Source organism: Parvibaculum sp. (assembly GCF_046297875.1).
GTDB lineage: Bacteria > Pseudomonadota > Alphaproteobacteria > Parvibaculales > Parvibaculaceae > Parvibaculum.
The window spans coordinates 2400048-2455345 of sequence record NZ_JBKBHD010000001.1; the positions used below are offsets into that span (position 1 = coordinate 2400048).

General features: G+C 61.6%; 54 protein-coding genes, 4 tRNA genes and 1 pseudogene (2 of these 59 cut by a window edge). 27 read left to right on the forward strand and 32 right to left on the reverse strand.

All coding sequences use genetic code 11. The annotated features are described in order from the left end of the window. Positions 1-460 carry the 3' portion of an SIR2 family NAD-dependent protein deacylase gene (locus ACK4FH_RS11905; RefSeq protein ID WP_409813908.1) on the forward strand. 281 nt of this gene lie to the left of the window's left edge, so 460 of the gene's 741 nt are visible here — the last part of the coding sequence; its start codon lies beyond the left edge, outside the window; it ends in the stop codon at positions 458-460. On the opposite strand, the gene ACK4FH_RS11910 is transcribed toward ACK4FH_RS11905, so the two are convergent. After that, on the reverse strand, positions 457-1191 hold the full coding sequence (locus tag ACK4FH_RS11910) for an SDR family oxidoreductase (protein WP_409813909.1): 735 nt from the start codon (positions 1189-1191) through the stop codon (positions 457-459). The genes ACK4FH_RS11905 and ACK4FH_RS11910 overlap by 4 nt on opposite strands. Before the next feature lie 92 nt (positions 1192-1283). On the opposite strand from ACK4FH_RS11910, the gene ACK4FH_RS11915 reads away from it, so the two are divergent. Further along, positions 1284-2891, forward strand: a complete 1608-nt coding sequence (locus ACK4FH_RS11915; RefSeq protein WP_409813912.1) for an alpha-amylase family glycosyl hydrolase — start codon at positions 1284-1286, stop codon at positions 2889-2891. Positions 2892-3417: 526 nt separating this feature from the next. Here ACK4FH_RS11915 and ACK4FH_RS11920 read toward each other — a convergent pair. The 19 genes and pseudogenes from ACK4FH_RS11920 to ACK4FH_RS12010 form a co-directional block, all read right to left on the reverse strand. Continuing rightward, entirely contained in the window at positions 3418-5025 is a 1608-nt protein-coding gene (locus ACK4FH_RS11920; protein ID WP_409813915.1) for an NTP transferase domain-containing protein, read from the reverse strand. Next, complete coding sequence (locus tag ACK4FH_RS11925) at positions 5022-5702, reverse strand: XdhC family protein (protein WP_409813917.1); 681 nt, start codon at positions 5700-5702, stop codon at positions 5022-5024. The genes ACK4FH_RS11920 and ACK4FH_RS11925 overlap by 4 nt, the downstream gene beginning before the upstream one ends. 1 nt (position 5703) lies before the next feature. Next, the gene (locus tag ACK4FH_RS11930; protein ID WP_409813919.1) at positions 5704-6027 is read right to left on the reverse strand and encodes an XdhC family protein; all 324 of its coding nucleotides are present in this window, start codon (positions 6025-6027) and stop codon (positions 5704-5706) included. Beyond that, positions 6024-7205 carry a vWA domain-containing protein gene (locus ACK4FH_RS11935; protein WP_409813921.1) on the reverse strand — a complete coding sequence of 394 codons (1182 nt, stop codon included), beginning with the start codon at positions 7203-7205 and terminating at the stop codon, positions 6024-6026. The genes ACK4FH_RS11930 and ACK4FH_RS11935 overlap by 4 nt, the downstream gene beginning before the upstream one ends. A gap of 9 nt (positions 7206-7214) precedes the next feature. Beyond that, a complete protein-coding gene (locus ACK4FH_RS11940) occupies positions 7215-8126 on the reverse strand; it encodes an AAA family ATPase (RefSeq protein ID WP_409813923.1) in 912 nt (303 codons plus the stop codon). A gap of 36 nt (positions 8127-8162) precedes the next feature. Continuing rightward, entirely contained in the window at positions 8163-8960 is a 798-nt protein-coding gene (locus tag ACK4FH_RS11945; protein ID WP_409813925.1) for an FAD binding domain-containing protein, read from the reverse strand. Positions 8961-8970: 10 nt separating this feature from the next. Then, positions 8971-11346 carry a xanthine dehydrogenase family protein molybdopterin-binding subunit gene (locus ACK4FH_RS11950; protein ID WP_409813928.1) on the reverse strand — a complete coding sequence of 792 codons (2376 nt, stop codon included), beginning with the start codon at positions 11344-11346 and terminating at the stop codon, positions 8971-8973. 33 nt (positions 11347-11379) lie between these two features. After that, a complete protein-coding gene (locus ACK4FH_RS11955) occupies positions 11380-11844 on the reverse strand; it encodes a (2Fe-2S)-binding protein (protein WP_409813930.1) in 465 nt (154 codons plus the stop codon). Between the two features lie 327 nt (positions 11845-12171). Beyond that, positions 12172-12609: pseudogene (locus tag ACK4FH_RS11960) on the reverse strand (SRPBCC family protein); the annotation flags it as partial. A 54-nt stretch (positions 12610-12663) separates the two neighbouring features. Further along, complete coding sequence (locus ACK4FH_RS11965) at positions 12664-14358, reverse strand: Na(+)/H(+) antiporter subunit D (protein WP_409813933.1); 1695 nt, start codon at positions 14356-14358, stop codon at positions 12664-12666. After that, a complete protein-coding gene (locus tag ACK4FH_RS11970; RefSeq protein ID WP_409813935.1) occupies positions 14351-14701 on the reverse strand; it encodes a hypothetical protein in 351 nt (116 codons plus the stop codon). The genes ACK4FH_RS11965 and ACK4FH_RS11970 overlap by 8 nt, the downstream gene beginning before the upstream one ends. Continuing rightward, entirely contained in the window at positions 14698-16176 is a 1479-nt protein-coding gene (locus ACK4FH_RS11975) for a monovalent cation/H+ antiporter subunit D family protein (protein WP_409813937.1), read from the reverse strand. The genes ACK4FH_RS11970 and ACK4FH_RS11975 overlap by 4 nt, the downstream gene beginning before the upstream one ends. Positions 16177-16180: 4 nt before the next feature. Further along, the gene (locus ACK4FH_RS11980; protein WP_409813940.1) at positions 16181-17689 is read right to left on the reverse strand and encodes a monovalent cation/H+ antiporter subunit D family protein; all 1509 of its coding nucleotides are present in this window, start codon (positions 17687-17689) and stop codon (positions 16181-16183) included. Beyond that, positions 17686-18105, reverse strand: a complete 420-nt coding sequence (locus ACK4FH_RS11985) for a cation:proton antiporter subunit C (protein ID WP_409813943.1) — start codon at positions 18103-18105, stop codon at positions 17686-17688. Before ACK4FH_RS11985 ends, ACK4FH_RS11980 begins: the two co-directional genes overlap by 4 nt. Continuing rightward, positions 18105-18542, reverse strand: a complete 438-nt coding sequence (locus ACK4FH_RS11990) for a Na(+)/H(+) antiporter subunit B (RefSeq protein WP_409813944.1) — start codon at positions 18540-18542, stop codon at positions 18105-18107. Before ACK4FH_RS11990 ends, ACK4FH_RS11985 begins: the two co-directional genes overlap by 1 nt. Before the next feature lie 4 nt (positions 18543-18546). Next, positions 18547-19113, reverse strand: coding sequence for a DUF4040 domain-containing protein (locus ACK4FH_RS11995; RefSeq protein ID WP_409813946.1), 567 nt, complete (start codon positions 19111-19113; stop codon positions 18547-18549). After that, positions 19110-19484: a monovalent cation/H(+) antiporter subunit G gene (gene mnhG / locus ACK4FH_RS12000; protein ID WP_409813948.1), complete on the reverse strand. Its 375-nt coding sequence runs from the start codon at positions 19482-19484 to the stop codon at positions 19110-19112. Before mnhG ends, ACK4FH_RS11995 begins: the two co-directional genes overlap by 4 nt. Then, the gene (locus ACK4FH_RS12005; protein ID WP_409813950.1) at positions 19484-19771 is read right to left on the reverse strand and encodes a monovalent cation/H+ antiporter complex subunit F; all 288 of its coding nucleotides are present in this window, start codon (positions 19769-19771) and stop codon (positions 19484-19486) included. The genes mnhG and ACK4FH_RS12005 overlap by 1 nt, the downstream gene beginning before the upstream one ends. A 1-nt stretch (position 19772) precedes the next feature. Continuing rightward, complete coding sequence (locus ACK4FH_RS12010) at positions 19773-20249, reverse strand: Na+/H+ antiporter subunit E (RefSeq protein ID WP_409813952.1); 477 nt, start codon at positions 20247-20249, stop codon at positions 19773-19775. Between the two features lie 352 nt (positions 20250-20601). On the opposite strand from ACK4FH_RS12010, the gene ACK4FH_RS12015 reads away from it, so the two are divergent. From ACK4FH_RS12015 to ACK4FH_RS12025, 3 genes are all read left to right on the forward strand, one after another. Next, a complete protein-coding gene (locus tag ACK4FH_RS12015; protein WP_409813955.1) occupies positions 20602-21141 on the forward strand; it encodes a cold-shock protein in 540 nt (179 codons plus the stop codon). Positions 21142-21229: 88 nt separating this feature from the next. Then, positions 21230-21661 carry a PaaI family thioesterase gene (locus ACK4FH_RS12020; RefSeq protein WP_409813957.1) on the forward strand — a complete coding sequence of 144 codons (432 nt, stop codon included), beginning with the start codon at positions 21230-21232 and terminating at the stop codon, positions 21659-21661. 38 nt (positions 21662-21699) lie between these two features. After that, positions 21700-21776, forward strand: a tRNA-Pro gene (locus ACK4FH_RS12025). A 69-nt stretch (positions 21777-21845) separates the two neighbouring features. Here ACK4FH_RS12025 and ACK4FH_RS12030 read toward each other — a convergent pair. Further along, positions 21846-22067: a hypothetical protein gene (locus ACK4FH_RS12030; protein WP_409813960.1), complete on the reverse strand. Its 222-nt coding sequence runs from the start codon at positions 22065-22067 to the stop codon at positions 21846-21848. Positions 22068-22215: 148 nt separating this feature from the next. On the opposite strand from ACK4FH_RS12030, the gene ACK4FH_RS12035 reads away from it, so the two are divergent. The 5 genes from ACK4FH_RS12035 to ACK4FH_RS12055 all read left to right on the forward strand — a co-directional run bounded on the left by ACK4FH_RS12035 (position 22216) and on the right by ACK4FH_RS12055 (position 26058). Next, on the forward strand, positions 22216-22524 hold the full coding sequence (locus tag ACK4FH_RS12035; protein ID WP_409813963.1) for an ETC complex I subunit: 309 nt from the start codon (positions 22216-22218) through the stop codon (positions 22522-22524). Positions 22525-22536: 12 nt separating this feature from the next. Continuing rightward, positions 22537-22613 (forward strand) — tRNA-Arg (locus ACK4FH_RS12040). Between the two features lie 42 nt (positions 22614-22655). After that, positions 22656-23690 (forward strand): histone deacetylase family protein, encoded by a 1035-nt coding sequence (locus ACK4FH_RS12045; RefSeq protein ID WP_409813965.1) that lies wholly within the window; start codon positions 22656-22658, stop codon positions 23688-23690. Between the two features lie 153 nt (positions 23691-23843). Next, positions 23844-24617 (forward strand): tetratricopeptide repeat protein, encoded by a 774-nt coding sequence (locus ACK4FH_RS12050; RefSeq protein WP_409813968.1) that lies wholly within the window; start codon positions 23844-23846, stop codon positions 24615-24617. Positions 24618-24732: 115 nt separating this feature from the next. Then, positions 24733-26058: a D-arabinono-1,4-lactone oxidase gene (locus ACK4FH_RS12055; protein WP_409813971.1), complete on the forward strand. Its 1326-nt coding sequence runs from the start codon at positions 24733-24735 to the stop codon at positions 26056-26058. Here ACK4FH_RS12055 and ACK4FH_RS12060 read toward each other — a convergent pair. Both ACK4FH_RS12060 and metC read right to left on the reverse strand, forming a co-directional pair. Then, positions 26055-26276 carry an acetyl-CoA carboxylase biotin carboxyl carrier protein subunit gene (locus tag ACK4FH_RS12060; RefSeq protein WP_409813973.1) on the reverse strand — a complete coding sequence of 74 codons (222 nt, stop codon included), beginning with the start codon at positions 26274-26276 and terminating at the stop codon, positions 26055-26057. The genes ACK4FH_RS12055 and ACK4FH_RS12060 overlap by 4 nt on opposite strands. 20 nt (positions 26277-26296) lie before the next feature. Beyond that, complete coding sequence (gene metC / locus ACK4FH_RS12065) at positions 26297-27457, reverse strand: cystathionine beta-lyase (protein ID WP_409813976.1); 1161 nt, start codon at positions 27455-27457, stop codon at positions 26297-26299. 346 nt (positions 27458-27803) lie between these two features. Between metC and ACK4FH_RS12070 the strand changes: the two genes are divergently transcribed. The 4 genes from ACK4FH_RS12070 to ACK4FH_RS12085 are packed head-to-tail and all read left to right on the forward strand — an operon-like array spanning position 27804 to position 31865. Next, positions 27804-28763 carry an amino acid ABC transporter substrate-binding protein gene (locus tag ACK4FH_RS12070; RefSeq protein WP_409815268.1) on the forward strand — a complete coding sequence of 320 codons (960 nt, stop codon included), beginning with the start codon at positions 27804-27806 and terminating at the stop codon, positions 28761-28763. A 9-nt stretch (positions 28764-28772) separates the two neighbouring features. Next, a complete protein-coding gene (locus ACK4FH_RS12075; RefSeq protein WP_409815271.1) occupies positions 28773-29969 on the forward strand; it encodes an amino acid ABC transporter permease in 1197 nt (398 codons plus the stop codon). 3 nt (positions 29970-29972) lie between these two features. After that, the gene (locus ACK4FH_RS12080; protein ID WP_409813979.1) at positions 29973-31082 is read left to right on the forward strand and encodes an amino acid ABC transporter permease; all 1110 of its coding nucleotides are present in this window, start codon (positions 29973-29975) and stop codon (positions 31080-31082) included. A gap of 9 nt (positions 31083-31091) precedes the next feature. After that, positions 31092-31865, forward strand: coding sequence for an amino acid ABC transporter ATP-binding protein (locus ACK4FH_RS12085; RefSeq protein ID WP_409813980.1), 774 nt, complete (start codon positions 31092-31094; stop codon positions 31863-31865). 13 nt (positions 31866-31878) lie between these two features. On the opposite strand, the gene ACK4FH_RS12090 is transcribed toward ACK4FH_RS12085, so the two are convergent. The 4 genes from ACK4FH_RS12090 to ACK4FH_RS12105 form a co-directional block, all read right to left on the reverse strand. After that, positions 31879-32397 carry a GNAT family N-acetyltransferase gene (locus ACK4FH_RS12090; protein ID WP_409813983.1) on the reverse strand — a complete coding sequence of 173 codons (519 nt, stop codon included), beginning with the start codon at positions 32395-32397 and terminating at the stop codon, positions 31879-31881. Positions 32398-32438: 41 nt separating this feature from the next. Continuing rightward, positions 32439-33284 carry a 3-mercaptopyruvate sulfurtransferase gene (gene sseA / locus ACK4FH_RS12095; protein WP_409813985.1) on the reverse strand — a complete coding sequence of 282 codons (846 nt, stop codon included), beginning with the start codon at positions 33282-33284 and terminating at the stop codon, positions 32439-32441. A 22-nt stretch (positions 33285-33306) separates the two neighbouring features. Further along, a complete protein-coding gene (locus ACK4FH_RS12100) occupies positions 33307-34305 on the reverse strand; it encodes a cysteine synthase A (RefSeq protein ID WP_409813987.1) in 999 nt (332 codons plus the stop codon). Between the two features lie 107 nt (positions 34306-34412). Continuing rightward, positions 34413-35027: an NUDIX domain-containing protein gene (locus ACK4FH_RS12105; protein ID WP_409813989.1), complete on the reverse strand. Its 615-nt coding sequence runs from the start codon at positions 35025-35027 to the stop codon at positions 34413-34415. Positions 35028-35201: 174 nt separating this feature from the next. Here ACK4FH_RS12105 and recQ point away from each other — a divergent pair, with 174 nt between their 5' ends. Beyond that, complete coding sequence (gene recQ, locus ACK4FH_RS12110) at positions 35202-37022, forward strand: DNA helicase RecQ (protein WP_409813991.1); 1821 nt, start codon at positions 35202-35204, stop codon at positions 37020-37022. Here recQ and ACK4FH_RS12115 read toward each other — a convergent pair. Next, entirely contained in the window at positions 36998-38254 is a 1257-nt protein-coding gene (locus tag ACK4FH_RS12115) for a class I SAM-dependent methyltransferase (RefSeq protein WP_409813994.1), read from the reverse strand. The two genes, recQ and ACK4FH_RS12115, sit on opposite strands and share 25 nt — an antisense overlap. A gap of 173 nt (positions 38255-38427) precedes the next feature. Next, positions 38428-38502 (reverse strand) — tRNA-Asn (locus ACK4FH_RS12120). Positions 38503-38666: 164 nt separating this feature from the next. On the opposite strand from ACK4FH_RS12120, the gene ACK4FH_RS12125 reads away from it, so the two are divergent. Beyond that, positions 38667-38915 (forward strand): hypothetical protein, encoded by a 249-nt coding sequence (locus ACK4FH_RS12125; protein WP_409813997.1) that lies wholly within the window; start codon positions 38667-38669, stop codon positions 38913-38915. A gap of 3 nt (positions 38916-38918) precedes the next feature. On the opposite strand, the gene ACK4FH_RS12130 is transcribed toward ACK4FH_RS12125, so the two are convergent. Further along, positions 38919-39968 (reverse strand): polysaccharide deacetylase family protein, encoded by a 1050-nt coding sequence (locus ACK4FH_RS12130; RefSeq protein ID WP_409813998.1) that lies wholly within the window; start codon positions 39966-39968, stop codon positions 38919-38921. Between the two features lie 171 nt (positions 39969-40139). On the opposite strand from ACK4FH_RS12130, the gene ACK4FH_RS12135 reads away from it, so the two are divergent. Genes ACK4FH_RS12135 through ACK4FH_RS12150 form a run of 4 tightly spaced genes read left to right on the forward strand, consistent with a single transcriptional unit; the run spans position 40140 to position 45003 of the window. After that, the gene (locus tag ACK4FH_RS12135) at positions 40140-41411 is read left to right on the forward strand and encodes a GNAT family N-acetyltransferase (RefSeq protein ID WP_409814001.1); all 1272 of its coding nucleotides are present in this window, start codon (positions 40140-40142) and stop codon (positions 41409-41411) included. A 6-nt stretch (positions 41412-41417) separates the two neighbouring features. Beyond that, a complete protein-coding gene (locus tag ACK4FH_RS12140) occupies positions 41418-42803 on the forward strand; it encodes a flippase (RefSeq protein WP_409814004.1) in 1386 nt (461 codons plus the stop codon). 15 nt (positions 42804-42818) lie between these two features. After that, positions 42819-44108, forward strand: coding sequence for a GNAT family N-acetyltransferase (locus ACK4FH_RS12145; protein ID WP_409814006.1), 1290 nt, complete (start codon positions 42819-42821; stop codon positions 44106-44108). Further along, positions 44092-45003: a cupin-like domain-containing protein gene (locus ACK4FH_RS12150; protein ID WP_409814008.1), complete on the forward strand. Its 912-nt coding sequence runs from the start codon at positions 44092-44094 to the stop codon at positions 45001-45003. Before ACK4FH_RS12145 ends, ACK4FH_RS12150 begins: the two co-directional genes overlap by 17 nt. A 9-nt stretch (positions 45004-45012) precedes the next feature. Here the strand turns inward: ACK4FH_RS12150 and ACK4FH_RS12155 are convergent, their stop codons facing one another. Further along, positions 45013-47229: a GumC family protein gene (locus tag ACK4FH_RS12155; RefSeq protein ID WP_409814010.1), complete on the reverse strand. Its 2217-nt coding sequence runs from the start codon at positions 47227-47229 to the stop codon at positions 45013-45015. Positions 47230-47462: 233 nt separating this feature from the next. Between ACK4FH_RS12155 and ACK4FH_RS12160 the strand changes: the two genes are divergently transcribed. The 3 genes from ACK4FH_RS12160 to ACK4FH_RS12170 are packed head-to-tail and all read left to right on the forward strand — an operon-like array spanning position 47463 to position 50555. Then, a complete protein-coding gene (locus tag ACK4FH_RS12160) occupies positions 47463-48023 on the forward strand; it encodes a polysaccharide biosynthesis/export family protein (RefSeq protein ID WP_409814012.1) in 561 nt (186 codons plus the stop codon). Beyond that, positions 48023-49228, forward strand: a complete 1206-nt coding sequence (locus ACK4FH_RS12165; RefSeq protein WP_409814014.1) for a glycosyltransferase — start codon at positions 48023-48025, stop codon at positions 49226-49228. Before ACK4FH_RS12160 ends, ACK4FH_RS12165 begins: the two co-directional genes overlap by 1 nt. Before the next feature lies 1 nt (position 49229). Continuing rightward, positions 49230-50555, forward strand: coding sequence for an O-antigen ligase family protein (locus tag ACK4FH_RS12170; RefSeq protein WP_409814017.1), 1326 nt, complete (start codon positions 49230-49232; stop codon positions 50553-50555). A 45-nt stretch (positions 50556-50600) separates the two neighbouring features. Here the strand turns inward: ACK4FH_RS12170 and ACK4FH_RS12175 are convergent. Continuing rightward, positions 50601-50674, reverse strand: a tRNA-Cys gene (locus tag ACK4FH_RS12175). 248 nt (positions 50675-50922) lie between these two features. On the opposite strand from ACK4FH_RS12175, the gene ACK4FH_RS12180 reads away from it, so the two are divergent. The 4 genes from ACK4FH_RS12180 to ACK4FH_RS12195 form a co-directional block, all read left to right on the forward strand. Next, on the forward strand, positions 50923-51585 hold the full coding sequence (locus ACK4FH_RS12180) for a protein-L-isoaspartate O-methyltransferase family protein (protein WP_409814020.1): 663 nt from the start codon (positions 50923-50925) through the stop codon (positions 51583-51585). 161 nt (positions 51586-51746) lie between these two features. Next, the gene (locus tag ACK4FH_RS12185) at positions 51747-53147 is read left to right on the forward strand and encodes a TolC family outer membrane protein (protein WP_409814022.1); all 1401 of its coding nucleotides are present in this window, start codon (positions 51747-51749) and stop codon (positions 53145-53147) included. A 584-nt stretch (positions 53148-53731) separates the two neighbouring features. Continuing rightward, positions 53732-53968 carry a DUF2497 domain-containing protein gene (locus ACK4FH_RS12190; protein WP_409815274.1) on the forward strand — a complete coding sequence of 79 codons (237 nt, stop codon included), beginning with the start codon at positions 53732-53734 and terminating at the stop codon, positions 53966-53968. Between the two features lie 125 nt (positions 53969-54093). After that, a protein-coding gene (locus ACK4FH_RS12195) for a valine--tRNA ligase (protein WP_409814025.1) crosses the window boundary here: on the forward strand, positions 54094-55298 show its start. It continues 1597 nt past the right edge of the window; 1205 of the gene's 2802 nt are visible here — the first part of the coding sequence; its start codon is at positions 54094-54096; its stop codon lies beyond the right edge, outside the window.

The following is a 55298-nucleotide window of genomic DNA, read 5'->3' on the forward strand; positions in this document are numbered from 1 at the left end:
TGTCATCACGCAGAATATCGACAATCTGCATCAGGCATCCGGTATTCCGCCCGAAAAGATCATCGAGCTGCATGGCAACGGCACCTATGCCAAATGCCTCGATTGCGGCGAGCGGCACGAGCTTCATTGGGTGCGGGAGATGTTCGACGTATCCGGCGCGGCGCCAGACTGCCTTGGCTGCGGCGGCATCGTGAAATCGGCCACCATCTCGTTCGGACAGGCGATGCCGGAAGAAGAGATGAACCGCGCGCATGAGGCAACGCTTGGCTGCGATCTCTTCATCGCCATAGGTTCGTCGCTGCAGGTCTATCCGGCGGCGGGCTTTCCCATTCTGGCGAAGCGCAACGGAGCGATGCTCGCCATCCTCAATCGGGAACCGACGGAGCTCGACCCGATCGCCGACCTTGTGATCCATGATGAGATCGGGCCGGCGCTCGCGCCCATCGTGATGCTGAACTAGCGCGCGGTGGCCCAGCCGCCGGCGACCGGGATCAATTGCCCGGTGATGAAATCGGAGTGTGGCCCGGCGAGGAAGGCGACGATGGCGGCCGCTTCCTCCGGCCTGCCGAGGCGGCCAAGCGGAATATTGCCGAGTATCTTTTCGCGCGCTTTCGGATTTTCCAAGAGTGAGGCCGGAAAATAGTCCGGGCTTTCGATGAAGTTGAAAGCGAGCGCATTCACCTGAATGTTGAAAGGGGCGAGCTCCTTCGCAAGCGTCAGTGCGAGCGAATTGGCGGCGCCGCGGGCGGCGGCATAGAGGCTGTAATTCGGAATGCCGTTCAAGGGTGCGGCGGATGAGAGAAAGAGGATCTTTCCCGCCTTCTGCTTTTTCATGAGCGGCGCGGTGGCGCGCGTCATGGCGAAGGACTTGAAGACAAGCGCCTCGAAGGTTTCGTGCATGTCCTTGTCGGTCGCCTCGTCCACGGGGCCGCGCACGGCAGGCCAGGCATCATTGTTGATGAGAACGTCGAGGCGGCCCTCGGCCTCCATGACGTCCGCGACGGCCTTTTCGGGGGTGCGGGCGGCAAGCGCCTTCACGCCGGGCAGTTTCGCCTCAAAGGCGGCGCTGGCGGCGGCGTCGCCGAAGCTCGCATCCATGCCATAGACGTTGGCGCCTTCGGCCAGCAGTGCGCGGGCGGACGGGCCGCCGACGAAATGGGCGATGTCAGTGATCAGAATGCTGCGCGGCATGGGCCCCCAGAAAACGATATTGTCAGTTCTTGTCTGGCCGTGAGAGTGTGGGGACAAGGGCTGAAGGTCAAGGCGGCAGAAGAGGAAGCATCGTGGCGGCTGGGAAGACGGAATGGTGGAAGGGCGCGGTCATCTATCAGATTTACCCGCGCAGTTTCCGCGACACGAATGGCGACGGCGTGGGCGACCTGAAAGGCATCGAGGAGAAGCTCGATTATGTGGCGGCGCTCGGCGCGGAGGCGATCTGGCTCTCGCCCTTCTATCCCTCGCCCAATCGCGACTTCGGCTATGACGTGTCGGACTATTGCAATGTCGCGCCGGAGATGGGGACGCTTGCAGATTTCGACCGGCTGGTGAAGGAAGCGCATGGGCGCGGCATCAAGGTGATCGTGGACCAGGTGCTGGCGCATACATCGGAGCGGCACCCGTGGTTTCAGGAGAGCCAGCTATCGCCGAGCAATCCGAAAGCGGACTGGTATGTCTGGGCCGATGCGAAGGAAGACGGCACGGTGCCGAACAACTGGCTGTCGGCATTCGGCGGGCAGGCCTGGGCGTGGAACCCCGTCCGGCGGCAGTACTACCACCACAAGTTTCTGAAGAGCCAGCCGAAGCTCAACTTCCACAATGAGGAAGTGGTGGATGCCTGCATGAATGTGCTGCGCTTCTGGCTCGACCGGGGCGTGGACGGCTTCCGCCTCGACGTGGCGAATGCCTATCTGCACGATGCGAAGCTGACCGACAATCCGCCGCTGCCGATGGAGAAGCGCGAATTCATGGACTGGGCGCATGCGCCGCGCTTGCAGCAGCACATCCATGATTCAAACATGCCCGAGAACGAGTGGGCGATGAAGCGCGTGCGCAAGGTGCTGGACGAATATGACGACCGGCTTGCCTTCGGCGAGTTTTCCGAGCGGCCGGAAATGTTCGGGCTCTATGCGGGCGGGCCGGAGCGGCTTCACACCGGCTACACGTTCGACTTCATTGAGGACTGGAGCTTCGAGCCGTCGGTCTTCCGTGCTTATTACGAGAAGCGTCTCGCGCCGCTGAAAGACCTCTTTCCCTGCGTGACCTTCTCGAACCATGACGTGCCGCGCCCCGTGACGCGCTGGGGCGGGGGCCAAGGCGACGACACGCTCGCGAAACTGGCGCTCACGCTGCTGCTGACGCTCAAGGGCAATGTGCTGATGTATCAGGGCGAGGAACTGGGCCTGCCGGAAGTGGATCTCGACTGGGATGATATTCGCGATCCCGTGGGCGACCTCTACTACCCTTGGATGAAGGGGCGCGATGGCTGCCGCACGCCCATGCCCTGGGAGGCGAAAGCGCCGGGTGCGGGCTTCACCTCGGGCAAGCCCTGGCTGCCGATCCCGGACTATCACAAGGTCCGCGCGGTAGATGTTCAGGCAGCGGATGAAAGTTCCGTCCTCGCGCATGCGCGGGAAGCGGTCGCCTTCCGCAAGGCACATCCGGCGCTGCGGCTCGGCGAGATTTCGTTTCTCGATGCGGACGGGAAGCTTCTCGTCTTCACGCGGGAGGGCGAGGGCGAGAATCTCATCTGCGTCTTCAATCTCGGTGCGGAAGCGGCGTCATATGCGCTGCCGAAGGGCACGGGCGAGCCGGTGTTCGAACTCGGCAAAGTGAAGCGGGAGGAGAACAGTCTGTCTCTTGCGGCCCGCAGTGGGGTAATCTTGCAAACGTGAATTGATAAGGCCCCACCTTGTCTACTTGGACATATGAAAGAAAATTTCGTTGGAAAAAGTAAATCCATTGGTCATCGAAGTGAGGGCGGCGAGGTCCATCTATACCCATTTTGACGATCGGGGAAAAATCACCGATATCGATATGCCTTCAGGGACTTCATCATAGATGTATCTGTGACCTCATCGCACATCGAAACAACAGTGGATGCGTTCCGTCTTCTCTATCAAGCAATCTCAAGCTTGCATGACCTGACAACGCGAGGTGAATTCTCGATTGATACTTGTGAAGGGGTGGTTTTTCGCAGGAACAAGAAAGGTGATGACTCGATTGAGTATTCGATAGTGGCGGAGTGGGGGGTGCATCGTGTTTCCACGATGTCACGCGCACAGGCGCTATTGGGGATTAGCCTTCTCATATCGGAGACATGCAGATCTATCGAGGCATCTGGTGAGGATGTCTACGGGTGTCTTGAGAAATTTCCACCTGGGTTTTTTAGAGGTACCGAGAACGCCGTTTTCGATGGCCTTAAAGTCGCGCTTCAAGTTCGGCCCGTGTGTCGATGTCGTTGAGCGCCGCGTCGTCCGGCATCGGCACTTCGCAGACGGCGTCTTCGTTTTCGCCGATCAGGTGTTTGGCGCCGGTATCGCCTTTCACGTCCATCATGGCGGCGAACCAGTCGCGGCCCCAGAGGACGGGGTTGCCGCGCTTGCCGGCGACGGTCGGCACGCAGATGGTGCGGCCTTCTTCCGGGTCGAAGGCGGCGATCAGCCGGTCGAGATGGGCGCTCCGGATATCCGGCATGTCGCCGAGGCAGACAAGCGCGCCATCGGCATCGTCCGGCAGGGCGCTGAGGCCAGCGCGTAGCGAGGTCGAGAGGCCATCGGCATAATTGGGGTTATGGATGAAGGTGACGGTGCGGCCTGAAAGCGCGGCGCGGACTTCCGTTTCTGCATTGCCTGTGACGACGATGACGGGGCTGGCGCTGCTCTCAAGCGCGGCGTCCACGATATGCGCGACCATCGGCTTGCCGCCGACCTCCATAAGCAATTTGTTAGGGCCCTGCATACGGCTCGATTTGCCCGCGGCGAGGATGAGCGCGGCGATGCGGGGCGATGAGGCCGCCGTGCTGCCGCCTTCGCGGGGCTGCGGTCTGGTCGGGATTTCCTTCAGGAGCCCGCCAAGACCCATGCCCATGATGTCCTTCGGCGTGACGTCCATGCCGGCGGCGAGGCGGGCGAGCACCCAGTCGAAGCCGTTGAGCTTTGGCGAGCGGGCGCAGCCGGGCAGGCCGATGACAGGCGTCTCACCATGCCGCGCCAGCAGCAGCAGATTGCCTGGATCGACCGGCATGCCGAAATGGACGATATCGCCGCCTGCCCGCACGATGCCGGAGGGCACGACGTCGCGCCGGTCGACGGTCGCCGAGGCGCCGAAGACGAGGATGGGCGAGAGACCGTCCTCAAGCAGCGCGCCGATAGCATCGGCGACGGCGTTTGGCGAATGGGGCGTGCGGATCTCGCAGGCGATCGTGCCGCCCATCGCCTGAAGCCGGGCTTCGAGGACGGCGCGGCTCTTGTCGACCACGCTTTCCTTGGTGCCGGGGAGGAGCGTCGCGACGAGGCCTGCGCGGCGCGGCTCGAAGCGGTGAACCGCCATCGGCGCCGGGCCGAGGCGGGCGATCTCCAGCGCCTTGTCGAGTTCGCCGCGGGGGACGGCGAAGGGGATCACCTTCACGGTGGCGAGCATCTGGCGGGGCGCGACCGTCTCGAAGGGGGCGAGCGTGGCAACGGTGAGCGCCTCGCCGATCGCATTGATGGCGTCTATGCGGGCGGCGTCGATTTCGAGGACGCCAGCCTCTTCGGCATGAAGATTGGCGCGACCGGTGAAGGCGGCGGCTGCCTTGATGGCCTTGCCGGCCAGCGCGCTGGCGAGCGCGGCGGCGGCTTCGTCTTCCGGGACATCGTCAGGGCCGAGCCGGGCGGCGGTGACGTGGGCGACGCCCGCTCCCTTCAGCGCCGCTATGTCGGCGCGGGCGAGGACGCGGCCCTTCTTGAAGGTTTCGGCGCCCGCCTTTTGCGAATGGGCGAGGATCGCGCCCTCGGCCTCGTCCAGTGTCATTTCGCCGAAGATCATGTTCGGAGCGTCTCCGTAATCTCGGCCATGATGGAGATGGCAATTTCGGCCGGGCTTTTCGCGCCGATGCCGAGGCCGACCGGCCCGTGAATGCGGGCGATATCGCTTTCGGCGAAGCCCGCTTCCGCCAGCCGGGCCACGCGGGCGGCATGGGTCTTCTTGGAGCCAAGTGCGCCGATATAGAAGGCGGGGCTCGCAAGCGCCGCCTTCAGGGCCGGGTCGTCGAGCTTCGGGTCATGCGTGAGGGTGACGATGGCGGTGCGGGTGTCGGGCGCGAGGGCGGTCATGGCCTCGTCCGGCCAGTCCGTCATGAGCGTCATGCCGGGGAAGCGCTCGGCAGAGGCGAAGGAGGTGCGCGGGTCCACCAGCGTCACGTCATAGCCTGTCAGCGCCGCGATCTCTGCCAGCGGCTGGGCGATGTGGACCGCGCCGACCAGGATCAGCCGGAGCGGCGGGTTGAACGGATTGAGGAACCATTCGGTGCCGTCAGGGGCGGTAACCACGGCTCCCTTGTCGCTCGAAAGCACCTCATGTATCGCATTAATTAACCAGCTTTCTTGCGATTTATCAGATGGATATACGAGTTTCTGGATTCCGTCCGTTAATCTTGTTGCGAGCACCAAGGCGCGCTTTTCGGCGCGGGCGCGGACGAGTTCGTTGAGGAGCCCGGCGTCCATTTCAGGCTTTCACCGGCTCGACCATGACGCGGATGCGGCCGCCGCAGGCGAGGCCGACTTCCCAGGCCATCGCGTCCGAGACGCCATATTCGAGGAGTTCCGTCCTGCCGGTTTCGAGGGTTTCGAGGGCGCGGGTGACGACATCGCCCTCGATGCAGCCGCCGGAGACGGAGCCGACGAATGTGGCGTCGTCGCGGATGGCGAGCTGGCTGCCGACCGGGCGCGGGGCCGAGCCCCAGGTCTCAATGACGGTGGCGAGCGCAACCCGGCGGCCGTGGCCGAGCCAGTGGGCGGCTTCCTCCAGCACATCGTCGTGGCTCGTCATGCAGCCCTCCGTTCCGGTTTCCGCTCGATATGGGCATAGGAGAGCGCCTCGACCAGTGCGGCCAGCGAGGCGATGTTATGGACCGGGCGGAACTCGTCCACATGCGGCAGCAGGGCCTTCACGCCGAGCGCCTTCGGCTCGAAGCGTGCATAGCGGAGCAGCGGGTTCAGCCAGATGAGGCGCCGGGCGCTGCGATGGAGCCGGGCGATCTCGGGGGCGACGCCTTCGCCGGCATCGCGGTCGAGCCCGTCTGTCACCAGAAGCACGGTCGCTCCCTGGCCGAGTACGCGGCGGGCCCAGTCTACATTGAAGCGGTGCAGCGTTTCACCGATGCGGGTGCCGCCGTCCCAGTCCTCGACGCGGGCGGCGACGCGGGCGAGTGCCTCGTCCACATCGCGGTGCTTCAGCTCACGGGTGACATGGGTGAGGCGGGTACCGAAGAGGAAGACATGCACGCGGCTGCGGTCATTGGCCAGAGCGTGGAGGAAATGCAGGAAGATGCGGGCATAGGCTGACATGGAGCCCGAAATGTCGCAAAGCACGACGAGCGGCGGCGGGCGGCGGCGCGGCGCGCGTCGCTTCAGCGGGATAACGCCGCCGGAACGGAGCGTGGCGCGCAGCGTTGCCCGCATGTCGATCTGCGGTCCGTTTGCCAAGGGCCGTGTGCGGCGGGTGAGGATTTCGTCGCGGTGGATGCGTAGGCGGGCGATGGCCGCTTTCGCCTCGGCGAGCTCTGCGAGCGACATTTTCTCGAAGTCCTTTTCGCGGAGTACTTCCTCGCCGGAGAAGGTCTCGCTGCGGTCGATCTCTATTTCGGATTCTTCCAGCTCGCGGGGGGCGGTTTCGCCGAAGAGGGCTTCTGCGAGGCGGCGGCTTTTCTCATCATCGCTGGTGCCAGGCGGGGTTTCGATTTCCGGCAGCATCAGCGACATCATCTTGTCGAGGAGCTTTGGATTGCGCCAGAAGACGTGAAACGCCTGATCGAAGATTTCGTGTTCCTCGTGGCGCTTGATGAGCGTGGCGCGGAGCGTCCAGTAGAAATCCTCGCGAGTGCCAATGCCTGCCGTCTCGACGGCCTCGACCGCATCAAGTACCTGGCGCGGGCCGACGCGCAGCCCGGCGCGGCGCAGGATGCGCGCGAAATGGACGATGTTTTCGGCGAGGCGGCCCGTCGCCACGGCGCGCCCTTACTCCGCCGCCCGGGCGGCGAGGCGGATTTCCTCGAGAATGCGCGCGGCTTCGCTGCCCGCGACGCGGGCAATGTCGTCCTGATATTTGAGGAGTGCGCCCAGTGTGTCGTTCACGACCTCTCTGTCGAGCGAGACGGCATCGAGCGCGGTCAAGGCGTCTGTCCAGTCGATCGTTTCGGCGATGCCGGGATTTTTATAGAGATCGAGGCTGCGCAGTTTCTGTACGAAGGCGACGATTTCGCGCGAGAGATTTTCAGAGGCGTGCGGCGCCTTCAGTTTCAGGATCGCGAGTTCGCGGGCTGCGTCCGGGTAATCGACCCAATGATAGAGGCAACGCCGCTTCAGCGCGTCGTGGATTTCACGGGTACGGTTGGACGTCACGATGACGATGGGCGGGTGTTCGGCCTTGATCGTGCCGATTTCGGGGACGCTGACCTGAAAATCCGAAAGCACTTCGAGAAGATACGCCTCGAAAGGTTCGTCCGTCCGGTCGAGTTCGTCGATCAGCAGCACGGGCGGGCCTTCGACGGCGGGCGCGAGCGCCTGCAGGATGGGGCGGCGGATGAGGAAGCGTTCGGAGAAGACATCCTTGCCGAGTTCGGCACGGTCCTCGACGCCTTCGGCTTCGGCGAGCCGGATCTCGATCATCTGCGCCTGATAGTTCCATTCATAGACGGCGGCGCCCGTATCGAGGCCTTCATAGCACTGGAGGCGAATGAGGCGGCGGCCAAGCGCGTCAGCCAGCACCTTGGCGATCTCGGTCTTGCCGACGCCCGCCTCGCCTTCGAGCAGCAGGGGGCGGCCCATCTTCAGGGCGAGGAAGATGACGGTCGCAAGCGAGCGATCGGCGACATAGTTGCCGCGCGCGAGGAGGTCGACGGTTTCGTCGATATTGGAAGGCAGGTTCATTTGCTCAATCTAGGCCGGGCGGCCTCACTCGCCAAGTCAGCCGGCCGCCGCGACAGCGCGTTTCGCCATGACGGTGACGAGGTGGGCGCGGTATTCGGCGGTGCCGTGGAGGTCCGAGTTCATGCCTTTTGCTGGGAGCTTGATGTTTGCGACCGCATCGGGCGACCAGTTCTTGGCCAGCGCCTCCTCCATCTCGGCGACCCGGAAGACGCCGTTCTGTCCTGCGCCGGTGACGGCGACGCGGACGCCCCAAGGGCCTTTCGAGATGAAGACGCCGACCATCGCATAGCGGGACGCCGGGTTCGGAAACTTCATATAGGCCGCTTTTTCGGGATGGGGGAAGGTCACTTCCCTGATGATCTCGCCATCCTGAAGCGCCGTTTCGAACATGCCCTTGAAGAATTCATCCGCCACGATGAGACGCTTCGTGGTGTGGATCTTGGCGTCAAGCGCGAGGCAGGCGGCGGGGTAGTCCGCGGCCGGGTCGTTGTTGGCAATCGAGCCACCGAGCGTACCCATATGGCGGACGGCGGGATCGCCGATGCCGTCTGCGAGTGCCGCCAATGCCGGATTGTGCTTCTTCACATCGGCGGACTGGGCGACCGTTGCGTGGCGCGTCGCGGCACCGATCATTACGGCATCGCCCTCGGCGCGAATGAAATCGAGTTCCCCGATGCCGCCAATGTCGATCAAGTCGCTTGGCATGGCGAGGCGCTGCTTTAGCGTGGGGATCAGCGTCTGGCCGCCTGCGAGGATTTTCGGATCGTCCGCCTTTGCGAGCAGGGCTTCCGCATCCGCCAGCGTTTTGGGGCGCTCATAATTGAACTGGTACATTCTCGGCTCCTTATTCGGCGGCGGCGCGCGGGACGGCGGATTGAATGGCCTGCCAGACACGCGCGGGCGTTGCGGGCATTTCGATGTTGCGGATGCCGAGCGCATCCGTCACGGCATTTATGACAGCGGGCGGCGCGGCAATGGCGCCTGCCTCGCCGCAGCCTTTCATGCCAAGCGGGTTCGACGGGCAGACGGTTTTCGTGAATCCGAGGGTGAAGCTCGGCAGGTCGTCTGCGCGGGGCATGCAGTAATCCATATAGGAGCCGGTGACGAGCTGGCCGGAAGGATCGTAGACGCCATGTTCCAGCAGCGCCTGACCGATGCCCTGTGCGATGCCACCATGCACCTGACCTTCGACGATCATCGGATTGATGATGGTGCCGAAATCGTCGACCGCGACGAATTTCACGATTTCGACAATGCCGGTATCGGGGTCGATCTCGACTTCGCAGACATGGGCACCGGCTGGGAAGGTGAAGTTGGTGGGGTCGTAGAAAGCGCCTTCCTTGAGGCCGGGTTCGATCTCGCCGGAGGGAAAGCCATGCGCGGTATATGCGGCAAGCGAGACTTCGGCCCAGGCGAGCGACTTGTCGGTGCCCTGCACGGTGAAGGCGCCATTCTCGAAGACGATGTCCTCGACAGCGGCTTCCATCAGATGGGCAGCGATCTTTTTCGCCTTGGCCTCGATCTTGTCAAGTGCCTTGACGATGGCGCTCATGCCGACGGCGCCGGAGCGCGAGCCATAGGTGCCCATGCCGAACTGCACCTTGTCCGTGTCGCCATGAACGATCTCGACATTCGAGAGCGGAATGCCAAGGCGCGAGGCGACAAGCTGGGCGAAGGTCGTCTCATGGCCCTGACCGTGGCTGTGCGAGCCGGTGAGGACTTCGACATTGCCTGTCGGGTTCACGCGGACTTCCGCGCTTTCCCAGAGGCCGACGCCTGCGCCAAGCGAACCGACCGCGGCGGAAGGCGCTATGCCGCAGGCTTCGATATAGGAGGAAATGCCGATGCCGCGCAGCTTGCCGCGCCTTGCAGAGTCCGCCTTCCGCGCCGGAAAGCCATTGTAGTCGGCCGCTGCAAGGGCAGCCTCGAGCGAGGCCTGATAATCGCCCGTGTCGTAATTCATGATGACGGGCGTCTGGTGAGGGAAGCTGCGGACGAAATTGCGGCGGCGGATTTCAGCCGGGTCGATACCGGTTTCGCGGGCGGCCGTCTCGACGATGCGTTCGACGAGGAAGGTCGCTTCCGGGCGGCCTGCACCGCGATAGGCGTCCACGGGGGCGGTATGCGTATAGACGCCATCGACTTCGACATAGATCGCTGGAATGTAGTATTGGCCAGAAAGCAGTGTGCCATAGAGATAGGTCGGCACAGCGGCGGAGAAGGTCGAGAGATAGGCGCCGAGATTGGCGATTGTCTTCACGCGGAGACCGAGGAATTTTCCGTCTGCGTCGAGCGCGAGTTCGGCATGGCTCAGATGATCGCGGCCATGCGCATCGGAGAGGAAAGCTTCGGAGCGGTCCGCTGTCCATTTGATAGGGCGGCCGACCTTCGCCGCCGCCCAGACGCAGGCGGTTTCTTCTGCATAGATGAAAATCTTGGAGCCGAAGCCGCCGCCGACATCGGGTGCGATGACGCGCAGCTTGTGCTCCGGCGCGACGCCAACGAAAGCGGAAAGAACGAGGCGGGCGACATGCGGGTTCTGGCTTGTCGTATGGAGCGTGTAGATGCCGCTTCCTTTGTCGTATTCGCCGATGGCAGCGCGAGGCTCCATTGCGTTGGGGATCAGGCGATTGTTGGTGAGGTCGAGCTTGACCACGCGCACGGCCCCGGCGAAGGCGGCCTCTGTTTCTACCTTGTTGCCGAGTTCCCACTCGAAGCAGATGTTGCGCGGCGCTTCGGCATGGACTTGCGCTGCATGCTTGTCCTGGCAGGCGGCGAGCGAAACGGTGGCGGGCAGCGCCTCGTAATCGACGTCGATAAGTTCGGATGCGGCGCGGGCTTCGGCCAGCGTTTCGGCGACGACCATTGCGACGTGATCGCCGACATAGCGCACCGTATCGAGCGCGAGGATCGGATGCGCGCCGACTTTCATCGGCGTGCCGTCTTTCGAGGTGACGGTCCAGCCACAGATGAGACCGCCGAGCCCGTCATCGGCGACGTGGCGTCCGGTGAAGATGGCGAGCACGCCCGGCGCCTTCTCAGCTTCGGATGTGTCTATAGAGCGGATACGCGCATGGGCGTGGGGCGAGCGCAGGAAGCAGGCATATGTCTGGCGCGGGCGGGAAATATCGTCCGTGTAGTGGCCGTTGCCCGTGATGAAACGGAAGTCCTCCTTGCGCCGGACCGGCTTGCCGATGCCTTCATTCGCTGCGTCGGACATGGAATGGCCTCCTCCCTGCCAGTTTCCGTCTTGTCAGCGCATCTCCTGCGATGCGGCGAGTATCGCCTTCACGATATTGTGGTAGCCGGTGCAGCGGCAGATGTTGCCTTCGAGCTCGTCGCGCACCGTTTCCTCGTCGAGATCGGGGATGCGCCGGATCATGTCGACCGCCGTCATGATCATCCCGGGGGTGCAGAAGCCGCATTGCAGCCCGTGATGTTCGCGGAAGGCAGCCTGAACCGGATGCAGTTCGCCGTTCCTTGCAAGGCCCTCGATCGTGAGGACGTCAGTGCCTTCGGCCTGCACGGCGAGCATGGCGCAGGATTTCACGGCACGGCCATCGACATGAACGACGCAGGCGCCGCACTGGCTTGTGTCGCAGCCGACATGGGTGCCGGTCAGGCCGAGCTGCTCGCGGATGAACTGGACAAGCAGCGTGCGCGCCTCGACATCGGCGCTGGCCGGCTTGCCGTTGACCGTCATGGATACAACCGGCATGCAACTACCTCCCTCAATGGCTTGGCCTCTGGCGGAATATCGTTTTCCGCAACGTTTTTTCGAGTCTCGACTTTCGCTACCGGCGCGTCAAGCGCGGGCTTGGGAATGGTTCGGAGGTCAGATGAACCAGACCAGCAAGATGAGAGCAATTATCAGCACTGGGCCCCAGAGCCATGGCGAAAGGCTGAAACCTGCTTCGGCATCAGGCGTGAGAGGCACGCCGGTCGGCGAAATCGCGTCGCGGTCCGGCGACTTCACCGGAATGCCGTGGGCCATTTCATCGACGATTTCGGGAATTTCGCCTTCAGGGACGGTTTCGACCTTTGCACCGCCGGTAAGTTTCGAGAAATTGTCGAAGAATTCCTCGGATATGCGGGCGGCGGTGGAGTCGATAAAACGCTGGCCGATCTGGGCGAGCTTGCCGCCGACCTGGGCAGAGACGGTGTAGGCGAGGAGTGTGCCGCCATCGGCTTCCGTCAGCGTTACCCTGGCGGAGCCCTTGGCGAAGCCTGCTGCACCGCCATTGCCTTCGCCGGAAATGGTGTAGCCGTTCGGCGGGTCGATATCCGTCAGCTTGACCTTGCCCTTGAAGCGCGCGCTGACCGGGCCAACCTTCGCCTTGGCGACAGCCTCGAATTCATCATCGGCGATCTTTTCCACCGACTCCGCGCCGGGGATGGCCTGACGCAGGATTTCGGGGTCGTTGAGCGCGGCCCATACATCTTCGCGCGGCGCCGGAATCCTGTATTCGCCCGACATTTCCATGAGCCGTCTCCCTTTTGTGCAGGACTGAAGCGCGCCGGAACGCGCCGCCTTTCATTATAGGTAGGTCAAGACCAGGGTCATACCTAGCAGAAGTGCCACTACCATGACCATCGAACCTGTGGGCCAAGTGCGGGCGAAGGGACCATGGGGACCATGCAGATGGAAGACGGCGGCAACGAGATGGTTCAGCCGGGTATTGATGTTGTAGCTGGCGTTGCCCCAGAGCGTGCCGATACCGCTTCGCAAGTTGCGAAGAATGGCAGGCAACAAGCGGCGATAGGTCCAGTCGAAATCGACAATGGTGACGCGCTCAACCTTCGGCAGGAAGCCGATCTTGACCGCGCGTGTGAAAGCGAGCGCGACGAAGGCGACAAGCTGCAGCTGCACGATGATATGCGAGAATGTGTAAGGTTCGTATTTCACATCGTTAGGCAGCAAGCCGTAAAGCACGCCGGGGAAAACGCCGATCGCAACGCAAAGGGCGGACGTGAAGGCCATTGCGAGCAACATACCGGCAGGCGCTTCCTTCGGCCGGAGGCTGCTGTCCGAGCCGAAGAAGGCGAGATAGGGAAGGCGGAGGCCTGTGTGAAGTATCGCGCCGGTGGAGGCGACCAGCAGCGCGAGCCAGACATAGAACATTTCCTCATAACCGCTGGCGCTGAGGATGAGCGATTTCGAGACAAAACCGGAAGTGAAGGGAAGCGCCGATATAGATGCCGCACCGATGAGGCAGAAGCTCATGGTGAGCGGCATGGTGCGGTAGAGGCCGCCGAGCGCCGTGGCGCGGGCGGTGCCCGTGCGGAAGAAGACCGCGCCGATGCTCATGAAGAGCAAGCCCTGATAGAAGATCGAGGCGACGGCATGAGCGGCGGCGCCGTTGATGGCGAGCGGCGTGCCGATGCCTGCGCCGACAACCATGAAGCCGAGCTGGCTGTTCAGCGAATAGGTGAGGACACGGCGCAGATCATTCTCGAGCAGGGCAAAGGCGATCGGAAAAAGCGCCATTGCGACGCCGACATAGATCAGCAGTTCGGTGCCGGGGAATCCGCGCAGCAGGGCATATACCGCAAGCTTGGTGGTGAAGATCGACAGCACCACCGTGCCGGTAACGGTCGCGGAGGGATAGGCGTCGTGCATCCAGTTGTGCAGGAAGGGGAAAGCGCACTTGATGCCGATGGCGGTGAGGATCGCCCAGGTGGCGGGGCTGCCAAGTTCCATCGCAGTGAAGGAAATCGTGCCCGTCTCGCGGTAGTAGAGAACGATGCCCGCAATCAGGATAACGCCGGAGCCGATCTGGATGATTAGGTAGCGCATACCGGCGGCGAAAGAGCCTTCCGTGCGGCGGGCCCAGATGAGGAAGACGGATGCAATGGCGGTGCCTTCCCAAAAAACAAATAGAGTGATGAGGTCGGCGGCGAATACCGCGCCGATAGCCGAACCTGCATAGAGCAGCGTTGCAACCTGCTGGACCGTATCGCGCAGATGCCAAGCATACAGGGCGGCTAGTATGGCCGCGGCCGAGAAGGCAAGGCCGAATATCTGAGATAGCGCGTCGACCCGCATCAGGCCTATCTGCATGCCCATGACATTGAAGGCATTGTAGGTGCCGGGCGTCAGGCCCCAGAAGATGAGTATGCCTGCGATCGGGACGAGCATCAGGTAGAGGCCACGAAGAAAGCCCTTCGGGACGAAGGGAGCGAGAATTGCCGCGGCAATATAGGCGAGGGCGGGTGTGTAATATTCAGGCATCGGCCGTCTCCCGTGCGAGATCCGAGGCCGGGTGTTCTTCCGACGTCACAGATAGCGGGCCGTAATAGTCTTCCCGGCGCTTGAGAAACAGGCCGAGAAATTTCGCAAATATGGCCAGCGCGATGCAGACGAGAAAACCGAACCAGCCATAGAAGACCGGCTGTTCCTCGATCTCGAAATAGCCGTGAAGCGGCCAGATGAAATCGACTGCGGCTAGCAATACGCAAACCAGCGCGAGAAGCCACGAGACGATGCGTCCGGCGCGGGCGGTGTCGATGCCGAGCAGCATTGCGCCGAGCAGTGCCTTGTCGTTGGTCGTGGTGGTATCGGACGAACCGGTCATGGCTGGCTCTCCGGCAGAATGGGGATACTCAACAGATATTCGTAGAGCGCGCCAATGGTGAAGAAGAGGACGACGCATCCGAGCGCGGCAAAGCAGATGGGCAGGAGGCAGAAGAGCGGCGCCTCCTCGATCTTGTCATTCGCGCCATCGTCCTTCGACTTCAGGAAGAAGGCGCGGGCCGGGATCGGCAGAAGATAGGCGACGTTCAGAAGCGAACTCACCATGAGGACGCCGATGATGATGAGATGGCTCGTCTCGGCGGCGGCGATCATCAGATACCATTTGCTCCAGGCGCCGCCGAACGGTGGCAGTCCGATGATGCTCAAGGCCGCAATGGTGAAGCAGAAGAAGGTAATGGGCATCTTGCGGCCAAGCCCGTCAAGCTGGCTGATTTTGGTCTTGTGGGCGGCGACATAGATCGCACCGGCGCACATGAAGAGCGCGATCTTTCCCATAGCGTGGGTGGCGATGTGCATGGCGCCGCCGACCACGCCCATCTGCGTCGCCAAAGCAACGCCCAGCGTGATGTAGGAAAGCTGGCTCACTGTCGAATAGGCGAGCCGGGCCTTCAGGTCATCCTTGGTGATGGCAATGATTGAGGCAATCAGGATTGAGGCGGCGGCAAGCCACATCAGCCAGTCTGCGGCGCCAGTCTTGCTCAGGAAGCCGACGCCAAAAATGTAGGTGCCGACCTTGAGCATGGTGAAGACGCCGGCCTTCACGACGGCGACAGCATGAAGCAGCGCGCTGACAGGCGTCGGCGCGACCATTGCGGCCGGCAGCCAGCGATGGAACGGCATGAGCGCCGCCTTGCCGATGCCGAAGGCGAAGAGCGCAAGCAGGAAGGGCACTTGCGCCGGGTCGATATTGCCTTCGAGAATGCCGCCGGCGCGGAATTCCGTGGTGCCGGTGATGTTCCAGGTCCAGATGAGGGCGACCAGCAGGAACAGGATCGACGTCGTCATCAGGATGGCGAGATAGGTGCGCGCACCTTTCTTCGCTTCCGGCGTCTCCTTGTGAGCCACCAGAGGATAGGTCGAGATTGTCAGCACTTCGTAGAAGATGAAGAGCGTGAAGAGATTGCCTGAGAAGGCGATGCCGACGGCGGCCGCAATGGCAATGGCAAAGCAGATGGCGAAACGGGTCTGTTTCTTTTCATGCGCGCCGCGCATATAGCCGATGGAATAGAGCGAGGTCGGTATCCAGAGGCCGGAGGCGACCGTGGCGAAGAGCATACCAAGTGGTTCGATCTCGAAGCCGAGAACGAGGCCGGGCATGACCTCAATGATGGAAATGGCAGGCCGAGCGCCGTCGATCACCGCAAGCAGAAGATGGAGTACGGCGGCGAATGTGGCGATGGAGGCGGCAACGCTGATCGCGTCGCGCAGGTCGGGACGTTTGCCGAACAACGCCAGCAGAAAGGGTGTCAGTGCCGGAATGGCAATGGCAAGAAGCAGCAGGTTCTCGTTGCTCATCGCGTCAGTCCTTCCACAGAATATGCGATGAGCCGATCAGCGCGGAGGCGGCGCGGCCGGCGGCGGTGGTGGTAAGCATGGCATTGACGCCGAACCAAACCGAGAGCCCCACGAATGTCCATGTCGGTATCAGCATGGAGAGCGGTGCCTCCTTGCGGGTGACGCCTTCGGGCGCGGGCTGCAGGTAGGCAGTCTCGACGACACGCCAGACATAGATGATGGCGAGAAGCGACGAAGCCATGATCATCAGCGCGACAGGCCACCAGCCGAGTTCGAACGCGGCGAGAACGAGATACCATTTGCTGATAAAGCCGACTGTGAGCGGAAGGCCGATAAGGCTCAAGCCGCCTGCGACGAAAGCTGCCGTCGTCCAGGGCATGTCGCGGCCGATACCGGCGAGTTTCGAAATCGAACTCGTGCCGGCGGAGAAGATGAAACAGCCTGCAACCATGAACAGGGCAGCCTTTGTGACGGCGTGATTGAACAAGTGAACGATTGAAGCGGTGATGCCGGTTTCGTTCAGGAAGGTCAGGCCGAGCAGGATGTAGCCGATCTGCGCGATGCTCGAATAAGCAAGCATCCGCTTCAGATCGTCCTGGAAGATGGCGACCAGCGAGGCGGCGAACATCGCGATGATCGCGAGCGGCATTACGACCATGCGCAGCGTGTCGGCCTGGAACTCGTAGTCGAAGCCAAGCACGGTGAACATGAAGCGCAGCATGACGTAGACCGCAACCTTCGTGGCCGTTGCGGCGAGGAAGGCGGTTACAGCCGAGGGCGCGTAAGCATATGCGTTCGGCAGCCAGAGATGCAGCGGGAACATGGCGAGCTTCAGGCCGATGCCGAGCAGGATGAGAACGAAGCCCATACGCAGCGTGCTGCTGTCGCCATGATCGGCTATGCGGACGGCAAGGTCGGCCATGTTCAGCGTGCCGGTGACGCTGTAGAGCATGCCGATGCCGATGACGAAGAAGGTCGCGCCGATCGTGCCCATGATGAGGTAGTTGTAGGCGGCGGTGAGCGCGCGCTTGTTCACCCAGGCGCCCGATGCGACGAGGGCATAAGTTGCAAGCGAAGAAATTTCGAGGAAGACGAAGACATTGAAGGCGTCGCCCGTGATCGTCACGCCCAGAAGGCCCGCGATGCAAAGCAGGAATGCCGTGTAGAACAATGCTTGCCGCTCTGCCGGAATTTCGGCTGCGATGCTCCGGCGCGCATAGGGCAGGACGAGCGCGGCGCTGCCCGACACGATCAACAGCACGAAGGCATTGAGAATGTCGACGCGGTATTCGATGCCGAGCGGGGGCGCCCATCCACCCATGTGATAGGAGAGGATGGTGCCGCCATAGGCCTGGGCGAAAAGCGCAGTGGAAACGGCGAATGTGGCCAGAGCGACGATGCTTGCGAAGATCCAGGCAAGGCCGCCGCGGCCGAGCATCATACAGAGCGGAGCGGCGACGAGCGGAATGACCACCTGCAAGGCAGGAAGATGCTGTTCGATCAGAGCGATCATGCCCGGCGGCCTCCGTGCGGCGAACCATTACCGAAGTCCATGTCGTGCTCCAGTTGCAGAATTTCGTCTTCCTCGATGGTGCCGTAGGTTTCCTTGATACGCACGACGAGGGCGAGCGCAACTGCCGTTATGGCGATGCCGACGACGATGGCCGTCAGGATCAGTACGTGGGGCAGGGGATTGGAATAGACGGTATCCGGGTCGCCTGTAAGAACGGGCGCCGTACCGCCGGTTATCTTGCCGAGCGAGATGTAGAGCATGAAAACGGCGGTCTGAAAAATGTTCAGGCCGACAATCTTCTTGATGAGATTGCCGCGGCTGACAGTGATGTAGAGCCCTGTCATCATCAGAACGGAGAACAGCCAGTAGTTGTACCGGCCGAGGATGAAGTCGAGGTCGATGCCAAGTTCCGACATTACCAGTCCTTGTCGCCGAGCTTGCGGGTATGGCTCGCAAAGGCAATGAAGAGGGAAAGCATGACGGTCGCGACAGTCATACCGACGCCGAACTCGACCACGACAATGCCCCATTCCTGAGCGTGCTGCGGGTGTTCGGCCAGTGCGTAGTAACCGAGATAGGCGTCGCCGAGTAACATTGTGACGATGCCGGTGCCGGCGAATATGAGTACGCCGATGCCTGCCAGCACATGAAGAACGCGCGGCGGCGCGACTCTCGTCAGAGCGTCAATGCCATGCACCAGCGAATAGAGGACGAACGCAGCGGCGAAGACGACGCCAGCCTGAAAACCGCCGCCGGGGCTGTATTCGCCGTGGAACTGCACGTAAAGCGCATAGACCAGCATAGGCGGAATGAGCAGTTTGGAGACGACGCGGAGAATGGAGTGATGTTCCACGGGTCTACTCCTTATTTCTTTTGTTTGCAGGACGACCGGTGGTGCCGAGCATCAGAAGGACGGCTACCAGCGCCGCAAAGACCACGACGACCTCACCCAGAGTATCGAAGCCGCGGTAGCTTGCGAGGACGGCAGCGACCACGTTTGGGATGCCGATATCCGTCGGTGTGCGTTCCAGATATTCGGGCGCGACATGAGTCTGGACCGGATTGTCTGCCGCACCGAATGGCGGCATATCGAGGGTGCCGTAAACGAGCGCGGCGCCGGCGATGAAACAGACGAGAAGCGGGAGTAGTGCGGAGCGCTTCGGTTTCGTTTCGTCCTTGTCAGTCAGGGCAAGCGTGCCGAGCATCAGAACCGTCGATATACCCGCGCCGACGGCTGCTTCCGTAAAGGCGACGTCCATTGCGTCCAGCGTGACGAAAAGGCCGGCGGACAGAAGGCTGAAGACGCCGGAAAGCATCGCGACGGCAAATAGGCTGCGCTGACGGATGATGGCAACCGCGGTAAGTACCAGCAGCGTGAAAAAGACGATGTCGATAATGGCGATGCCGACGAGATTGGCGTTCATGCCTTCATTCCTTCCGGAGTGTCGTCGCCGAGAACCGTTTCGGCTTCATTGCGCTTCAGGCGTTGCGGCTTGATGCCTGCAATGAAGGCGGCGTTGGCGACTGCATGAGTGGCGGTCGGTCCGGTGACGAAGAGGAACAGGCCGATGAGCATGAGTTTCAACGTCGTCTGGGTCAGACCGGTCTGGAACATCATGCCGATCAGAATGAGTTCGGCGCCGATAGTGTCGATGATGCCGGCTGCATGAAAGCGTGCCCATATGTCGGGCAGACGGATGAGCCCGAGCGAGCCGACGAGGATGAAGCCGCCGCCGACAAGAAAGGCGATGGCGGTTGCAAGATCGCGGGCGAGTTCGATCAGGGCGGGATCCATCAACCCTCCTCCGTTTCGGGCCGGATGCGGCCAAAGGAGCGATAGCGGAAGAATTTCAGGATCGCGATGGTGCTGACGAAATTGACAAGCGCATAGAGCATGGCGATGTCGAGAAAGTCCGGCCGCTCGGTAACGAAGCCAAGCGCGCTCAGAATCAGCACGGTCAAGGTGCCGAAGGTGTTTACGGCCAATACCCGGTCATAAAGGGTCGGCCCCGCAAAGAGCCGAACCAGGACGAGAATGACGGCGACAAAAAGCGCCGCGGTGATTGCGAGGAACATGTACATGTCAGCGCGTCTCCACAGCCGCCACCCGTCGCGACATTTCGGCGAATCCCTCGGGCCCCGCCGCCTCATCCGTCAGGGCATGGACGAGGAATTTCCCCGGCGCGGCCTCGACCGTCACTGTGCCTGGCGTCAGGGTGATCGAGTTTGCGAAGATCACATGACCCATATCGGTCTTGAGAGGACTTTCGACAGCGATGAACTGCTGGCTGACCGCCATGCGCGGCGAGAGGATGATCTTCGAAACGGCCCATGCCGATTTGAAGATTTCGCCGCCGAGCCAGCTCCAGTAAAGCGGCAGGGAAAGGCGCAGTTGAAGCGGCACCGCCTCATCATCGAGGAGCTTCATGCGCCGGGCGAGAATGAGCGTGAAAAGGCAGGACAGGACGCCGATCGTAAGCAGGAACGGCTTGAAATAGCCGGACAAAGCCAGCCAGAGCGCAAACAAGCCGATAAGCAACCCGAGTGCTTTTGTCATCATTCTCCCTGCGAATTCCGGCACGAACGGCCATGAAGGGCTGCCAGCGATCCGGCCGCAAGTGACCGGTAGCCGCACTAGTGTGCGACCGGCGAGACGGGTCGCCTGACGCGTCGGAGCCCCTTTTTGATCGTTCGAATATGCAATGGGTAGGGGGCGGAGGGCAAGAAAGACCGGAAATCCGCCCGTCGATTTCCGCGCAGCGGACCGCTTTTAAAGTCAAGCGCACACTGTTATAGTTGTCATAATCTAAAGTGGGGGTCCTTGGGGGAGGAACCACGGACCAGTGAGGGGATCCGGAGCGGCAATACTGAGGCCATGCAATATTGGCCGACCGGATGTTTACGTGGTGGGGATGGAAGAACGTTTGGAAAGTACGGCGGATTCCGTCGACGTGTCTTTCGAGGTCACGGGTATCGTCAAGTGGTTCGATGCGGTCAAGGGTTATGGCTTCATCATTCCGGATGACGGACGCGATGATGTTCTCGTGCATTTGTCATGTCTGAAGCAGGCTGGCAGGGACGCGCTCGAGGAGGGCGCGACCGTAACTTGCGAGGCGGTGCGCCGCGCCAAGGGGAATCAGGCCGTCCGGGTCATCGATGTAGACGAGACGACGGCGGTCAAACCGGCAGGCGCAAGCCAGCGGCCGGCGAATCGTTCGGTTCTGTCGGGTGTAGTGCCGATCGGCGAATTCGAGATCGCAGTGGTGAAGTGGTTCAACCGGGCACGCGGCTACGGTTTTGTGACGCGGGGTGAAGGCACTCCCGATATCTTCATCCATATGGAAACGCTGCGGCGTTTCGGGATTCGCGATCTGGTGCCGGGGCAGGAAGTGACCGTTCGTTTCGGCGAAGGTCCCAAAGGGCTCATGGTCGCGGAGATCAAGCCAGATTAAGTGCTTGATCGTTCCTGTTCGCGAATTGAACGTGCTATAGGGCCAAAGACCGCATTTCAGCTGTGGCCGTTTTCATCACCGCAATCCGATGACAGATACCGAAAACGACAATCCGCCGGACGGGTATGTGCCGTCTACGAGCCGCGGCCCCTATACGACGCATAATGGCCCCTTCTATCACAAGGTGACAGAAGATGGATTCTGGCACGGGGTGCGCGTAAAGAAGCGGCACTGTAACTCGCGCGGCATCACGCATGGCGGGATGCTGATGGCGTTTGCGGACGGGCTGCTCGGGACCGCCGTCTGGCGGGAAACGCAGATGGTGGCGCTGACGGTGCGGATGAACTCGGATTTTCTGTCATCCGCGCGGCCGGGCGACTGGCTCGAGGGCACGGCGCGGGTGACGCGGGCAACGAAGTCGGTCGCCTTTTGCGAAGCGGAGCTTTTCGTCGGCAGCCGCCCGGTGCTGAAGGCGAGCGGCGTTTTCAAAGTCATGGCCCGGCACAAGGCGCCGGATTGAGCCCGGGGCCGTTCGGGTGTATTGCAGGCGGCAAATGTCGGGGCGTAGCGCAGCCTGGTAGCGCATCTGGTTTGGGACCAGAGGGTCGGGAGTTCGAATCTCTCCGCCCCGACCAATCACAAGAAATCGCAGAAATGCAAAAGGGAGCCGCGAGGCTCCCTTGGCTTTTGCCGTTATTGCCTTTTCAGGCTGCGGCCGGCAGGACCATGCCGGCTTCGCGCTGGCCGAGCCACCAGGCGCGTGCGGCGACCCGTTCGACAAGGTCGGCCGGCCAGACTTCGGCGCCGTTGCGGGCCACCGGCCCGGCGAGATCGAGTACACATTCGATATCGTGGGTGTTGAAGCCGCGTTCTGCGAGCATGGCGCTGGCCGTCTCACGGCCGATGTAACGCTCGGGCTGGGTCATTCTGGATACTCCCTTGGCCTCTGGGACAAATCGCCGGGGGGCTGGCGACAGCCTTGTTATGGCTTGCCTTTTCGTCGGTTTTGGGGCGATAAGAAAAAGATTTCGCGACGTTCCCCATAAGACGGGGAAAATGTGCAAGGGGACTGATTTGGCACGCGCCCGCATATACAAACCGGCCAAGACGGCGATGCAATCCGGCCGCGCAAAGACCCGAAAATGGGTTCTCGATTTCGAGCCCGGCAGCGCGCGCAAGGTCGAGCCGCTGATGGGCTGGACGAGTTCCAGCGACATGAATGCGCAAGTGACGCTTCGCTTCGACAGCAAGGAAGAAGCGGTCGCCTATGCCGAGAAGCACGGTATCGAGTATCAGGTGTTCGAGCCCAAGGCGCTGCGCCGGTCGATCAAGGCCTATGCCGACAATTTCAAGTTCGGCCGCCAGGAGCTCTGGACGCATTGAATCCGGACTTCCGGTCCCGTAGCTCAACCGGATAGAGCAACAGATTTCTAATCTGTCGGTTGCAGGTTCGAGTCCTGCCGGGATCGCCATTCGCGCATCTCCCGTATTGATCCATCCCGAAAGGCACGCCGATGAAAGTCGTATTCGATCCCGCGCAGAAAGGGCATTACCCGCGTCATTTTCTCGTGAACGGTGTAGTGGAGGAAAACCCGGAAGTGCCGGAACGGGCGGACAGGCTTTTCGTGGCGGCGACAGGTGCGGGGCTTGAGCATCTGGTGCCGGCCGATCGCGGGCTCGGGCCGATCGCGGCGGTTCATACTCCCGAGTACATCACCTTTCTGTCGACCATTCACGAACGCTGGCTTCGCATCAAGGGTGGCTCGGACGAGGTGGTGCCGGGGATTCATCCAGACCGGCGAAACGGAGCCTATCCGGCATCGGCCGTGGCGCAGGCGGGCTATCACATGGCGGATGGCGCCTGCCCGATCGCGGTGGGGAGCTGGCCCGCGATCAGGCGCAGCGCCGATACGGCAGTGGAAGCGGCGCTGATGGTGCGCGATGGCGGGGCGAAGTCCGTCTATGCACTCAGCCGGCCTCCGGGGCATCATGCCTTCGCCGATATGGCTGGCGGCTTTTGCTATGTGAACAATTCGGGCGTTGCGGCGCAGGTGCTGCGCGGCGTGCATGATCGTGTTGCGATCCTCGATGTGGACGTTCATCACGGCAATGGCACGCAAAGCATGTTCTATGGCCGCGCGGACATTCTGACCGTGTCGATCCATGCAGATCCTGTGCGCTTCTATCCGTTCTTCTGGGGCCATGCCGATGAACGCGGCGAGGGGGCGGGGCTTGGCTACAACTACAACCTGCCGCTGCCTCGCGGCACCGACGACCGGGCCTATATGCCGGCGCTTGGAGATGCGTTCAGCCGTATCCGCGCGTTTGCGCCGGGTGCACTCGTTGTGGCTCTCGGGCTCGACGCCTTCAGGGACGATCCGCAGGGCGGCTTCGCCATCACGACGGAGGGATTCGGGCGGATCGGCGAGGCGATCGGCAAGCTCGGCCTGCCGACTGTGCTGGTGCAGGAAGGCGGCTATCTCTGCGACGGACTCGGGCCCAATCTTGGGAGCTTCCTGACGGGCTTCCGCTCGTCGCACGGAAGTTGAGCCACAGGGCTGCCATATTTCGGCTCGTTTCCTGACCAATCTTTAATTTGGGCTTTGGCTCCGGCTTTCCGATTATGGAAGGTGAGAAAACGGGCCTGAGGGAAACGGGGCGGTTTGGCCGCCCCGCCCGGAGAGTTCCGCAGGGAGGAAGACATGCACCTTGTTCGGGTAGCAGAAAAGCGCGAAAGCGGCAAAGCGCTTGCGATCATCGCGGTGACAACCGCCATGTTGCTTGCGGGCGCGGCGTTTTATACGGCGATGACGTCGGTTCATGCGCGTCCTGTGCTGGCCGATACTGAAACGGTCGATCCGTCGAAGCCTGACCCCTCCATCGAAGGGCAGCCCAACGAGGCCTCCGGTGAAGACCTCTACCAGCGCGGCTTTTATCCAGAGGCAATTGCCGAATGGAAGCGCGCGGTGGAAGTGAACAAGGATGCAGGCGCGGCATTCCGGCTGGGCGAGGAGTATCTCGACGCCAAGGTCGTCGAGCGCGACATACCGGCGGCTGTCGAGTACCAGACCTTCGGCGCAAAAGGCGGCGACATGCGGGCACAGCTCGATCTTGCCTCGTTCTACGATCAGGGCATCGGAGTGGAGAAGGATGTCCGTCTCGCTGCAATCTGGTACGAGGCAGCGGCGAAGCAGGGCCATCCGAGCGCCCAGTACAACGTGGGCACCATGTATGAGGATGGTGCTGGCGTGCCGCAGGACAATGTGCGCGCCTACATGTACTACCAGCTTGCGATCGAGGGCGGCTTTCCTCGCCTCGCGACAGGGGCGATCGAACGGCTCTCAGAAGTGATGGCACCCGCCGAGATCAAGCAGGCGACGCTGATGGTGCGCAGTTTCAAACGGCAGGCGCAGGAAGAAAGCGTCGCTGACGCCAAGTCCGCGCTTGAAGCCTATGAAGCGGGCAGCGGCGACTGAAGCAGCGGCAAATATCGTGTCTGTGAAAGCCCCGGTCAATTCGCCGGGGCTTTTCATTTTTCGAGCATTGGGGCGCGCGCTTCGCTATCATTGAGGTGCGCAAGAGGAGGCATTGATGACGGATGTTTGGTCGAACTGGTCCGGTTGGGTCAAGGCGTGGCCGCAGAATTTGGCGGCGCCATCGAACGAGGAAGAAGTGGCCGAGGTCATCAAGACCGCGCCCGCGCCCATTCGCGTTGCCGGGCGGGGTCATTCATTCACGCCGCTGGTGGAGAGCAACGGTACACTGATGACGCTCTGGGGCCTTGCAGGCGTGATCGACCATGACGAGGCGAACGAGACGGCGCGCATCAAGGCGGGGACGACGATCCGCGATCTCGGGCCGGAGCTTTTCGAGCGCGGACTTGCGCTCGTCAATCAGGGCGATATCGACAGGCAGGCGCTGGCGGGAGCCGTCGGCACGGGCACACATGGCACGGGCGGAACGCTCGGCTCGCTATCCTCCGCCGTGACAGGCTTCCGGCTCGTAACGGCGAGCGGCGAGATTCTGGCCTGCAATGCGAACGAGAATGCGGATGTGTTCGATGCTGGCCGCGTGAGCTTCGGCAGTCTTGGTGTAATGACGGAAATCACCATGAAGTGCCGGCCGATCTATGCGCTGGAAGAAGATGGCGGCCGCATGCCGATCGAGGAGGCTTTGCGGCGCGCCGAAGAGCTGCGCGACGCGAACCGGCATTTCGAGTTCTTCTGGTTTCCCTTCGCGAAGGAGGCGCTGGTTAAATTCCTGCGCGAGACAGATGTCGAGCCGAAGCCGCGGCGGCGGATGCCGGACGGCGAATTGGCGCGCTCGGACAAGATCATGATGCGGGCCTGCGATCTTTCGCGCGCGCTGCCTTTTCTGCGTGGGCCGCTGCAACGCTTTCTCACATCGGCGAGCGGATCGCGCTATGCGGCGGGCGCAAAGGAAGATGGAGCCGAGTTTCAGAAGAAAGTGCGCTGGTCGCATGATGCATTCCCGAGCGACCGCAATGTGCGCTTCAACGAGATGGAATATGCGGTGCCGGCCGACAGAGGCCCGGACTGCATTCGCGAAGTCGGCGAGCATACGCGCAAATGCGGCGTGAATTTCCTGTTTCCGCTCGAGTTTCGGTATGTAGCGGCGGACGATGCCTGGCTGAGCCCGTTCTACAAGCGGGACAGCGTGACGATCTCCGTGCACCAGTATCACAAGCAGCCTTACGAGGATCTGTTTGCCGGTGTGGAGGCCATCTTCCGCAAGTATGAAGGCCGCCCCCATTGGGGCAAGCTGCACACGCTGGGTGCGCGCGAATTCGCCACGCTCTATCCGAAGTGGGATGAATTCTGTGCCTTGCGGCGCAAGCTCGATCCTTCGGGCAAGTTCCTCAATGCGCATCTGAAGCGGATTTTCGGAGAGGTTTAGGTGCGCTCCACGATGGCGATAGCCTGACCTTCGGCGACGGCATCTTCTTCCGCGACGAGAATCTCAACGAGCACGCAGTCGAAGGGAGCTGCGACGGGAATTTCCATTTTCATGGATTCGAGAATGAGGATCGGATCGTCCTCGTCAATCCGGTCGCCGGGACGCGCCTCTATCTTCCAGACCTTGCCGGTGATCTCGCTTTTCACTTCGCGGGTCATCAATTCTCCGTTTCTTTTCGTCAGGCAGCGGCGCCGAGGCGCGCGAAGCCGGCTTCGAGATCGGCTTTGAGGTCTTCGATGTCTTCAAGTCCGGCATGAAGGCGGAGGATCTGGCCTTCCGCCTTCCATTCCGTCGCCGTGCGCATCTTCTTCGGATATTGCGGGATGATGAGGCTTTCAAAGCCGCCCCAGGAATAACCCATGCCGAAATATTCAAGACCATCGAGCATGGCGGCAAGCGCCTTTTCGGACGTGGGCTTCAGCTCGATGGAGAAGAGGCCGCTTGCGCCGGTGAAGTCGCGTTTCCAGATTGCATGATCCGGGTGATCTGCGCGCGCGGGATGAATGACGCGGGCCACTTCCGGGCGCTTGCTCAACCATTCGGCAAGGGCGATGCCCGTCTGCATGTGGCGTTCGAGGCGGACAGAAAGCGTGCGGATGCCGCGCAGCACGAGATAGACGTCATCGGGTGCTGCGCATTGGCCGATATTGCCGTGGGTTTCGAGCGTTTTCTTCCAGGCGTCTTCGGTTGCCGTGATCGAGCCCATCATCACGTCGGAATGGCCACAGAGATATTTGGTAACGGCCTGGATCGAAACATCGACGCCGTGCTCGAAAGGCTTGAAATAGAGCGGTGAGGCCCAGGTGTTGTCGAGGAGCAGCGTTGCGCCCGTCTTGTGCGTCGCATCGGCGATGGCGGGAATATCCTGCACCTCGAAGGTGACGGAGCCGGGCGACTCCGTGAAGACGACGGCGGTATTCTCGCGCAGGATGGACGAGATACCGGCGCCGATGCGCGGATCGTAATATTCGACGTCGACGCCGTAGCGCCTCAGCACATTGTTGCAGAAGGTGCGTGTCGGCTCGTAGGCGCTGTCGGTCATCAGCAGATGGTCGCCCGCCTTGAGATGCGCGAGAAGCGCCGTGGTGACGGCGGAGAGCCCGGAGGAGGTAACGAGAGCGCGATAGCCGCCTTCGAGTTCGGCGATCGCATCCTGCAGCGCGAAGGTGGTGGGCGTGCCGCGGCGGCCATAGGTGACGGGCTGGGCGCGTGTCTTCACCGCTTCGAGCGTCGGGTAGATTACGGTGGAGGCGTGATAGACTGGGGGATTGACGATGCCGAAATTCGCTTCCGGGTCGCGGCCTGCCGTGATGACCGTCGTATCCTGCTTCTTCTTCATTCTCTCGATCCCCTTGCGGCCCGGCCGGTGCGCACGGCCTGTTCACCTGAGGCGCATTTAACGGTAAAACGGCGCGCAATGTAAAATTCCTCCGAAATTACCCGATAGCGGCCAAGGGTTTGCCTGACGGGCGCTGGCGGGTAGTCTCGGGAGATTCGAAACCGGCGCATTGCCGTCCTCGTCCTTCAAAGGGAGCCCCATGAAGAATCCCGTGGTCGCGCTCATCTTGGGCATCCTGATCGGTGTCGGCGGCCTTTACTTCTTCCTGCCCTATGACCCGCTGGCACACGGCGAGCGGCAGGCCGCGGCAAGTGCAACGCTGCAGGCAGAGGAAGATGGCGAGCGGATGGCCGCCGGCGACACGCTGCGGCGGGTCAGGCAGCGCGGTTTCATCCAGTGTGGCGTGAGCCAGGGGCTGCCCGGCTTTTCCAGTCCCGATGAGCGCGGGCGCTGGTCTGGCATCGATGCGGATTTTTGCCGCGCGCTTGCGGCGGCCGTTTTCGGCAATGCGGAGCAGGTTCGCTTCCGGCCGCTTTCGGCTAAGGACCGTTTCACGGCGCTGCAATCCGGCGAGATCGATATTCTGTCTCGCAACACGACATGGACGATGTCGCGCGATACGCAGCTTGGCTTCAATTTTGTTGGCGTTACCTATTACGATGGCCAGTCCTTCATGGTGCGGAAGGCGGCCGGCATCAAGACGACAGCGGATCTGGCAGGCGCGACCATCTGCACCGAAACGGGTACGACGACGGAACTCAACCTCGCCGACTACTTCCGCAGCAGAGGCCTTAGCTACCGGGTGCTGTCCTTCGAGAAGAACGACGAGGCGATCGTCGCCTATGATCGCGGCCGGTGCGATGCCTATACGACAGACGCATCTGGCCTTTATGCGACGCGACTGAAGCTCGCCAATCCGGATGCGAACATGATCCTGTCCGAGATCATTTCGAAGGAGCCGCTCGGCCCCGCCGTGCGTCAGGGCGACCCGCAATGGGAGAATATTGCGCGCTGGACGCTCAATGTGCTGCTCGAATCGGAAGAGCTTGGTATCACCTCCGAGAATGTCGAAGAGAAGCTCGAAAGCGACAATCCGCGCGTGCGGCGCGTCCTCGGGCGCGAAGGCGCCTATGGCTCGACGCTCGGGCTCGGCAATGACTGGGCGGCGAATGCGATCCGCGCCGTCGGGAACTACGGCGAAATGTTCGAGCGCAATGTCGGCAAGAACACGCCGCTTGGCATCGAGCGGGGGTTGAATGCGCAATGGACGGAGGGCGGTCTGCAATATGCTCCGCCTGTACGATAGACCATGAGCATGGGGGCAGAGCGGAACAGGCGGCGCGGGCGGGGGGGCAAGGTGCCCCTTGGCTGGAACAATCCGAGTGTGCGCTCATTTGCCTATCAGGCAGCGGTGCTGGGCGCCGTTGTCTCTCTTGTCTGGTTCTTTGCGACGACGGCGCGGGAAAATCTTTCGCGTTTGAATATTTCGTCCGGCTTCGGCTTTCTCGACACGACAGCGGGCTTCGGCATCATCCAGACGCTTATCCCTTATACCGAGCAATCGAGCTATGGGTGCGCCTTTCTCGTCGGTCTGCTCAATACACTTGTTGTGGCGGCAATCGGCATTGTGCTTTCGGTGATGCTTGGTTTTTTCATCGGCGTGATGCGGCTGTCGCGGAACTGGCTCGTTGCGACGATTGCGGCGGGTTATGTCGAAGTGATGCGGAATGTTCCGCTGCTGCTGCATCTCTTCTTCTGGTATTTCGCCGTTCTGAGGCCGCTGCCCGGCCCCGCGGAAAGCATCGAGCCGTTGCCCGGCGTGTTCCTCAACAATCGCGGGCTCATTTTGCCGGAGCCGATTTTTGGCTCGGCGGCGAATTTGTTTTTTATCGCGATTGCCGTGGCGCTGGTTGCGGGCTTCTTTCTCATTCGATGGTCGCGTAAGCGGCAGGCCGCGACAGGGCAGCTGTTTCCGGCATGGCGGACGTCGCTTGCGCTCCTCATAGTTCTGCCGGGGTTCGCCTGGCTTGCCGCCGGCGCGCCCTTCGAGCTTGAGTTCGCGGAACATGCGGGCTTCGACTTCGATGGCGGGATGCGGCTGCTGCCGGAATTCGTGGCTCTGGTACTCGGACTCACGCTCTATACGGCGGGCTTCATCGCAGAAATCGTGCGGGCGGGTATCCAGTCAGTCAGCAAGGGGCAGCGGGAAGCGGCGGCGGCACTTGGACTGAAAGACAGCACGACGCTCCGCCTCGTCGTCATTCCGCAGGCGCTCAGGCTTATCATTCCGCCGCTGACGAGCCAGATTCTCAATCTCACGAAGAACTCTTCGCTTGCAGTTGCCATTGCCTATCCCGATCTCGTGGCGGTGTTCGCGGGCACGGTGCTGAACCAGACGGGCCAGGCGATCGAGGTCATCGCGCTCACCATGGCGGTCTATCTCACTCTCAGCCTCGTCACTTCGCTGCTGATGAACTGGTACAATGCGCGCATCGCGCTGAAGGAGCGATGACGCATGGCGATGAACGACATCACCGCGCGCATTGCGCCACGCAGCAAGAGCCTGAGTCCACTCGTATGGGCACAACGCAATCTCTTTTCGGGCACCGGTAATACGATCCTTACCCTTGCCTCGGCCTATCTGTTGTGGCTGACGGTGCCGCCGGTTCTCGACTTCACGATTTTCAGTGCTGTGTGGACGGGCGCGACGCGCGAGGCCTGTCTCGCGCCCGGTGCGGGCATGTGCTGGCCCTTCATCTGGGCGAATATCGACCAGTTCATCTATGGCCGTTATCCGCCGGAGGAAATCTGGCGCGTCAATCTGACATTTGCGCTTGGTGTCGCTGTTATCCTGCCGATGCTCATTCCGGGGCTGCCGGCGCGCCGGCTTAATCTCGTGCTACTGCTCGTTGTCTTTCCGCTTGTGGCGATCGTGCTTCTGGCAGGCGACAGACCGGGCCTTCCGCCTGTGCCTACCAGCGAATGGGGCGGGCTCCTCGTTACTCTTGTCGTGGCGATCACCGGCATCGTCGCATCGCTGCCGCTCGGTGTGCTGCTCGCGCTTGGCCGGCGGTCGGATATGCCTGCGATAAGGATGCTCTGCATCATCTTCATCGAATTCTGGCGCGGTGTGCCGCTCATCACCGTATTGTTCATGGCAAGCGTTATGCTGCCTCTTTTCCTGCCGGAAGGCATGAACCCGGACAATCTGCTACGCTGTCTCGTGGGCGTGGCGCTTTTCTCATCGGCCTATATGGCGGAAGTGGTGCGCGGCGGGTTGCAGGCGATCCCCGCCGGGCAATATGAGGCGGCCCGCGCTCTCGGCCTCACCTATTGGCAGGCGATGGGGCAAGTGGTGCTGCCGCAGGCGCTACGCCACGTGATCCCAGGCATCGTCAACACCTTCATCGGTCTCTTCAAGGATACGACGCTGGTGCTGATCGTCGGTATTTTCGATCTGCTCGGTCAGGTGCGGGCGCAGCTTGCCGATCCGAACTGGACGATTCCGCAAGGCGCGCTGACGGGCTACATCTTCGCGGCACTCGTGTTCTGGGTGTTCTGCTTCGGCATGTCGCAATATTCGAACTTCATGGAACGGCGCCTTGATACGACGCGCGAGCGCTAGGAGAAAACCATGTCAGACGGCAACGGGAAACGCCTCAAGGTCTCGGACAAGGTGATGATCGAGATGAAAGGCGTAAACAAATGGTTCGGCGATTTTCATGTGCTGAAAGATGTCGACCTGACGGTGAACGAGGGTGAGCGTATTGTGATTGCCGGGCCGTCCGGCTCAGGCAAATCGACGCTCATCCGCTGCATAAATCATCTAGAGCCGCATGAAGAGGGAAGCATCGTCATTGACGGTGTGGAGTTGACGGAAGACCTCAAGCGCATCGACGAGGTGCGCCGCGAAGTTGGGATGGTGTTCCAGCAGTTCAATCTGTTTCCGCATATGACGGTACTGGAAAACTGCACGCTGGCACCGCTCTGGGTGCGCAAGATGCCGGAAAAGGCCGCGCGCGACCTTGCGATGAAATTTCTGGAGCGAGTGCGCATTCCCGAGCAGGCGGAAAAATTTCCTGGTCAGCTGTCAGGAGGGCAGCAGCAGCGCGTTGCCATTGCACGTGCACTCTGCATGAACCCGAAAGTGATGCTGTTCGATGAGCCGACCTCCGCGCTCGATCCCGAGATGATCAAGGAAGTGCTGGACGTCATGGTGGAGCTTGCCGAAGACGGCATGACCATGCTCTGCGTGACGCATGAAATGGGCTTTGCGCGAGAGGTTGCGAACCGCGTCGTATTCATGGACGAGGGACGAATTGTCGAGCAGGCGCCGCCTGCGGAATTCTTCAGCGCGCCGAAGAATGCGCGGACGAAGGAATTTCTGGCGCAGATACTGGCGCATTAGCGACGCAAGGAACTCAGTCCACCTCTTCCAGTTCCACTTCTTCCTGGGCATAGGGCGTGAAGCCCATGCGCTGATAGAGGGGGAGGGCGCGAGGATGGTCCAGCGTACAGGTCTGGATGATGAGGCGCTCGGGGCCATGCGCCCAAGCGGTGAGGATAGCCTCCCGCAGGATGAAGCTGCCGATGCCGGAGCCGATATGTTCCGGCATGAGACCCAGAAACGAGATTTCGGCGCGCGGCATCGAACGGAAGTCCAGTTCGAAATATCCGGCGGGAACGCCGCCACAATAGAGCACATAGATCGCGACTTCGGGGTGATGGATGATGTCGGAGAGAGCCTCGTTGGAAAGACGCTTGCGGTTCACCCATACATAGTCGCGGCCGACCGAATCGTAGAGATAGCGATAGAAATGGACCGGCGGGTTCTCGGCGCGCATCAACGCATATTTGCCGAGCGGGCGCGGGCAAGGAGGCAGGCGCGGCTCTGACAGCATTTCGAGATGGGTGACGACTGTCTTGTGCTTCTTGCCCATGCCGATATTCGCGATTCTCAGGTCTCTTTTCAGGTCTCTTTTCAAGTCTCTGCGGGAAGCTCCGGGGTAGCGCCCCATTCGGCCCATGACCCATCATAGACCGGGACGTGGGGATTGCCGAGAACGGCGAGGCCCAAGGCGAGGATGGATGCGGTGACGCCCGAGCCGCAAGTTGTGACGACGGGGCGGGCCAAGTCGGTGCCGGCCTTCTCGAACAGGGCCTTCAAATCATCCCGCTTTTTCATGGTGCCGTCGGCGGCGACAAGCTCTCCGGCGGGCAGGTTGAAGCTGCCGGGAATATGGCCGCCGCGAAGGCCTGCGCGCGGCTCCGGCTCCGTGCCTGCGAAGCGCCCGGCGCTGCGTGCATCGAGGACCTGTTCGGCGCAGGTGTCGATGTTCCGGAGCATGGCGTCGCGGTCGCGGATGAGGCCGGCGTTGCGGCGGGCGGTGAAGTGGCGCGCCGAATGACGGGGCGTGCGATCATCCACGGGGCGGCCCTCCGCTTTCCATTTTTTCATGCCGCCATCGAGTACCACGACATCCTCATGGCCCATGACGCGGAACATCCACCATACGCGGGCGGCGCTGAAGAGCCCCGCGCCGTCATAAACGACAATACGATTGCCATCGCCAAGGCCCATGGCGCGGACACGGGAGGAGAATTTCTCCGGGCTCGGCAGCATGTGCGGGTATGGGCTGTCGAGATCGCAGATCTCGTCAATGTCGAAGAAGACGGCGCCGGGAATATGCGCAGCCGTGTATTCCGCCTTCGCATCACGCTGCATCTGCGGCAGATACCAGGAGGCGTCGACGATGCTTATGTCAGGCGCATCGAGATGCGCGGCCAGCCATTCGGTTGTTACGAGCGGGGAGGTCGGCTGCGGCATCTATCCTCGTCCTTGCCTTTCATCAAAGCCAATCGGGCACAGGCAGGTTCTTTTCGCGCAGGAAGGCGGGGTTGAACATCTTGCTCTGGTAGCGCGTGCCGTAATCGCAGAGCACTGTGACGATCGTATGGCCGGGGCCCATTTCCTTTGCGAGGCGGATCGCACCGGCGATGTTGATGCCGCTCGAACCGCCGAGGCAAAGACCTTCATGCTTCAGAAGATCGAAGACGATGGGCAGGGCCTCTTCGTCGGGGATCTGGTAGGCCTGATCGATCGGCGCGTCTTCGAGGTTCGCGGTGATGCGGCCTTGGCCGATGCCTTCGGTGATGGAGGTGCCTTCGGCTTTCAGCTCGCCATGCTTGTAATAATGGTAAAGCGCAGCACCCATGGGATCGGCGAGGCCGATCTGGATGTTCCTGTTGCGCTCCTTCAGCGCCATGCCGGTGCCGGCGAGCGTGCCGCCTGTGCCGACGGCGCAGATGAATCCGTCAACCTTGCCGTCGGTCTGCTTCCAGATTTCCGGACCGGTGGTTTCGATATGGGCCTGACGGTTCGCGACATTGTCGAACTGGTTCGCCCAGATGGCGCCGTTCGGCTCCTTTGCGGCGAGTTCATCGGCAAGGCGGCCGGAATATTTCACGTAGTTGTTCTGGTCCTTGTAGGGAACGGCCGGGACTTCGATAAGCTCCGCGCCGCAGAGGCGGAGCATGTCCTTCTTTTCCTGCGACTGTGTTTCCGGGATGACGATGACCGAGCGGAAGCCAAGCGCATTGCCGACAAGGGCCAAGCCGATGCCTGTGTTGCCGGCCGTGCCTTCCACGATGACGCCGCCTGGCCTCAGTGCGCCGCGCTTCACCGCATCATTGATGATGTAGAGGGCGGCGCGGTCCTTCACGGACTGGCCGGGGTTCAGAAACTCCGCCTTGCCAAGAATGTCGCAGCCGGTTTCCTCGGAGGCGCGCTTCAGGCGAATCATGGGGGTATTGCCGATCGAGTCGACGAGGCCGTTCTTGATGTCCATGAGCTTCGTTTCTGTCTTTGTGGAACCGGCCCGCGCCGGAAGGCAGGGCGAGAAGGAACATACGGAGGGGGATGCCGCCATTCAAGGCGGGAACGCGATTTTTGGCCTCAGGCAATGTCTTTGCTGTTCATCACAAGCCATTGAATTAGAAGGATTGTCTTTGTATCCGTGATGCGGCCGTCTTTCGTGGCCTGGTAGGCCTCGGCAAGGGGGACGACGACGGCACGGATATCCTCATGCTCATGGGCGAGACCGTGGATGCCGCCAACCGATGACAGGTCCGCCTCACCCACGAAAAGCGAGGCTCGCTCGCCATAGCCACCGGGCGACGACCAGACGGTGGAAACCGGGTGAAGGCGGCCGATCTGGCAGCCCGCTTCTTCCACCGCCTCGCGGCGGGCGACGTCTTCCGGCGCCTCGCCTTCCTCACGGATGCCGGCGACCGCTTCGAAGAGCCACGTCGCTTCGCCCCAGACGAGCCCGCAGGTGCGGAACTGCTCGATCAGCACAACGGCGCCAAGCTTCGGGTCATAGGGCAGCACGTTCACAACTTCGGCAATGGTGTATACGTCGCGCGTCACTTCATCGGACCAGCCGCCATCGAATCGCTTGTGGCGGAATACGAAACGCTCGATCCGGCCCCAGCCCCGGCCGACGATTTCCCGCGTCTTGATCTCAATGTCGGCAAGGCTGCGCGGCGTCGGTGTGAGGCGAGGTTCCATGAGGGCTCCGGCTGGAAATAAGCGTGGCCGTCAAGCTAGCAGGCGGTGCCCGGCATGGGCGAGGCTTCTTGCACACTTTTCGCGGCGGATCGGGTTTGCCGTTCGGCACGGGATGGTAGGTTTACCGGGCACGAGAATGAGTCGCTGCCTGCGCGAAGCCCGGAAAGTGAAACGATGCCCAATGCGGATGTGGTTCTGAAGGAGGTGTTCGGCCTTCCCTCGTTCCGCGGACAGCAGGCGGAGATCGTGCGGCATGTGGTTGATGGCGGCGATGCCGTCGTGCTGCTGCCGACGGGGGCGGGGAAGTCGCTTTGCTATCAGATACCGGCGATCTGCCGAGCGGGCGTGGGCATTGTCGTGTCGCCGCTCATTGCGCTGATGCGCGATCAGGTGGAGGCGCTCAGGCAATCGGGCGTGAAAGCGGCGGCGCTTCATTCGGCGCTGGTGCCCGAAGAGGCGCGCCTGGTGCGCGAGGATCTGGCCGCGGGCGAACTCGATCTTCTCTATGTGACCCCGGAGAGACTGGCGAGCGGGGGCTTCACCGAGTTCCTGTCGCGGCAGTCCATTTCACTGTTTGCCATCGACGAAGCGCATTGCGTGAGCCAGTGGGGGCATGATTTCCGGCCGGAATATATGCAGCTTGCCGCACTCAAGGAGGGGTTTCCCGGCGTACCGCGCCTTGCCTTGACGGCGACGGCCGATCCGCAGACGCGCGACGATCTCATTCACCGGCTGCAGCTTGACGATGCCAGAGTGTTCTCCGCGAGTTTCGACAGGCCGAACATTTCATACACGATTGCGCGGAAGGAAAATGCGCGGCGGCAATTGCGCGATTTCCTGCGAACGCGAAAAGGCGAGAGCGGCATTGTCTATTGCCTGAGCCGGAAGAAGGTCGAGGAAACGGCCGAATGGCTCGCGGAAGAGGGTTTCGCGGCACTGCCCTATCATGCGGGCCTCGACCGCGAGTTGCGGGACGCAAATCAGGATTCCTTCATCAAGGAAGACGGTGTCGTGCTGGTCGCGACCATTGCCTTCGGCATGGGGATCGACAAGCCGGATGTTCGTTTCGTGGCGCATCTTGATCTGCCCTCGAGCGTCGAGGCTTATTATCAGGAGACGGGGCGCGCGGGCCGCGACGGGCTGCCCGCTGCCGCATGGATGATCCACGGCATGGGCGATGCCGCACTTCGCCGCCGGATGATCGACGAAGGCGCTTCGCCCGTCGAAGTGAAGCGCGTCGAGCGGATGAAGCTCGATGCGCTGCTCGGCATTTGCGAAACAGTTACATGCCGGCGGCAGGCATTGCTTGCGCATTTCGGTGAGGCGCATGGCGGCGAATGCGGCAATTGCGACAGCTGTCTTGAGCCGGCGGAATTGTGGGACGGGACGGAGGCGGCGCGGAAGGCGCTGTCGGCGATTTATCGCACCGGACAGCGCTATGGCGCGGGGCACATCATCGACGTGCTGCTGGGCAATATGACAGAGAAAGTCGAGCGCGGAAGGCATCATGAGTTACCGACATTCGGTGTCGGCCGTGAGCTCGACAAGAAGGGCTGGCAATCGGTGTTCCGGCAGCTTTCGGCGCGGGGTATTATCGCCGTCGATCATGCGGCCTACAGCGCGCTGACGCTTGAGGACGAGGCGCGGCCAGTGCTGCGCGGCGAGCAAAAGATCGAGTTGCGCCGGGATCCTGCCACCTCAAGCAAACGCCGGGGCGCGAGTGCCGGGGCCGAAATCTGGGCGTCGCCGGAAGACGAGGCGCTGTTCCAGGCGCTCCGCGCTGAACGGCTGCGGCTTGCGAAGGAGCAGGGTGTACCGCCTTACGTGATCTTCCACGATACAACGCTGCGAGAAATGACGCGGCGCCGGCCTGCAAGCGAGGCGGCACTTGCCGATATTCCCGGTATCGGCGGCGCCAAGATTGCGCGGTATGGCAGGGCTTTTCTATCGGTGATCCGCGACGGCGCCGGTCAGGAGCGCGCCAGCGTTACCTGAGTGACGTCTATGTTTCCGGCGCGGAAACCGGCCTCGCAATAGGACAGGTAATATTCCCACATGCGCCGGAACCGTTCGTCGAAGCCCTGATGTCGGATATCAGGCCAGGCAAGCCGGAAGCGGTCACGCCACTGCTTCAGCGTTTCCGCATAATCGAGGCCGAATTCGAGATTGCCCGCCCATGCGAGGCCGGCCTGCGATACCTGCTGGCGCAGCACCGAGGGTGAGGGCAACATGCCTCCCGGGAAGATGTAGCGCTGGATGAAATCAGCCCGCTTGCGATAGGAATCGAATGAACGGTCGGCAATGGTGATGATCTGCAGCCCGGCCTTGCCTCCGGGCTTCAGGCAGTCGCGGACCTTGCCGAAATAGGCAGGCCAGTATTGCTCGCCGACAGCCTCGAACATTTCGATGGAGGCGATGCGGTCAAATTTATCCTCAACGTCGCGGTAGTCCTGATAGCGGATCTCGACCTTGTGCGAGAGCTGCTTCTTTTCCATTCGCTCGCGGGCGAAGGCGAGCTGCTCCTTGCTGATGGTGATGCCGGTGACGCGGCAGCCGATTTCGCTCGCAGCAAATTCCGCGAAGCCGCCCCAGCCGCTGCCGATTTCCAGCAGGTGATGCTCAGGCCGGAGATCCATGTTGCGGGCGAGCGTCCGGTACTTGTTGGTTTGGGCTTTGGACAGTTCCTGATCCGGGTGCTCGAACAGAGCCGAGGAATAGGTCATGGTCGGGTCGAGCCAGCGGTCGTAGAAGCTGTTGCCGAGGTCGTAATGATATTCGATGTTGCGCTTCGAGCCGGTCTTCGAATTTCGGCGCATCAGATGGGCGAGCCGGGAGAGAAGGCGCATGGCAGGCATTCCGGTGAGCTTGTCCTGAAGCGCGTCCTTGTTGCGGATGAAGAATTGCAAGAAGGCGGTTACGTTCGGGCTGTCCCACATGCCGTCTAGAAAGGCTTCGGCAGCGCCAAGATCGCCGCCGGCGAAGAATCGCTGCGTGAGCCGGTAGTCGCGAATGATGATTTCGGCATCTTCGCCCGGCTCTGTGCCGCGGAAGAGCAGGCGGCGGCCGTCAGGCAGGGTCACGGTCATCGACCCATGGCGCACCCGTGCGAGCGTCCTGAAGACGAGCTTTGCAAGGCGGGGAATACCGCCGATCTTCGAGACGTTTTCAGGGGTGACGGTGACAACACCCCCCATGTCGCGATTGGTTGCGGCTAGCTGGTGGTTCATCGCCCTCCGGCCTCCTCCCTTTCGTGGTCTCAGAACAAGTATAGGCAGGAATTGTTCCGAGCCCAGTCTTTCCGGTACGGGGACGGGCGAGAGGTGGTTCAGATTGGCGGCATGAAAATGCGTTCAGGCGCCGGCTATGGACGTCTTGGATTATATGCCTTGATAAGGAAAAATGGCTCCCCGGGCCGGATTCGAACCAGCGACCAACCGGTTAACAGCCGGTTGCTCTACCACTGAGCTACCGGGGAGCAGGTCGGCGAAGCACCTGATGGCGAGCGCCGATGAGGGCTGCGTATAGCAAAGAGATCGGGTGCTTGCCAGCCCAAAAGTCTTGTTGTCGCCACCTTTCCGCTCTATCTGGCCAGCGGATGCGGGTGGCGGTCCCGCCGGTGTTCCCCGTGAGCGGTATTTCATGGCAGCAGTACGATTCGGCAGCAGGAAGATATATGTGCCCGGCCCGCCCTTGCTGCGGATCGTGGTCGGCGTCGCGCTCATATTTGGAGGGGTGCTGGGCTTTCTTCCGGTCCTTGGCTTCTGGATGCTGCCGCTTGGCGTCCTCGTGCTGTCGGTCGACCTGCATCCGGTGCGGCGGTGGCGTCGGCGGATCGAGGTCTGGTGGGGACGGCGGCGGCAGCGCAAGCGGCAGGAACGCGCCGGTTGACGCTCAGTCGATGCCGAGCGACTTGATCGGCCGGGCGAGAGCGAAGGGCAGGCCGCTGAGAAGCGCTTCAAGCATTCGCCTGTCCTGAAAATCACCATTGAGCGAAAGACGAGGCAGGCTCCAGAGGCGCTTTGCATGGGCGGGGTGAATCATGCCCTTGCGCGTCGTCGTGGCGGAGAGAAAGCCCAGCGCTTCGGCAAGGGCAAAGTCGCGTTCGTCCGCTGATGAAGGATCGCCATAGGGATAGGAGAAGTGGCGGGGGCGATAGCCGAGTTCGGCCTCCATTCGCGCGATGCCCTTCTCGATGTCGACGCGCGCATCATGAGCCGAGAGCCGGGCCTGAGCGAAGTGCGCGGCGGTGTGCGCTTCGACGCTGGCGAGCGGGTGAGCGGCAAGCTGGCGTACCTCATCCCAGGTGAGTGCAAGTTCGCGTGTGATCGCCTTGATATCGATGCCGTGGACCGCTGCGAGGCGGCGCACTTCGGCGCGGAGCTCCGTTTCAGGCAGTTCCCGGAGCGGCCAATAGATGTTTTCCCAGGCTGCTTTCTTTTCATCAACTGTACGTACCGCGAAACGCTTTGCGCCTGCCGGCAGATGCGCATCGATTTCATCTGCCGCTTCGATGATGCGTTCGAGGGCTACCCACCAGATTTCCGCATCGCCATCCGGCAGGCCGGTGGTGAGATAGAGCGTGAAGGGAACGCTGTGGCGGTCGAAGACGGGCAGGGCGTCGGTCAGATTGTCCTTGTAGCCGTCGTCCAGGGTAAAGACGGCGAAACGCTCGGAACAGTGCCCGGCGGCGATGCGGGCGACGGCGTCGTCGAGCGACATGCAGCGATAACCGCGTGCCTTCACCAGCCGGATCGTCTCGTCGAGAAATTCGGGTGTGATTTCTAGGATACGGTTTGGAGCGAAGCCGCGGCCGTCGTCGCGCCGGACCCGGTGCAGCATGAAGATGACGCCGCTGCCCGAGAGCGATTTAGGCGCCAGGCGGCAGGCGCCGCTTGCCTGAAGCGCGAGTAGCGCCCGGCCCATAAGGGAAGGCTTCTGCATCGGGATGCCGCGGGTTTCCTGAATCATCAGTCCATTTTGACGGGCAAAGGTTAATGACCGGCAACTTGCACGGGCCTTGCAGCTAAGGGGACAGAAGGCAGGCAGCGTCCAGAATCGGGAACCGGTCGTTCGCGCCTGTCTGAACAAGAGCTACAGCCAGGCGAGGCCCCCATGACGCCGCTGACGACCGCATTTGAACGAGCCACCGGACTGCCTGTGCAGCGGCCGGAATGGGCTGAAAAGAAAACCAGTATTTCCCGTGGCTTATGGGCGAACCGGCCGGAAGTGCTGTTGTCGCTTCACGACGACTTCGAGCCGCTCAAGGAAGTCTGGCAGAAGCTCGAGCGCGAAGGCGATGCAACGCCGTTCCAGAGCCATGTCTGGCTGTCTGCCTGGCAGCGTCATATTGGGACAAATCGGCGTGTCAATCCGGCCATCGTCGTGGGTTGGGACAGTGAGGGCGGAGCCCTGTTCATTCTCCCGCTCGGCATTGAGCGCGGCATGGTGCTCAACAAGCTTATTTGGCTGGGCGACGGTCTTTGCGACTATCAGGGGCCTCTGCTGGCGAGGGGATTTTCCCGTCAGGTGAGCGCGGACCAGTTTCCGGGCCTTTGGCAGAACATCCGCGAAATGCTCCCGTTGCACCAGATCGTCACCCTGGAACGGATGCCTGAGCGTATTGGCGGGCAGGCAAACCCGTTCATGGCACTTGGCAATATGCGGCGCCACGCCTCCTCTGCTCATCTCACAATGCTCCAGGAAGACTGGGAGTCCTACTACGCGGAGAAGCGTTCTTCCGGCAGCAAGAAGCGCGACAGGCAGAAGCGCCGCAAGATCGAGGAACTGGGCGATGTACGCTTCGTGACGCCGGCCTGCGCCGAGGAACGGCTTTCGGCGCTGGAAACGCTGGTCGCACAGAAGTCGGTCGCGTTTGCGCGCATGGGCGTTGCCAACATTTTCGACAAGCCGGGGCATCTCGACTTCTATCGCGCGCTTGCCAGCGACACGGAGGCCGCGAGCCTGTTTCATCTGAGCCATCTTTCGGTGGGCAGCTCGACTGCCGCTGTGAGTTGCGGCCTCAGCATGGGCGGCAGCTATTTTTACGTTTTGGCGAGTTATGACGAAGAAGCGGAAGTTGCGCGCTTTGGTCCGGGTGTCGTTCACCTTATGGAACTGATGGCCCATGCGACCGGGACCGGGCACAGGGTCTTCGATTTCACGATCGGCGACGAAGCCTACAAGGAGAACTGGTGCGAAGTCGAAGTGCCGCTCTTCGACTATTTCGAACCGAATACACTGGCTGGATGGACCTCGGTCGGGCCGCGGATCGCCTTTCTGCAGGCTAAACGATTCATCAAGCAGACCCCGGTACTTTGGCAGGGGTTCACCCGGTTGCGCGCCGCCATCGGTAGCTTTTCTCCGGTTCGTTCCGCCGGGGCCTGAGGGGCAATGACTATGATTTCCGCCACACTGCCGCTGCCGTTGAAGCGGGCCGCCGGGGAGCTGCTCGGGCGGTTGCAGGACGGTCATCTCGGTGGCGTGGTGCGCGGGGCGGCCTTTGTCATGGGCATCCGCATCGCGGGTGCGGCTATCGCGCTTCTGAGCCAGGTGATGCTGGCGCGGTGGATGGGTGCCTTCGAATACGGGATCTTCTCTTATGTGTGGGTCTGGGTGATCGTACTCGGCATTGTCGTGCCTATGGGTTTCGGCACCTCGGTTCTGCGTTTCATACCCGAATACCGGACAAAGGAACGCTGGGGCCGGCTGGCAGGCATTATCCGTACGTCTTTCTGCGTGGTGCTGGCGGTGAGCTGCATTATGGCCGGTATTGGCCTGCTGCTGCTTTGGTCTATGCGCGGCCATATCGAAAGCTATTATGTGCTGCCGCTCGCTGTCGGCCTGTTGTGTGTGCCGGCATTTGCCATGACTGACTGGCAGGAGGGCACGGCGCGCGCTTTCGGCTGGGTGAACCTTGCCTATATTCCGCCCTATATCATTCGTCCCCTGCTGATCGTCGGAGCTGCAGGCAGCATTCTCTATTTCACCGGTAGCGCGACCGGGCTCCAGGTCGCGCTCGGTGCGCTGGCGGCATCCGCCGTAACGATGATCGGACAGCGCCTCTATTTCATGTATCGCCTGGCACGCACTATGCCGAGGGCGAAGCCGGTCTACCATGCGAAATTCTGGATTGCCGCCTCTGCGCCACTGGTGCTTGTCGAGGGGCTTTACCTGCTTATGACGAACACCGACATCGTGCTGCTCGGCTATTTTGCCGACCCGGACGATGTTGGCGTCTATTTCGCGGCAACTCGCATCGCGAATCTGATGGCGTTCATCTTCTTTTCGCTCAACGCGCTTGCTGTACCGAAATTTGCCGAGCTTCATGGCGCTGGCAAGCATCTGGAGCTGCAACGCTTCGTACGTGGCGTGATCCACGCTATGTTCTGGCCGACGCTTGCGGCCGGTGTTTTCCTGCTTGTGGCGGGTGAATTCATCCTCGGTCTTTTCGGCGCGGGTTTCGAGGCGGGCTATCCGCTTCTGGCACTGCTCATGCTGGGCTTCCTCGCGCGCGCCGCGACCGGACCAACCGAATATCTCCTCAACATGACCGGCAACCAGAATGTCGTGGCGCTGATCTACGGCTTCGCTGCGGTTGGAAATATTGGGCTGAACCTGATGCTCATACCGGTCTGGGGCGGCATCGGTGCGGCTATTGCGACGGCCATTTCCGTTCTCGTGTCCACGGCTTGTCTGGCGATCGTCGTCAAGCGCCGGCTGGGCATCAAAGCATTCATATTCTCGACTGGCAGCGCGCGTGCGCTGCCTGTTGCGTAAGCGAGGCATGTTTCGATGACAGATATTCGCCGCCCTTCAATTCGCTTCGGCTTGAAACGTGGTTTCTCCGCTGAAGGAGACACGCTTTCGGTCGAGACGCTTTCGCATGCGGCGCGATATCTGCGGGATCATCCGCCAAGTGCTGATGTAGTCATTCTTGAAAGCGTTGACGCGCTGGCGCCATACCGCGTTGAGATGGAGGCATTGGCAGCCGCGTCGGCCGATACGAACAACCAGTACGAATTTCATGCGCTGTCGGCGGCAATGGAACATTTGCGCGGCGGCAAAGACGTGCGCGTTGCGCTGATCTGGAGCGATGCGAGCGAAGGCGGCAAGCGGGAGCTTCTCGGCGCGGTTCCCTACCGCGTGACTTATGGATATTTCGGACTGCCGCTGCCCGTCTGGCGTGTCTGGTATCATATCCACAGCTATGTCTGTACTCCGCTGCTGAAGCGTGGCTATGAGCGGCAGGCGGTGCGGCGCTTCATGGCGCTGGCGGATCGCGCGGGCGCAGCTCTTGTCGAGTTTCCTATGTTTCAGAGTGGAAGCGCCTTCGATGAGGCTCTTTGCGAAGTTGTCGCACGTCAGCAGCGGCGCCTTGCGGAGACAGACCGGCATGAGCGCGCGTTTTTGAAATCCTCTCTTTCGGAAGAGGAATATCTGGCAGCGCATATCCGCAAGAAGAAGCGCAAGGAATTCAATCGGCTCTGGAACCGTCTGTCGGAACTCGGCGACCTTCGCCTTGCCGTTTACAATCAGCCCGATGTCGAGGATTGGTTGAAACGTTTTCTCTGGCTTGAATCTCTCGGCTGGAAGGGCAAGCGCGGCACCGCGCTCAAGGCCGACGCCGATCAGCGCGCCTTTTTCGAGAATTTGTGCCGCGGGGCGGCCGCCCAAGGCAAGCTCCATTGCACCGAAATCACTCTCGACGGGAAACCGTTGGCCATGTTGTCCAGCTTCCGTGCGGGCGATGGGCTCTACACATTCAAAATCGCGTTCGATGAAGAATATTCCCGCTACTCGCCGGGAGTTCTTTTGATGCTCAAGCTGATCGGTGAGGTGTTGCGCGACGAACGGACGGCATGGGCCGACTCCTGCGCGATCCCCGGTCATCCGATGATCGACCACATCTGGGCCGAGCGGCGCGGGATGCGCAGTGTACTCGTGGCCGGTTCTTCGCCGCTTGCCGGGCCTGCGCTGCGCTATGCGGCGGCAGCCACCAAACTAGCCGAAAAGCTTCGCGCCGCGCTGCGCGAGCGGTACCACGCCTTCCGCAAGGAGAGGGAAAATGAACAGAATGATTGAAGTCACCCCAGGCAGCATCAAAGAGGCAATGCCGAAGACAAGCTTTCGCGTCGCCCACAAGCTGGCGGACCATCCATTGTTCCGGCTTGACCGGCTGGCGCAGCTTGCAGCATCGCTTCCGGCGGATCGGGTCGAGTTCAACGGACCCGTGGCGCCCAATCAGGATCCGAATCTTACGCCATCAAACGGCATGACGCCGGAAGAAACCGTGCGCCGGATCGAACAGGCCAAATCGTGGATGGTTCTGAAAAATGTCGAGAGCGATCCCGAGTACAAGGCGTTGCTCGACGCCTGCCTCGATCAGGTGGCAGACCAAACGGGCGGCCTCATGGGCGGCGCGCGGCAGCGGCAAGCATTCATTTTTGTGACGTCGCCGGGCAATGTGACGCCGTTTCATTCGGACCCGGAACTCAATTTCCTGCTGCAGGTGCGCGGCAACAAGCGGATGTCGCTTTTCGATCCGTCCGATCGGGAAGTCGTCAGCGCCGAAGACTCGGAACTTTATCCGGGCAAGCATCGCAATCTGCCTTATGACGACGGATTCGAAGCAAAGGCGATGCACCAGCATATCGAACCGGGCGAAGGTATCTTCGTGCCGATATTCGCGCCGCATTGGGTGCAGAACGGCGATGAGGTGTCGGTGTCGTTTTCGATTACCTGGCATACGGAAGAAACGGAGCGGCTGGTGAAGCTCTCCTATGTCAATGCCATGCTGCGCAGATTCGGCATGCCGCAGGGCGAGGCCGGCGCGAGTCCGGTCTGGGATGATGTGAAGGTCGCCGCCTACAACATGCTACGTCCCGTCTATGATGCGGTGAAGCGTGCCGTTGGCGGACGGCACAGGGCTCTGGCCCTGTTTTTCGACCGGAAAGAAACCGCTGTCGCAACGAGCTGAGCGAGCGCTCTAACGCGTTACCAATGTGCGCCGTGCTGCGGCGATCGGATATTCCTCGATCGGCTCGGCGCCATAACGCCGGTAGCGATGGAGGTTTACCTGTGTCAGCAGGAGACCGACGCGGCGGCTGCTGGCGGCGGCCAGCAATTTCAGGGCACGGGCGACCGTCTTGCGATCCGTATCCGACCACTTCACGGCAAGTATGGTTATATCGGCGAGCTTCGCCAGCACCTGCGCGTCTGCAGCTGCGAGCGCCGACGGAGAATCGACAATCACATAGTCGTAGGTCTGTTGAAGCGCTGTCATCACCCAATGCATCTGTGAGGATGCGAGTGCGGCAGTCGGATTTGCAACCGGCGTTCCGGCCTGAATGACGTGCACCTGGCTCGCCGGATCCTTTCGGATCACATGATGGAATGCGGCGCGACCCATCAGCAGGTCGGCGAGGCCGGGGCGCCGCTCCATACCAAGTGCTTCAGGCACTGCAGGCATGTGCATGTCGGCATCGACGATGACGGTCCGATAGCCACCCATGGCGAAAATGCGGGCTAGGCTCACAGCGGTCGTCGTCTTGCCTTCCCCGGCAACTGATGATGTGACGAGGACTGTCCGCGCGCGGCGATCGCCGATACGTGCAAGCAATACGTGACCTTGCAGTGAGCGAATGCTTTCGGCAAAGAGTCCGGCTGGATCGTAGAGTACTTCATTGGCCGGCATCCGCTTTGCCTTGCCGCTTTCGATTTCCGGCACGAGGCCGAGGAACGGCATGCCGGTGGATCGTTCGATCTGTTCGCCTGTGCGGAAGCCGCGCTGGAAGACTTCGATCAGGAAGGCGATGCAGAAAGCGAAGATGAGCCCGGCAATGGTGGCAAAGCCCAGCGCCGATCCCATTCGCGGAAATGTCGGCGCGGTAGGCTGTTGAGCGCGCGAAACGATGCGGGCGTTCGACACTTGTGTGTCGGCCTCGGCGCGGGCATTGGCCTGCTGATAGCGGAGCAGGAAGGATTCAAGGAGCGCGCGGTTCGTGTCCGCGTCGCGCTGCAAGGCGCGGAGTTTCACTTCGTCCTGATTGAGCTGGCCCATGCGCCGCTGCAGACGGTCGAGGCTGGAACGCAATGAGTTCACCCGCGCGCTGGCGACACGGGCATCGTTTTCCAGGGCTTCGATGATCTTGCGCACCTCCTTTTTGACCTCGCGTTCGAGATCGGCCAGGTTTGCCTCCGATTCCTGCATACGCGGATGCGTCGGAAGAAGCGACTCCGACATTTGTGCGATTTGCGCGCGAAGCTCGACTTCCTTCTGACGAAGGTTCTGGATGAGCGGCGACTGCAACACTTCGGCAGCAGTATTCACGGCGCTGCCGGAAGCAAGAAGATTCCGGGCATTGCCGAGTTTTGCCTGCGCTGCGGCGCGTTCGGCCTCAGCCTGAGAGAGTTGGGTGTTCAGCTCGGTCAACTGCTGCTGCGGCAGTGTCGAACCGTTGGTAAGGAAGAGCCCGGATTGCGCACGGAACGCTTCGACGGCTGCTTCCGATTCCTCGACCTTGATACGCAGCTCGCGGATCTGCTCGGCAAGCCAGCGGGTGGCTTCGGTGTTCACGCCTGTGCGCTGCTCGACCTGCTGGGAGATGTAGAGCTCGGCAAGCCTGTTCGGCACGATCGCTGCCATGCGCGGGTCGGCCGAGGTGAATACGACCGCGATGACGCGCGAATTCAGCTTCTGATAGACCTCGAGCCGCGACAGGACGACATCGGTAATCACTTCGATGTCGGTCAGGGGATTGCGGTCGCGAATGCCAAAAGCAATTGCAATCCGGCCGAAGAAGCCGGGCGCTCGGAGCGCTGGATTGAATTCGGGGTTGGATGCAAGCCCCAGGTCCGTGATGAGCCGCGCGACGAGGGGCCGCGAGGTCATGACCTGGATTTCGCTATTCAGCGTTTCGTTGTCCGGCAGCTGCGGAATGTTCTCAGCGTCAAAGGTAGAGATCTCGCCTGAACGCGGCGAAAGAAGGACGCGCGTTTCCACCGTATAGGTGGGGGTTGCTGTCATCAGCCAAAGCACGGAGAGCGTCATGAAGCCTGCAAAGGCAAGCAGAATGATCTGCTTGCGCGCCCAGATACCGCGCAGCACTTCCCACGGCGAAAGATCGCCGATCGCGTTTTCGTCGGGCGCCGACCGGCGGCGATCACCGAAGGATACGACTGGACTGGACTGGGTTCCGTTCATGCCTTCCGCCCCGGTGCCGCCTTGAGCGCGACACCGCGTAAATTTCCGGGACCCAGTAGACGGCCTTTAGGTAACGGAAGGCTTAACGTGACGGACCAGAAGACTGTTCGGGCGGCGGAAAGCCTTGGAAATTCGTAACGGCGAGGCAGGGGCAGCAACCGGCGAGTTGCCAGAAAATTAACCGTTCCGGTCCTAACTTCGGACAAACTATTTTTGCCCGGAGAATTGGGTCCATGAAGCTCCGTTCCGTATTCATCCTGATCGCGGCAGCCCTCGTTCTGGCGTCCTGTGCAGCGCGAGGCGTGATTGCGGAACGACCCGCGCCGATGGAAGGCGACAGCTATTTGCTCGATACCGGCGACAAGCTGCGGATTACGGTGTTCGGCCAAGCCGACCTGAGCGGGGAATATACGGTGGATGGCACGGGTGCCATCTCGATGCCGTTGCTGCCGCCGATTTCCGCCCGAGGGCTGACCGCCGATCAGTTTGAGGCGGCGCTTGAGGCCGAGCTGGGCGAGAAACTTCTTCGCAATCCGAATGTCAGTATCCAGGTGACGCAGTTCCGCCCATTTTTCATTCTGGGCGAGGTCAAGAATGCCGGCCAGTATCCTTATGTCAGCGGCATGACCGTCCAAAGCGCGGCGGCGATTGCAGGCGGGTTCACCTATCGCGCGAATGTCGATCGGGTCACGATTACCCGCAATCGTGGTGACCGTATCGTCGAGCTTGGTGTCGACAGCACCGAAGTGGTGATGCCCGGTGATACAATTCTCGTGCGTGAACGGTTCTTCTGATGGACGCCTCCCTGCACGGCGAAGGCGAGGTGCGGCGCGTACTTCATGTCATGCGCCTTCCCATGGGCGGACTGTTTCGACATGTGCGCGACCTGGTGACGGGTCAGCAGGAGGCGGGGATTGCAGCCGGTGTCGTCTGTGCCGAGCCGCCGGATGACGGCATTTCCGCAAAACGTCTATCGGATATGGAACGATATTGCGGACTTGGGCTGCATGTGTTGCCCATGTCGCGGCTGCCAGGCTTTGGCGACATTGCCAACATTCGCGAGGTCGGCGCGCTCGTCAGGCGCTTGCAGCCGGGTATTCTGCATGGGCATGGTGCGAAGGGCGGCCTGCTTGCCCGTCTGGTTTCCGCGCCGCGCAACACCGTCAGGGTTTACACGCCGCATGGCGGTTCGCTTCATTACGAGAAGGCGAGCCTTGAGGGGTTCATATATCATGGCGCAGAGCAGCTCATGCGCGCGCGTACCGACGGGCTGATTTTCGAGTCGGCGTTCAGCCGGGACACCTATTTGACAAAGATTGGACAGCCAAATGGCGAGTCCGTTGTCATTCACAATGGCGTTTCGGAGCCTGAATTCGACCCGGTTCAACCCTATGGCGTTGCCGCCGATTTTCTCTTTATCGGCGAACTGCGCATGTTGAAGGGCGTTTCGACGCTGATCGAGGCGGCATCCTGCATGACGCGCCCCGTGCATATCCGTATCGCCGGCGCGGGGCCCGACAGGGCGCATTTCGAGGAGCTGGCACAGCGAGCAGGTTCGCATGTCCGGATCGATTTTCTCGGGGCCATGCCTGCGCGAGAAGCTTTCCGGCTGGCCCGAGCCGTCGTCATGCCATCCTGGAACGAGTCCTTCCCATATGTCGTCCTGGAAGTCGCTGCCGCCGGCGTGCCGCTCATTGCAACACACGTGGGTGGAATCCCTGAAATCTTCGGTGCAGCCGCCTCGCGGTTGGTGCCGCCCGCCAATGCCGCGGCTCTTGCCGAGGCGATGACGGCCGCCCTTGCTGACCCGAACGAAATGGCTGCTGATGCAGTGAAGCTTCGTATGCGCGTCAAACAGCATTTCACTGCTGCACGGATGGTCGAGCGTATCGACCAATTCTATTCGCAGCTTGCCGGACGGAAACGCGTCGGCGCTGGCGCTGACCGTGTTTCCGGCACTGCAGCCAGCAAGCCGGAACTTACCGGCATGAGGCGCTAAGATGGATGGCTGGCAAATCGATATTGGCCGGCGCCTGCCTGCAGAGAAGACGCGGCGGAGCGCTGCGACCTATCTTGGCGAGGGACTTGTTATCCTCGTGCTGCTAACGAGTTTTTACGTCAAGTCAGACCCGACGCAGGACAATCCGACGCCTTACGACCTGCTGATGGCAGCGACCGTCGCGCTGATGTTCCTGTTCGGCTTGCGGTTGCCGCGCGGGCTTGGCTGGCCGGCGGCGCTTTGGGGCCTTGTCGTTATTGGATTCGTGATAGGCGGTTTCAATGCGGTCTATGTGGACCGCGTCAAACCTTCCCTTATGACGACGGTCTACCTCGTCGGCACGTTCATCTTTTTCGTTTCATGGATCTATACGGATCCGCTCCGGCGCATCAATCAGGTAATGTGGGCGTACACTGCCGCGGCCACGCTTGCTGCGACCGCCGGTGTTGCCGGGTATTTCGGGCTCTTTCCGGGTTCTGAAATGTTCACGCAATATGGCCGCGCAACCGGCACTTTCAACGATCCGAACGTCTTTGGTCCGTTTCTCGTTGCGCCGACCCTTTTCCTCGCAATGAAACTCAGTCAAGCCGGATCTCTGCGATCGTTGTGGATGGCAGTACCGTTCGGATTGCTTGTGCTTGCCATCCTTCTCAGTTTTTCGCGGGGCGCCTGGGGCAATCTTGCGCTGGCAGGACTGCTTTTCTTCGTGCTGACCCTGGCGACATCGCAATCGGCCAAGCAGGCCATGCGGCTGATCGGCTTTGGCGCTCTTGCCTCGCTGATCGGGCTCGTGGTTGTGATGGTTGCTCTGGCCGACCCGAAGGTGTCGGCGCTATTCGTCGAGCGCGCGTCGCTCACCCAGAGCTATGACACGGACCCGGAACTTGGCCGCTTCGAAAGCCAGGCCCGCGCCTTGCAGATGGTGCTGGAAAAACCTCTGGGCATCGGTCCGGCGCAATGGGCCATCATCAACGGGCTCGATACGCACAACGTCTATCTTCATATTCTGGTTGCCGGCGGGTTCCTGTCGGGTTTTGCCTTTGCCGGCTTTCTGGCGCTGACGTTTGTCAGGGCATGGCGCGCCATGGGACGCCAGGAACCGGAGACCGGGGCGCTCATCGTCGTCTTCGCAGCTGTCGCCGGTCACGCCGCCGAGGCATTCATTATCGACATTGCCACCTGGCGGCATTTCTTCCTGCTTTTGGGGGTTCTCTGGGGAGCGGTCCTGGCCATCGAGTTTCGTGGCAGGGCGCCGCAGCCGATTCTCTTTCCCCGGTCGCGTCCGGCCACATTCATGCCCGTTCGCGCAGACGGTTTTCAGGTCTGACCGGCCGCGCGGAACCGCAGGCTACCGCCGAATCTCAAGGAAAACTGGAGGCCACGCCCGGAATCGAACCGGGGTATACGGATTTGCAGTCCGCTGCGTCACCACTCCGCCACGTGGCCTTCACCCGCAGGATACCGCGCCTTGTGGTAGGAGGCGGGCCGAAAGCAGGGCGGGCGGGGTATAGCAATTCCGCCGCATTGGCACAATGCCGATTGCCGGAGATGATTACCGGCGGGTTGCGGCCGCGGGCGGAGCAGGCACCGATGCGGCAAAGCGCGAATTGAGTTTGTGTGGCGCTGGCTTTATAAACGCGCGCAAATCCTATCCACTTCCGCCCCGGATTTCGGGGCATTCATCAGGACCGAGCATGACCGATTTCGCCGCCGCCCGCCTCAATATGGTCGAGAGCCAGGTTCGTGTGAACGCGGTAACCGATGACCGCCTGATCGCGGCCATGGCGGCAGTGCCGCGCGAGCGGTTCGTGCCGATCTCGCGTCAGGGGATCGCCTATATGGATGAGGATATCCTGATTTCCGACGGCAAGGCGCCGCGCTTCCTCATGGAGCCACGGGTTTTCGCGAAACTGGTACAGCTTGCCGCCATTTCGGCCGATGACCTGGTTCTGGATGTCGGCTGCGGTACGGGGTACTCGACCGCCGTTCTGTCGCGGCTTGCGGGGACGGTTGTGGGGCTTGAGTCCGATGAAAACCTTGCCGCTCAGGCAGGGGCGACCTTGAGCGATCTGGGTGTCGACAACGCGGTGGTCGTGGCCGGCGCGCTGGCCGCGGGATATGCCAAGCAGGCGCCCTACGATGTGATTTTCATGAACGGCATGGTGACGTCAGTGCCGGAGACGCTTCAGAAGCAGATTCGGGAGAACGGTCGGCTTGTCGCGGTTACGGGGGACGGCGTTTCCGGGCGCGCGCGCCTCTATATCAGGTCCAGTGCGGGTTTCAGCGGGCGCGACGCCTTTGATGCGAATATCCGCTTTCTGCCCGGCTTCGAGCCCGTCGAAAGCTTTGTTTTCTGATATTTGCTGGCAGATTGCATCTATCCACGAAAATACTGTGCCATCTGGGAATAGCAATTCGGCTCACCTACATTTAGCCTGCCGAACGTAAGACCAACCCCGCGGAAGCGTTGAGGGACGAAGCCGCCGTAAGCGGAGAAGTAAGCAGAATGAAACGACCCATGTTCACGTCCCAAAACACCAAAAATCCCATCCGCCTCATTGCCCTTGCCCTCGGCACGACCGCGCTGACGGGCCTTCTGGTTGCCGGACCGGCCGCGTCCGACACGCTGACGGATGCTCTCGCCGCCGCCTATCAGACAAATCCGGTGCTTCATGGCCAGCGCGCCCAGCTTCGCGCGACCGATGAGCAGGTGCCGCAGGCGCTGTCGGGCTGGCGCCCGGACCTGCGGGCACAGGGCAGCTATGGGTCGGTGGATACCCGGACCGAACTCAATGGCGGCATCCAGACGAAGGACAGTCTCCGGCCGCTTTCGGGGGCTGTGACGCTCAGCCAGAACCTCTTCGCAGGGGGCCGCACGGTCAACGCGACCGATCAGGCGGAAGCATCGGTGCGCGCCGGGCGGGCGACTCTTGAAAGCGTGGAGCAGACGACGCTGCTCAATGCCGTTCGGGCCTATATGGACGTTATTCGCGACCAGAGCGTGGTCGAGCTGAACAAGAACAACGTGCAGGTTCTGAAGCGCCAGCTTGAGGCGACGACCGACCGTTTCCGTGTCGGCGAGTTGACGCGGACCGATACGGCGCAGGCCGAAGCCCGGCTGTCGCAGGCGCGCTCGAACCTGACCGCTGCCGAAGCGCAATTGGCTGCGAGCCGTTCTTTCTATGAGCGCGTGGTGGGGCAGATGCCCGGCACCCTTGAAAGGCCCGCGAACATTGCAGGGCTTCCCCAGAGCGAGGAAGATGCCCGCAGGATCGCCGAACAGAACAACCCGACGCTTCGCGCCGCGCGCCACGGCGAAGAGGCAAGCCGCAGCGCCATTAATGTCGCCAAGGGCGCGCTTCTGCCGACCTTCGACGTTCAGGCGCAGTATCGCTATGGCCGCGATCCTTCATCCGCGATCCGTGATGTTGAGGAAAGTTCGATCCTTGGTGTGCTGACCATTCCGCTTTACCAGAGCGGCGTCGAGTATTCGCAGGTCCGCGAAGCGAAGGAGCGTAACAATCAGAGCCGCATGCAGGTGATGGCCGCGCTCCGCGAAGTCGATGAGGCGGTGCGCAATGCCTGGGAAATTCTCCGGGCATCGCAGTCGAGCATCGTTTCGACGACCCAGCAGGTCCGTGCCAGCGAGATCGCCCTTGAGGGTGTGAAGCAGGAGTCCGAAGTGGGTGCGCGCACGACGCTCGATGTGCTGAATGCGGAACAGGAATATCTGAATGCCCGCGTGGCGCTTGTCAGCGCCGAGCGCGATCTCGCCGTTGCCGAGTACGGGCTTCTGGCCGGCATGGGCTTGCTCACCGCACGTAACCTCGATCTGCCGGTCGAATATTACGATCCGCAAAAGAATTATGGCGAAGTCCGAAACAAATGGATCGGGTTTGGCACCGCTGGCGACGAATAAGTCTTTCAGTTTCAGGAGATGTTAACGGGAAGTTGGCAAAATTGTTCAACTTCTCCTAAGGTTCTCTTGTTATTGATGGAATCCGGACGGGGCGGAACTGAATTGAGCGGGACGAGGGCATGAGCGGTCAAGGACAGGCGCAGGAACCGACGATGGAGGAAATTCTCGCCTCCATCAGGCGGATCATTTCCGAAGATAGCGGTCCGGATGAAGCAGCCCAGGCTGCCGGGGAACCCGCGCCGGAACCTCTTTCCGAGCCGGACATGGAAGCCGAGGAAGACGACATTCTGGAGCTGACGGAAGCGCTTCCCGAGGAAGATATTGCTGTCGAGGAACCGGCGCCCGTTGTCGAGCCCGAGCCTATCCGGGAACCTGCGCCCGCGCCGGTGCCGGAAGAGGTGGCCGAGCTTATCGACGATGTTCAGTTTGCCGATCCGGAACCTGAGGCCGGCCCTGAACCTGAACCGGAACCGGTTTATGAGCCGGCGCCCGAGCCAGTGGCCGAGGCGAGGCCCGAACCTGTTCATGTTGCGCCCGCGCCTGTGCGCGAAGAACCCGCCGAAATCGCGATTGAGGAGCCCGTCATGAGCACCAATCCCCAGTCCGGCCTCCTTTCCCGCGACGCCGAAGCGGCGGCTTCCGCCGCCTTTGGCGCACTGGCAAGCTCGCTGGCCTCGTCTGGCGGTGGCCGGACGCTTGAGGAAATTGTGGCCGATATGCTGAAGCCGATGCTCAAGGAGTGGCTGGACGAGAACCTGCCTTCGCTGGTCGAGCGGCTGGTTGCCGAAGAAATCGAGCGTGTAGCGCGGCGCAAGGGCTGACGCTACCGCTATCGGGCGGCTGCGAGGGCCGCCCTTCATTCCCGATGCTTGATAGGGTGGCGCTGCCTGTGTAACACAGGCCCGCGCCGCCCTTTTTTGTGCCTATTTTACGGATGTGACCCCAGATGCTCGACAAGAATTTCAACCCGCAGGAAGCCGAAGCCCGGCTTTACGAACTCTGGGAGGAAAGCGGCGCTTTCCGGGCCGGGGCCGGCGGGCGGGTAGAGGAGGGTGCGCAGCCCTATTGCATCGTCATTCCGCCGCCCAACGTCACCGGCAGCCTGCATATGGGCCATGCGCTCAACAACACGTTGCAGGACGTTCTGATCCGCTTCGAGCGGATGCGCGGCAAGGACGTGTTGTGGCAGCCAGGTCTCGACCATGCGGGCATCGCGACGCAGATGATCGTCGAGCGCCAGCTTGAAGCAGAAGGCAATATCCGCCGCCGCGACATGGGGCGCGATGCCTTTATCGACCGTGTCTGGAAATGGAAGGGCGAGTCGGGCGGCACGATCATCGGCCAGTTGCGCCGCCTTGGCGCCTCCTGCGACTGGAGCCGCGAACGCTTCACGCTGGATGATGGACTCTCCAAGGCCGTGCTCAAGGTCTTCGTCGAGCTATACCGCCAGGGCCTCATCTATCGCGACAAGCGGCTGGTGAACTGGCACCCGGAGTTGCAGACGGCCGTCTCGGACCTCGAAGTCGAGAACATCGAGGTGAAGGGGCACTTCTGGCATTTCCGCTATCCGCTGGCGGATGGCGTCACCTATGAATGGCCGCTCTTCGACGAGGAAGGCAATCCGGCGGGTAGCGAGACGCGCGACTATATCGTCGTTGCGACGACGCGCCCGGAAACGATGCTCGGCGATACAGGCGTCGCGGTGAACCCCGAAGACGAACGCTACAAGGCGCTCATCGGCAAGCATGTGGTGCTGCCACTGGTTGGCCGCCGCATTCCGATCGTCGGCGACGAGCATGCCGATCCCGCACAGGGCTCCGGCGCGGTGAAGATCACGCCTGCGCACGACTTCAACGACTTCGAAGTTGGCAAGCGGCAGGGCCTCGAGCAGATCAACATTCTCAATCCCGACGGCAAGCTGAACGACGAGGTGCCGGAAACCTATCGCGGGCTCGACCGCTTCAAAGCCCGCGAAAAGGTTGTCGAGGACATAGAGGCGCTCGGCCTGCTCGACCGGATCGAGGACAAGATCGTCATGGTGCCGCATGACGAGAAGTCGAAGATGGTGGTGATCGAGCCCTATCTTACCGATCAGTGGTATGTCGACGCGGCGACGCTGGCGAAGCCTGCCATCGATGCGGTGAAGCGCGG

Excerpts from the sequence above, each read along its gene's own strand:
- ACK4FH_RS12135 (WP_409814001.1), top strand. The coding sequence starts at position 40,140 with ATGACGCCGCTGACGACCGCATTTGAACGAGCCACCGGACTGCCTGTG.
- ACK4FH_RS11940 (WP_409813923.1), bottom strand. The coding sequence starts at position 8,126 with ATGAACCTGCCTTCCAATATCGACGAAACCGTCGACCTCCTCGCGCGC.
- ACK4FH_RS12170 (WP_409814017.1), top strand. The coding sequence starts at position 49,230 with ATGGATGGCTGGCAAATCGATATTGGCCGGCGCCTGCCTGCAGAGAAG.
- ACK4FH_RS12045 (WP_409813965.1), top strand. The coding sequence starts at position 22,656 with ATGAAAGTCGTATTCGATCCCGCGCAGAAAGGGCATTACCCGCGTCAT.
- sseA (WP_409813985.1), bottom strand. The coding sequence starts at position 33,284 with ATGCCGCAGCCGACCTCCCCGCTCGTAACAACCGAATGGCTGGCCGCG.
- ACK4FH_RS12070 (WP_409815268.1), top strand. The coding sequence starts at position 27,804 with ATGGCCGCCGGCGACACGCTGCGGCGGGTCAGGCAGCGCGGTTTCATC.
- ACK4FH_RS11985 (WP_409813943.1), bottom strand. The coding sequence starts at position 18,105 with ATGTCGGAACTTGGCATCGACCTCGACTTCATCCTCGGCCGGTACAAC.
- ACK4FH_RS11930 (WP_409813919.1), bottom strand. The coding sequence starts at position 6,027 with ATGACGAGCCACGACGATGTGCTGGAGGAAGCCGCCCACTGGCTCGGC.
- ACK4FH_RS12145 (WP_409814006.1), top strand. The coding sequence starts at position 42,819 with ATGACAGATATTCGCCGCCCTTCAATTCGCTTCGGCTTGAAACGTGGT.
- ACK4FH_RS12100 (WP_409813987.1), bottom strand. The coding sequence starts at position 34,305 with ATGGACATCAAGAACGGCCTCGTCGACTCGATCGGCAATACCCCCATG.
- recQ (WP_409813991.1), top strand. The coding sequence starts at position 35,202 with ATGCCCAATGCGGATGTGGTTCTGAAGGAGGTGTTCGGCCTTCCCTCG.
- ACK4FH_RS12150 (WP_409814008.1), top strand. The coding sequence starts at position 44,092 with ATGAACAGAATGATTGAAGTCACCCCAGGCAGCATCAAAGAGGCAATG.
- ACK4FH_RS12105 (WP_409813989.1), bottom strand. The coding sequence starts at position 35,027 with ATGGAACCTCGCCTCACACCGACGCCGCGCAGCCTTGCCGACATTGAG.
- ACK4FH_RS12125 (WP_409813997.1), top strand. The coding sequence starts at position 38,667 with ATGGCAGCAGTACGATTCGGCAGCAGGAAGATATATGTGCCCGGCCCG.
- ACK4FH_RS11975 (WP_409813937.1), bottom strand. The coding sequence starts at position 16,176 with ATGAGCAACGAGAACCTGCTGCTTCTTGCCATTGCCATTCCGGCACTG.
- ACK4FH_RS11950 (WP_409813928.1), bottom strand. The coding sequence starts at position 11,346 with ATGTCCGACGCAGCGAATGAAGGCATCGGCAAGCCGGTCCGGCGCAAG.
- ACK4FH_RS12015 (WP_409813955.1), top strand. The coding sequence starts at position 20,602 with ATGGAAGAACGTTTGGAAAGTACGGCGGATTCCGTCGACGTGTCTTTC.
- ACK4FH_RS11945 (WP_409813925.1), bottom strand. The coding sequence starts at position 8,960 with ATGTACCAGTTCAATTATGAGCGCCCCAAAACGCTGGCGGATGCGGAA.
- ACK4FH_RS12080 (WP_409813979.1), top strand. The coding sequence starts at position 29,973 with ATGGCGATGAACGACATCACCGCGCGCATTGCGCCACGCAGCAAGAGC.
- ACK4FH_RS12160 (WP_409814012.1), top strand. The coding sequence starts at position 47,463 with ATGAAGCTCCGTTCCGTATTCATCCTGATCGCGGCAGCCCTCGTTCTG.
- ACK4FH_RS11955 (WP_409813930.1), bottom strand. The coding sequence starts at position 11,844 with ATGCCGGTTGTATCCATGACGGTCAACGGCAAGCCGGCCAGCGCCGAT.
- ACK4FH_RS12085 (WP_409813980.1), top strand. The coding sequence starts at position 31,092 with ATGTCAGACGGCAACGGGAAACGCCTCAAGGTCTCGGACAAGGTGATG.
- ACK4FH_RS12165 (WP_409814014.1), top strand. The coding sequence starts at position 48,023 with ATGGACGCCTCCCTGCACGGCGAAGGCGAGGTGCGGCGCGTACTTCAT.
- ACK4FH_RS12090 (WP_409813983.1), bottom strand. The coding sequence starts at position 32,397 with ATGGGCAAGAAGCACAAGACAGTCGTCACCCATCTCGAAATGCTGTCA.
- ACK4FH_RS12130 (WP_409813998.1), bottom strand. The coding sequence starts at position 39,968 with ATGCAGAAGCCTTCCCTTATGGGCCGGGCGCTACTCGCGCTTCAGGCA.
- ACK4FH_RS12075 (WP_409815271.1), top strand. The coding sequence starts at position 28,773 with ATGGGGGCAGAGCGGAACAGGCGGCGCGGGCGGGGGGGCAAGGTGCCC.
- ACK4FH_RS12020 (WP_409813957.1), top strand. The coding sequence starts at position 21,230 with ATGACAGATACCGAAAACGACAATCCGCCGGACGGGTATGTGCCGTCT.
- ACK4FH_RS12055 (WP_409813971.1), top strand. The coding sequence starts at position 24,733 with ATGACGGATGTTTGGTCGAACTGGTCCGGTTGGGTCAAGGCGTGGCCG.
- ACK4FH_RS12190 (WP_409815274.1), top strand. The coding sequence starts at position 53,732 with ATGAGCACCAATCCCCAGTCCGGCCTCCTTTCCCGCGACGCCGAAGCG.
- ACK4FH_RS11980 (WP_409813940.1), bottom strand. The coding sequence starts at position 17,689 with ATGATCGCTCTGATCGAACAGCATCTTCCTGCCTTGCAGGTGGTCATT.
- ACK4FH_RS12005 (WP_409813950.1), bottom strand. The coding sequence starts at position 19,771 with ATGTACATGTTCCTCGCAATCACCGCGGCGCTTTTTGTCGCCGTCATT.
- ACK4FH_RS12115 (WP_409813994.1), bottom strand. The coding sequence starts at position 38,254 with ATGAACCACCAGCTAGCCGCAACCAATCGCGACATGGGGGGTGTTGTC.
- ACK4FH_RS11910 (WP_409813909.1), bottom strand. The coding sequence starts at position 1,191 with ATGCCGCGCAGCATTCTGATCACTGACATCGCCCATTTCGTCGGCGGC.
- mnhG (WP_409813948.1), bottom strand. The coding sequence starts at position 19,484 with ATGGATCCCGCCCTGATCGAACTCGCCCGCGATCTTGCAACCGCCATC.
- ACK4FH_RS11925 (WP_409813917.1), bottom strand. The coding sequence starts at position 5,702 with ATGGACGCCGGGCTCCTCAACGAACTCGTCCGCGCCCGCGCCGAAAAG.
- ACK4FH_RS12050 (WP_409813968.1), top strand. The coding sequence starts at position 23,844 with ATGCACCTTGTTCGGGTAGCAGAAAAGCGCGAAAGCGGCAAAGCGCTT.
- metC (WP_409813976.1), bottom strand. The coding sequence starts at position 27,457 with ATGAAGAAGAAGCAGGATACGACGGTCATCACGGCAGGCCGCGACCCG.
- ACK4FH_RS12140 (WP_409814004.1), top strand. The coding sequence starts at position 41,418 with ATGACTATGATTTCCGCCACACTGCCGCTGCCGTTGAAGCGGGCCGCC.
- ACK4FH_RS11965 (WP_409813933.1), bottom strand. The coding sequence starts at position 14,358 with ATGCCTGAATATTACACACCCGCCCTCGCCTATATTGCCGCGGCAATT.
- ACK4FH_RS11995 (WP_409813946.1), bottom strand. The coding sequence starts at position 19,113 with ATGAACGCCAATCTCGTCGGCATCGCCATTATCGACATCGTCTTTTTC.
- ACK4FH_RS12185 (WP_409814022.1), top strand. The coding sequence starts at position 51,747 with ATGTTCACGTCCCAAAACACCAAAAATCCCATCCGCCTCATTGCCCTT.
- ACK4FH_RS12060 (WP_409813973.1), bottom strand. The coding sequence starts at position 26,276 with ATGACCCGCGAAGTGAAAAGCGAGATCACCGGCAAGGTCTGGAAGATA.
- ACK4FH_RS11970 (WP_409813935.1), bottom strand. The coding sequence starts at position 14,701 with ATGACCGGTTCGTCCGATACCACCACGACCAACGACAAGGCACTGCTC.
- ACK4FH_RS12155 (WP_409814010.1), bottom strand. The coding sequence starts at position 47,229 with ATGAACGGAACCCAGTCCAGTCCAGTCGTATCCTTCGGTGATCGCCGC.
- ACK4FH_RS12010 (WP_409813952.1), bottom strand. The coding sequence starts at position 20,249 with ATGATGACAAAAGCACTCGGGTTGCTTATCGGCTTGTTTGCGCTCTGG.
- ACK4FH_RS12180 (WP_409814020.1), top strand. The coding sequence starts at position 50,923 with ATGACCGATTTCGCCGCCGCCCGCCTCAATATGGTCGAGAGCCAGGTT.
- ACK4FH_RS12030 (WP_409813960.1), bottom strand. The coding sequence starts at position 22,067 with ATGACCCAGCCCGAGCGTTACATCGGCCGTGAGACGGCCAGCGCCATG.
- ACK4FH_RS11920 (WP_409813915.1), bottom strand. The coding sequence starts at position 5,025 with ATGATCTTCGGCGAAATGACACTGGACGAGGCCGAGGGCGCGATCCTC.